Origin of the sequence: Streptoverticillium olivoreticuli subsp. olivoreticuli (assembly GCF_003391135.1) — a bacterium.
In the GTDB taxonomy this organism is placed as follows: Bacteria; Actinomycetota; Actinomycetes; order Streptomycetales; family Streptomycetaceae; genus Streptomyces; species Streptomyces blastmyceticus.
This window is the reverse complement of sequence record NZ_CP031455.1, coordinates 1,484,602-1,542,272: the sequence shown is the minus strand read 5'-3', so window position 1 is coordinate 1,542,272 and position 57,671 is coordinate 1,484,602. Positions and strand designations below refer to the sequence as shown.

47 protein-coding genes (2 of these 47 only partly in view) are annotated in these 57,671 nt (G+C 71.5%); 20 read left to right on the top strand and 27 right to left on the bottom strand.

The features are described 5' to 3' along the window. From DXZ73_RS06705 to DXZ73_RS06675, 7 genes are all read right to left on the bottom strand, one after another. Positions 1–711, bottom strand: partial view of a P22 phage major capsid protein family protein gene (locus DXZ73_RS06705; protein WP_162890082.1) — the 5' portion only. 246 nt of this gene lie to the left of the window's left edge; 711 of the gene's 957 nt are visible here — the first part of the coding sequence; it begins with the start codon at positions 709–711; its stop codon lies beyond the left edge, outside the window. Between the two features lie 73 nt (positions 712–784). Next, positions 785–1,276: a hypothetical protein gene (locus DXZ73_RS06700; protein ID WP_116210092.1), complete on the bottom strand. Its 492-nt coding sequence runs from the start codon at positions 1,274–1,276 to the stop codon at positions 785–787. Next, entirely contained in the window at positions 1,273–2,181 is a 909-nt protein-coding gene (locus tag DXZ73_RS37955) for a hypothetical protein (RefSeq protein ID WP_162890081.1), read from the bottom strand. The genes DXZ73_RS06700 and DXZ73_RS37955 overlap by 4 nt, the downstream gene beginning before the upstream one ends. After that, the gene (locus DXZ73_RS06690; RefSeq protein WP_162890080.1) at positions 2,111–3,580 is read right to left on the bottom strand and encodes a phage portal protein; all 1,470 of its coding nucleotides are present in this window, start codon (positions 3,578–3,580) and stop codon (positions 2,111–2,113) included. The genes DXZ73_RS37955 and DXZ73_RS06690 overlap by 71 nt, the downstream gene beginning before the upstream one ends. 4 nt (positions 3,581–3,584) lie before the next feature. Beyond that, entirely contained in the window at positions 3,585–5,186 is a 1,602-nt protein-coding gene (locus tag DXZ73_RS06685) for a terminase (protein ID WP_116210089.1), read from the bottom strand. Between the two features lie 26 nt (positions 5,187–5,212). Continuing rightward, positions 5,213–5,449: a hypothetical protein gene (locus DXZ73_RS06680; RefSeq protein WP_162890079.1), complete on the bottom strand. Its 237-nt coding sequence runs from the start codon at positions 5,447–5,449 to the stop codon at positions 5,213–5,215. Beyond that, the gene (locus DXZ73_RS06675; protein WP_116210087.1) at positions 5,449–5,799 is read right to left on the bottom strand and encodes a hypothetical protein; all 351 of its coding nucleotides are present in this window, start codon (positions 5,797–5,799) and stop codon (positions 5,449–5,451) included. The genes DXZ73_RS06680 and DXZ73_RS06675 overlap by 1 nt, the downstream gene beginning before the upstream one ends. Before the next feature lie 980 nt (positions 5,800–6,779). Here DXZ73_RS06675 and DXZ73_RS37950 point away from each other — a divergent pair. Continuing rightward, positions 6,780–7,043: a hypothetical protein gene (locus DXZ73_RS37950; RefSeq protein WP_162890078.1), complete on the top strand. Its 264-nt coding sequence runs from the start codon at positions 6,780–6,782 to the stop codon at positions 7,041–7,043. A gap of 215 nt (positions 7,044–7,258) precedes the next feature. Further along, complete coding sequence (locus DXZ73_RS06660; RefSeq protein ID WP_116210084.1) at positions 7,259–7,441, top strand: DUF6381 family protein; 183 nt, start codon at positions 7,259–7,261, stop codon at positions 7,439–7,441. A gap of 414 nt (positions 7,442–7,855) precedes the next feature. On the opposite strand, the gene DXZ73_RS06655 is transcribed toward DXZ73_RS06660, so the two are convergent. Further along, the gene (locus DXZ73_RS06655; protein WP_162890077.1) at positions 7,856–9,628 is read right to left on the bottom strand and encodes a recombinase family protein; all 1,773 of its coding nucleotides are present in this window, start codon (positions 9,626–9,628) and stop codon (positions 7,856–7,858) included. 60 nt (positions 9,629–9,688) lie between these two features. On the opposite strand from DXZ73_RS06655, the gene DXZ73_RS06650 reads away from it, so the two are divergent. Next, positions 9,689–10,558, top strand: a complete 870-nt coding sequence (locus DXZ73_RS06650) for a helix-turn-helix transcriptional regulator (protein ID WP_116210082.1) — start codon at positions 9,689–9,691, stop codon at positions 10,556–10,558. Positions 10,559–10,575: 17 nt separating this feature from the next. Here the strand turns inward: DXZ73_RS06650 and DXZ73_RS06645 are convergent, their stop codons facing one another. From DXZ73_RS06645 to DXZ73_RS06635, 3 genes are all read right to left on the bottom strand, one after another. Continuing rightward, positions 10,576–11,436, bottom strand: a complete 861-nt coding sequence (locus tag DXZ73_RS06645; RefSeq protein ID WP_116210081.1) for an SCO6745 family protein — start codon at positions 11,434–11,436, stop codon at positions 10,576–10,578. Between the two features lie 173 nt (positions 11,437–11,609). Continuing rightward, the gene (locus DXZ73_RS06640) at positions 11,610–13,376 is read right to left on the bottom strand and encodes a M4 family metallopeptidase (RefSeq protein ID WP_116215457.1); all 1,767 of its coding nucleotides are present in this window, start codon (positions 13,374–13,376) and stop codon (positions 11,610–11,612) included. Between the two features lie 411 nt (positions 13,377–13,787). After that, complete coding sequence (locus tag DXZ73_RS06635; RefSeq protein WP_116210080.1) at positions 13,788–14,204, bottom strand: gamma-glutamylcyclotransferase family protein; 417 nt, start codon at positions 14,202–14,204, stop codon at positions 13,788–13,790. 68 nt (positions 14,205–14,272) lie between these two features. Here DXZ73_RS06635 and DXZ73_RS06630 point away from each other — a divergent pair, with 68 nt between their 5' ends. The 3 genes from DXZ73_RS06630 to DXZ73_RS06620 are packed head-to-tail and all read left to right on the top strand — an operon-like array spanning position 14,273 to position 18,199. Continuing rightward, on the top strand, positions 14,273–16,597 hold the full coding sequence (locus DXZ73_RS06630; protein ID WP_116210079.1) for an FHA domain-containing protein: 2,325 nt from the start codon (positions 14,273–14,275) through the stop codon (positions 16,595–16,597). Between the two features lie 16 nt (positions 16,598–16,613). Then, positions 16,614–17,189, top strand: coding sequence for a hypothetical protein (locus tag DXZ73_RS06625; protein WP_116210078.1), 576 nt, complete (start codon positions 16,614–16,616; stop codon positions 17,187–17,189). Then, complete coding sequence (locus DXZ73_RS06620) at positions 17,186–18,199, top strand: serine/threonine-protein kinase (protein ID WP_116210077.1); 1,014 nt, start codon at positions 17,186–17,188, stop codon at positions 18,197–18,199. The genes DXZ73_RS06625 and DXZ73_RS06620 overlap by 4 nt, the downstream gene beginning before the upstream one ends. Before the next feature lie 16 nt (positions 18,200–18,215). Here the strand turns inward: DXZ73_RS06620 and DXZ73_RS06615 are convergent, their stop codons facing one another. Next, complete coding sequence (locus DXZ73_RS06615; RefSeq protein WP_425315820.1) at positions 18,216–19,490, bottom strand: streptophobe family protein; 1,275 nt, start codon at positions 19,488–19,490, stop codon at positions 18,216–18,218. Between the two features lie 245 nt (positions 19,491–19,735). On the opposite strand from DXZ73_RS06615, the gene DXZ73_RS06610 reads away from it, so the two are divergent. The 5 genes from DXZ73_RS06610 (at position 19,736) to DXZ73_RS06590 (ending at position 26,091) form a co-directional block, all read left to right on the top strand. Further along, positions 19,736–20,917, top strand: coding sequence for a DUF6777 domain-containing protein (locus DXZ73_RS06610; RefSeq protein WP_162890076.1), 1,182 nt, complete (start codon positions 19,736–19,738; stop codon positions 20,915–20,917). A gap of 85 nt (positions 20,918–21,002) precedes the next feature. Next, positions 21,003–21,725 carry a DUF998 domain-containing protein gene (locus DXZ73_RS06605; RefSeq protein WP_116210075.1) on the top strand — a complete coding sequence of 241 codons (723 nt, stop codon included), beginning with the start codon at positions 21,003–21,005 and terminating at the stop codon, positions 21,723–21,725. A 318-nt stretch (positions 21,726–22,043) separates the two neighbouring features. Next, positions 22,044–23,426, top strand: a complete 1,383-nt coding sequence (locus tag DXZ73_RS06600; RefSeq protein WP_116215455.1) for a family 2B encapsulin nanocompartment shell protein — start codon at positions 22,044–22,046, stop codon at positions 23,424–23,426. Next, positions 23,413–24,795 carry a cysteine desulfurase gene (locus tag DXZ73_RS06595; protein WP_116210074.1) on the top strand — a complete coding sequence of 461 codons (1,383 nt, stop codon included), beginning with the start codon at positions 23,413–23,415 and terminating at the stop codon, positions 24,793–24,795. Before DXZ73_RS06600 ends, DXZ73_RS06595 begins: the two co-directional genes overlap by 14 nt. A 276-nt stretch (positions 24,796–25,071) precedes the next feature. Further along, positions 25,072–26,091, top strand: a complete 1,020-nt coding sequence (locus DXZ73_RS06590; protein WP_240351242.1) for a hypothetical protein — start codon at positions 25,072–25,074, stop codon at positions 26,089–26,091. A gap of 51 nt (positions 26,092–26,142) precedes the next feature. Here the strand turns inward: DXZ73_RS06590 and DXZ73_RS06585 are convergent, their stop codons facing one another. The 4 genes from DXZ73_RS06585 to DXZ73_RS06570 all read right to left on the bottom strand — a co-directional run bounded on the left by DXZ73_RS06585 (position 26,143) and on the right by DXZ73_RS06570 (position 29,917). Then, positions 26,143–27,078 (bottom strand): MBL fold metallo-hydrolase, encoded by a 936-nt coding sequence (locus DXZ73_RS06585; protein WP_116210072.1) that lies wholly within the window; start codon positions 27,076–27,078, stop codon positions 26,143–26,145. A 94-nt stretch (positions 27,079–27,172) separates the two neighbouring features. After that, the gene (aroQ, locus tag DXZ73_RS06580) at positions 27,173–27,823 is read right to left on the bottom strand and encodes a gamma subclass chorismate mutase AroQ (RefSeq protein WP_162890075.1); all 651 of its coding nucleotides are present in this window, start codon (positions 27,821–27,823) and stop codon (positions 27,173–27,175) included. Positions 27,824–27,828: 5 nt separating this feature from the next. Further along, positions 27,829–28,920, bottom strand: coding sequence for a PP2C family protein-serine/threonine phosphatase (locus DXZ73_RS06575; protein ID WP_116210070.1), 1,092 nt, complete (start codon positions 28,918–28,920; stop codon positions 27,829–27,831). 37 nt (positions 28,921–28,957) lie between these two features. After that, complete coding sequence (locus tag DXZ73_RS06570) at positions 28,958–29,917, bottom strand: 2OG-Fe(II) oxygenase (protein ID WP_162890074.1); 960 nt, start codon at positions 29,915–29,917, stop codon at positions 28,958–28,960. A 294-nt stretch (positions 29,918–30,211) separates the two neighbouring features. Here DXZ73_RS06570 and DXZ73_RS06565 point away from each other — a divergent pair, with 294 nt between their 5' ends. The 4 genes from DXZ73_RS06565 to DXZ73_RS06550 all read left to right on the top strand — a co-directional run bounded on the left by DXZ73_RS06565 (position 30,212) and on the right by DXZ73_RS06550 (position 36,390). After that, entirely contained in the window at positions 30,212–31,528 is a 1,317-nt protein-coding gene (locus tag DXZ73_RS06565) for an alpha/beta hydrolase (RefSeq protein ID WP_162890073.1), read from the top strand. After that, complete coding sequence (locus DXZ73_RS06560; RefSeq protein WP_116210067.1) at positions 31,525–34,050, top strand: bifunctional lysylphosphatidylglycerol flippase/synthetase MprF; 2,526 nt, start codon at positions 31,525–31,527, stop codon at positions 34,048–34,050. The genes DXZ73_RS06565 and DXZ73_RS06560 overlap by 4 nt, the downstream gene beginning before the upstream one ends. Before the next feature lie 292 nt (positions 34,051–34,342). Next, the gene (locus DXZ73_RS06555; RefSeq protein WP_116210066.1) at positions 34,343–35,026 is read left to right on the top strand and encodes a response regulator transcription factor; all 684 of its coding nucleotides are present in this window, start codon (positions 34,343–34,345) and stop codon (positions 35,024–35,026) included. Positions 35,027–35,061: 35 nt separating this feature from the next. Beyond that, on the top strand, positions 35,062–36,390 hold the full coding sequence (locus tag DXZ73_RS06550) for a sensor histidine kinase (protein ID WP_240351241.1): 1,329 nt from the start codon (positions 35,062–35,064) through the stop codon (positions 36,388–36,390). Between the two features lie 10 nt (positions 36,391–36,400). Here the strand turns inward: DXZ73_RS06550 and DXZ73_RS06545 are convergent, their stop codons facing one another. Continuing rightward, complete coding sequence (locus DXZ73_RS06545) at positions 36,401–37,567, bottom strand: PP2C family protein-serine/threonine phosphatase (RefSeq protein ID WP_240351240.1); 1,167 nt, start codon at positions 37,565–37,567, stop codon at positions 36,401–36,403. 237 nt (positions 37,568–37,804) lie between these two features. Between DXZ73_RS06545 and DXZ73_RS06540 the strand changes: the two genes are divergently transcribed. Further along, positions 37,805–38,542 (top strand): SAM-dependent methyltransferase, encoded by a 738-nt coding sequence (locus tag DXZ73_RS06540; protein WP_116210065.1) that lies wholly within the window; start codon positions 37,805–37,807, stop codon positions 38,540–38,542. A gap of 12 nt (positions 38,543–38,554) precedes the next feature. On the opposite strand, the gene bla is transcribed toward DXZ73_RS06540, so the two are convergent. Beyond that, entirely contained in the window at positions 38,555–39,472 is a 918-nt protein-coding gene (bla, locus tag DXZ73_RS06535) for a class A beta-lactamase (RefSeq protein ID WP_240351696.1), read from the bottom strand. 260 nt (positions 39,473–39,732) lie between these two features. Here bla and DXZ73_RS06530 point away from each other — a divergent pair, with 260 nt between their 5' ends. Next, entirely contained in the window at positions 39,733–40,953 is a 1,221-nt protein-coding gene (locus DXZ73_RS06530) for an FAD-dependent oxidoreductase (protein ID WP_116210063.1), read from the top strand. A 35-nt stretch (positions 40,954–40,988) separates the two neighbouring features. On the opposite strand, the gene DXZ73_RS06525 is transcribed toward DXZ73_RS06530, so the two are convergent. After that, the gene (locus DXZ73_RS06525; protein ID WP_116210062.1) at positions 40,989–41,606 is read right to left on the bottom strand and encodes a TetR/AcrR family transcriptional regulator; all 618 of its coding nucleotides are present in this window, start codon (positions 41,604–41,606) and stop codon (positions 40,989–40,991) included. An 84-nt stretch (positions 41,607–41,690) separates the two neighbouring features. Beyond that, positions 41,691–42,212: a hypothetical protein gene (locus tag DXZ73_RS06520; RefSeq protein WP_162890072.1), complete on the bottom strand. Its 522-nt coding sequence runs from the start codon at positions 42,210–42,212 to the stop codon at positions 41,691–41,693. A 228-nt stretch (positions 42,213–42,440) separates the two neighbouring features. Between DXZ73_RS06520 and DXZ73_RS06515 the strand changes: the two genes are divergently transcribed. Continuing rightward, positions 42,441–44,333, top strand: a complete 1,893-nt coding sequence (locus DXZ73_RS06515; protein WP_116210060.1) for a helix-turn-helix domain-containing protein — start codon at positions 42,441–42,443, stop codon at positions 44,331–44,333. Between the two features lie 415 nt (positions 44,334–44,748). Beyond that, positions 44,749–45,606: a class I SAM-dependent methyltransferase gene (locus tag DXZ73_RS06510; protein WP_116210059.1), complete on the top strand. Its 858-nt coding sequence runs from the start codon at positions 44,749–44,751 to the stop codon at positions 45,604–45,606. An 83-nt stretch (positions 45,607–45,689) separates the two neighbouring features. Here the strand turns inward: DXZ73_RS06510 and DXZ73_RS06505 are convergent, their stop codons facing one another. The 4 genes from DXZ73_RS06505 to DXZ73_RS06490 all read right to left on the bottom strand — a co-directional run bounded on the left by DXZ73_RS06505 (position 45,690) and on the right by DXZ73_RS06490 (position 51,081). Further along, a complete protein-coding gene (locus DXZ73_RS06505) occupies positions 45,690–47,171 on the bottom strand; it encodes a hypothetical protein (protein WP_116210058.1) in 1,482 nt (493 codons plus the stop codon). Between the two features lie 364 nt (positions 47,172–47,535). Further along, positions 47,536–48,198, bottom strand: coding sequence for a hypothetical protein (locus tag DXZ73_RS06500; protein ID WP_116210057.1), 663 nt, complete (start codon positions 48,196–48,198; stop codon positions 47,536–47,538). Positions 48,199–48,369: 171 nt separating this feature from the next. Then, a complete protein-coding gene (locus tag DXZ73_RS06495; RefSeq protein WP_116210056.1) occupies positions 48,370–49,527 on the bottom strand; it encodes a methyltransferase in 1,158 nt (385 codons plus the stop codon). Positions 49,528–49,539: 12 nt separating this feature from the next. Continuing rightward, positions 49,540–51,081 carry an AMP-binding protein gene (locus DXZ73_RS06490; protein WP_116210055.1) on the bottom strand — a complete coding sequence of 514 codons (1,542 nt, stop codon included), beginning with the start codon at positions 51,079–51,081 and terminating at the stop codon, positions 49,540–49,542. A 603-nt stretch (positions 51,082–51,684) separates the two neighbouring features. Here DXZ73_RS06490 and DXZ73_RS06485 point away from each other — a divergent pair. After that, entirely contained in the window at positions 51,685–53,196 is a 1,512-nt protein-coding gene (locus DXZ73_RS06485; RefSeq protein WP_240351239.1) for a glycosyltransferase family 2 protein, read from the top strand. 241 nt (positions 53,197–53,437) lie between these two features. Here the strand turns inward: DXZ73_RS06485 and DXZ73_RS06480 are convergent, their stop codons facing one another. The 3 genes from DXZ73_RS06480 to DXZ73_RS06470 all read right to left on the bottom strand — a co-directional run. After that, positions 53,438–54,781, bottom strand: coding sequence for a glycoside hydrolase family 6 protein (locus DXZ73_RS06480; RefSeq protein WP_162890071.1), 1,344 nt, complete (start codon positions 54,779–54,781; stop codon positions 53,438–53,440). 122 nt (positions 54,782–54,903) lie between these two features. Beyond that, positions 54,904–56,802 (bottom strand): ABC transporter ATP-binding protein, encoded by a 1,899-nt coding sequence (locus tag DXZ73_RS06475; protein ID WP_116210053.1) that lies wholly within the window; start codon positions 56,800–56,802, stop codon positions 54,904–54,906. Between the two features lie 105 nt (positions 56,803–56,907). Then, a protein-coding gene (locus DXZ73_RS06470) for a G1 family glutamic endopeptidase (protein ID WP_116210052.1) crosses the window boundary here: on the bottom strand, positions 56,908–57,671 show its 3' portion. The gene runs 64 nt beyond the window's last position; only the last 764 of its 828 coding nucleotides appear in the window; its start codon lies beyond the right edge, outside the window — the gene reads right to left on this strand; its stop codon occupies positions 56,908–56,910.

The following is a 57,671-nucleotide window of genomic DNA, read 5'->3' as shown; positions in this document are numbered from 1 at the left end:
CGCCTCGCGGGTCATGGCCAGCGCGCCGCCCTTGAGGTAATTCGACTTGAAGACCTCGAAGTTGAGGATGTTGCCGACGCGCGCGTTGCGGATCGCCTCGGTGCTGCCGCTCTCGTTGACCTTGACGAAGATGTCGTCCTTGAGCAGCTCGCCGTAGAAGGCCGGGGAGACGACCAAGACGCGCCCGGTGTCCGGGACGTTGGCCTCGTCCATGGTGACGCCGGCCGCGATGATGGCCTCGCGCAGCGCCTTGGCCTTGGCCGGGTCCACGGTGCCGGCCTCGGGCACGGCCTTGATCGCAGCGTTCATCGGGGCCGCAATGGCCGCCTCGACACGCTCACCGATCTTGCGGACCTGCGGGGCCAGGACCTGAGCGGCGAAGCTCTCCAGGTCCAGCGACAGCTCCCGGGAGGTCACCTTGACCGGGTGAATGAAGTGGTGGTCCAGCCGGATCTGTACCGAGGACTCGCGGATATCGAGGTAGCCCTGGGTGCCGGTGCCCACCGTCGGGGTGGCGGTGCCGGCGTCGTGCGCATCCTGCGTCTGACCGGGCTTCTTGACGTTGACGACGTTGCCGACGCCGCCGGCGAACTCGGACTCGGCGCTGCGGTGGACCAGACGGCCAAGAACCAGCTCGGCGGCAAGGAGGGACAGAGCCTGCCGGGCGACCTTGCCGCCCGCGTTCTCCGTAGTGATGAAGCTATGAGCCAAGGGGTGGTGCAACTACTTTCGGGTGTGCAAAAGCCCCTGCCAACGGCAGGGGCCGGGAAAGGAGTTCGCGCGGTCAGAAGCTGACGGCGCGAATGCGGCGAGTGATCGCCTCGGGGTCGTGCTCGGCCGGGGCATCGGGGTCCAGCCCGCCCTTGCCGGTGACCGGCTTGGGGGCGACGAGCGCGGCGAGCGTGCGCGCATCGGCCGCGATCTCCTCGGGCGTCTCGCCCTGAAGGCGTGCCGCGAGGTCGGCGGGAAGGTTGACCCGCGCCGCTTCCTGCTGCCGGATCACCGACACTTCGAGGTGTGCCAGCCGGTCCTTGAGCCCTGCGGCTTCGGCGTCCGCCGTCTTGACCGCGTCCGCGAGCGTCCGCGCCTCGGCCTGAGCCTTCTCGTACAGCGCGCGGTAGTCCACCGCGGGCTCGGCCGGCTCCCCCGTCGGGGCGGGCTCAGGAGTCGGAGGGTCGGCGGGGGCGGGCTCCTTGCCGCCGAATGCTTCGGCTGGCGTCGGGGCCTGGGTCGCCTGCGGCTGCTCGGGGGCCTCCACCGGGGTCTGCTCGCTCACGTGGTGCTGCTCTCTTTCTCAAGTTCTCGACGCCATTCGGCCAGCGTCAGGCCGTCCTTGGACTTCTCGCGCCACAGCCGCATGTAGCGCTGGTTCGCTTCGGGGAGCGTGTGGCTGCGAGAGAAGATCGGGCGCGGCTGGCAGTGGCAATCGGGGTGGTACCGCTGCCCGTCCGACATGCTGGCCGTCGCAGCCGACTTGTAGACCGCGCCCCGGCTGGCCAGCATCGCGCACCAGGCGCACGGGTCGGCGTCGGTCTCGCGGTAGTAGCCCAGCGCCTTCGGGTCTCCGCGCACGGCTTCGGCCAGGGCCTCGCGCCCGCCGTCCTCGGCGATCTGTGATCCGGTACGCGCGGCTTCCTGCCGGGCCGTGTTCATGGCCTCGGCCAGTTCCTTCTCGAACTCCGGGTCATCGAGCCGGCCCCGCCGCTCGGCCGCCCCACTCTCCTTGTCCAGGCGGGCGGTCACCTCGCGGTGGAACGCACCCTCGGCGCGCCGCTGTTCGGTGCGCTCGTCGTAGCCGGCCCACGGGGAGTCATCGACCAGCAGGTGGCCACCGCGGCTCGCGCTGCCGGCCTGCTGTCCGGTCGCGCGGTTGAACTCGCGCCACAGCCCTTCGAGGGTCGGGCCCTCGGCCGTGGCCGCGCCGGGCAGGTTGACGACCGTGCCGGTCTCCAGCGCGCGCAGCAGCCGGTAGAAGGCAACGGCCAGGCCGTAGGACTTCCGTCGGCCCCGGGCGACGCGGGCCCGGTACTCGCGGCCCAGCGGCCCCGCACCGGCTCGTACGGCCTGCCCGGAGACGCCGGCCAGCCACGCGGAGAGGTCGGTGGCGACCTCAGCGGCTATGCGCTCCTGCGCCCGCCGGTACGCGGCCGTTGCCCGTCGCGCTTGCTCGCTCGTCGCCATCGCTCACCCCCTCGCCGGGGGCCTTGGCCTGCTGGCTCGCGGCGATCTCGCGCAGCTGCGCTTCCTGCGCACGCTTCCATTCCTTGACCGACTCGTCGATGTCGGCCTGAGTGAAGCCCGGTACCTTCCGCAGGACGATGCCCAGCGGGACACCCATCTGCGACAGCTTCAAACCGGCGTCGGCGGCCTGAGCGAAGGACCGGTTGCCCCGGTCCGCCCACACGACCTCGGACTCCTCGTCCTCGAAGCCGGCCCGGTCGCCGGCCACCAGGGCGCACAGCCTCATGACCGATTCCCAGCTCTCGCCGAGGGCGGCCTGTACTTCGGCCACCTTGCGCATGAACGCGGACTCGGCCGCGGCGAGTGCATCGGCGGCCATGTTGACCATGTCCGACATCACGTAGTGCGGGGGTGTCTCCGTGACCATGCAGGCGTGCTTGACCGTCATGGCTATGGAGTCCTGAAGATCCTTCGTGGACTGCGCGGGCAGCTGCCCGAACTCCGTCTCGGCGTTCGGGGAGACCAGCAGCGTGGAGGGGTCCAGGACCGGCGGGAGGAACTTCGGCTGCCCGTCCTCGTCCCGGACCGGATCGCCGTACTCGTCCAGCACCTCCACCGGCGCAAGGCCGGTGGCGAACCGGATCGCGAACGCCCCGTAGTGCTGGGCGATGAGCATGTTCAAGGTCATCTGATTGATGCGGTCCTGCGTGGTCATGACCCGCTCGACCAGCCCCTGAGTGCGGCCCTGCAAATCGACCGCCGGCGCGAACCGCACCACCGGGCAGACGCCCAGGCCGTGCGGCTCGACCTTGACCACCTTCGGGTCGCCTGCCTCGAAATCCAGGTGATACACGGCCTGGTCGTCGACGAGTCGGCCCGTGTGCGGCTCCTGCCCGCCGTCGCCGGGGACCGCGTCCAGGTGGAGGGCGTAGAGGGGGAACTGGTCGAAGGTGGGGTCCTCGTAGACCGCCACCATCTTCACCGCGTCATACGCGCGCACCTGCGGCCGGTCCCGCTTCTCCCCTGGCCGCATGCCGGGCAGGACGGTCACGTACGAGTGGCCGACCGCGAGTGCGCCCCGGTGGACCTGGTGCTGCCGCTGGTCCAGCCGGTTGGCCTGCCACCACTTCCACTCGGGCGCGTTGGTGTCGCTGCCCGAGCGGCGGTAGCCGTCCACGCCCATGGCGTTGGTCGGCGCGTCCACGATCAGCGGGACGATGTTGTCGAAGGACCGCTTCACCAGGGCCCGGAACTCCGGGTTGGCCTTCTTCGGGATGAACGGTGCGCGGTGGTAGCCCCGGAGATACCGGTCGGCCAGGTTCAGCCGCTCGTAATCCCGCTGGATCAGGCCACGAGCATGGCGTGCGCGCTGCGTGAGCACGCTCGCGACCTCGGTCAAGCTGTCAATACCCTTCGTACGCGGTCATCTGTGCCACCGCGCGCTGTGGCTTGAGCTTGCCGGACTCGATCAGTCGCCGGCGAGCGATCCAGCACAGCAGCAGCGCTGCGTACGCATCGACCTTGTGTCGGCTCTCGCGCGACTCCTTGCGGAAGCTGATGCCGTACTGATTCGGCCGCTTCCGGGCGCTCTCCACGTGCCTGCGCAGCGTGAAGTGGCCCTGATGCAGGAGCTGGTGGGCTTCGATGGCCCCCACCATGGCCATGTTCTCCGTGGTGATCTCGCGCTGATTGGCGCGCATGTCGTACCCCACCGCGGACCGCACGTTCGAGCGGATCAGCAGCTTCGGCCCGTACTTCTCGGACCACTGGGCGGTGTAGGTCTCCCAGAACGCGACGTCCGACAGGAACGCGGTCACGTTGTAGGTGGCGAACGCGTTCGCCACGGCGTCGCTGACGACTTCCTTGTCCACCTGCCAGCCCTTGCCGGCGGGACCGTCCGGCTTCTCCCACACACCCAGCGGAACGCACATCGCATCCCGCACGCGCATGACCACCAAGGCTGTACTGTCGTCGGATTCGCCGCCATCGAGACCCATCACGATGCGGTCACCCGGCCGCAGGTCCCGGCCCTCGACCTCGCACCGGCCCCAATCCTCGGGATCGACCAGCGCGTCCTCGGCCACCGTCGTCTGATTCAGGTACTTGCGGCGGGACTCGTCCTCGGTGGTGGAGGCGGACCAGATCTCCGGCATGACGCGGTCGGGGTTGACCCAGACCGCGTCACCGCGAGCGCACAGCAGGGCGGCGTGCAACTGCTTCTCGTCGCCCAGGTCCACGCCCGAGGGCGCTTCCACGCTGTCGTAGTACAGGCCCGTGGACCGGTTCTTGCCGTCGCGCTGCTTCTGGTAGTCGTACAGCGTGTTCTCAGCAACGCTGTCCTCGCCGATGACCGGGGCGTTGGTGATCTCCATGTACCGGCCGGAGACCTTGGCGCAGTTGGCGCGGATCGTCGCTGCCAGCTTCGGCCCGTGGTTGCCGGTGACCCAGTGCCACGTCTCGTTCATCAGGGCGAAGCTCGGGCGCCCGCCTTCGGCGGCCCGGTAGCTCGAGGCCTTCGCTTCCAGCCGACACCGCCGGCCGTCCGGCAGTGTCGCGTAGCACTTCTCCTGGCCGAGATCGACCGCGTACTTGGCGATCGTCTCGTCCGTCAGCAACCCCAGCAGGGCCGACATGGTGTTGGTGTTCTGCGTTGCCGACGTGGCGAAGATCTGAACCCACGGCTCCTTCGCCGGCACACCCCGGGGCGAGCCGTCGGCACGCCAGCCGCCGAAGCGGCACGGGCCCATCAGCTCCGCCCAACAGACCGAGGCCATCTTGGGGTCCTTGCCCCACCCCTTCAGACGCCGCAGCGTCCCCGAGGTGTAGACGAACTCCCCCTCGGCGTCGATGGCGTACCACCGGGCGAGGATGCGCACCTGCTCCGGGGTGTACCGCCAGTCGGCCCGGAAATGCCGGGCCGTCCACCGCAGGATGTCCCGGGCCAGAGTCAGCTCGGGGACGGTGTCTTCGACGGTCCGCACGGGGGCGAAAACCGGCGCGGGCAAGCGCCACCCCCGTTCGGTTCAGTCGGTCATGTGCTGGTCCCCGCGTCGCGTTGGGCCTCGGCTTCCAGCCGGGCCAGGAGTGCCAGCGGCATGTCTCCCGAGCAGACGGTGAACGGCCGCGTCATGTCGTGCGCCCACAGGGCCCGCGCCTGCTCGTGCGTCACGCCGCGATCGAGGCAGGCCCCGTAATAGGCGATCGTCCGCGCGATGCGCAGCGCCTCGTTCGACGGGCCACCCGAGGCTCGCGTCTTGCGGCGGGCCATCAGCGGCGACCCGCCCACCGGGCACCCGCAGCGGAACGGGAGTTGTGCCCGCGCTCCGCCCCGTCACCTTCACCGCGGACCTTCGCCAGCAGCGCGCCGGCGGCCTGCCGGAGCTGCCGGGCCTCCGTGATGCCGGGGTGCAAGACGAACATGCCGGCGCGGTTGCCGCCGGGCACCATCTGGCCCTCGCGGCGAACGAGGTCATCCAGCGACGCGGCGCGCGCCAGCATGGACGCGGCGATGTCGATCGCCGCCAGATCCGCCGGCTCCAGCTCCAGCTCGACCTCGAAGCCGGCCACGAGGGCGGCGCGGATCTTGTCCGCATCCTTCAGCTTGGGATCGATGCGCATGGGTCACCTCGGATCTCAGTACGTGGAGAAAGCGCCTCTTGACCAAGCGGCACAAGGGCTCAAGGGGCGAAAAAGGAAGGCTCCGCGATCGCACAGAAACCGAGCTGCTGTCACGCCCCGGTCAGGAAGAATCAAGATCAGGGAGCCACCCCCCTGGGCCAGCCACGTTCGCGATCACTCAACAACATCTCGTCACACGTCGCGCGCGACAAACGATCAATCATGTTGAAGCGACAGCGAGCGAGCGTGTCGCGCCACCAGGAGCGGCAGCACCTCAGCCCCGCCCACCAAGGGCACGCCTCGCCGGGCACCACACCCAGGCACCGCCCCAGCAGGGCGACGTGGACCGCGCGGTCCAACAGCGTGTTGGCGACACAGTGAGCGTTACCCAGCCGCCCCTCCACACCCACCGCCACGCGCTCCGCGCGGGCCACCTGCCCCACCACACCCAGGGGTACGCACGGGGGCCTGATCGGGAACCACCCCACGGACGTTCCCGCAGACCACGGGGGCTACAACGCCCCAGGGTGGGCCCTTCGACTGCGGGGCACTTCTCGGGCCTCACGCACCCGCCTTCGGCCGGCCGCTGCTTCCTGCGCCGTCTTACGGGCGTGGTGCCAGCGACACAGCGACCACAGCGCCTCGGGCCGGTGGTCGTGCGGGTCGAAGCGGTGATCCACCTCGGACGCCTCCTCGAAGCACGGGAGACCTGTGTCGTACCGGACCCATTGACACAGGTGAGCGTCCCGCAGCAGGACGCCGGCACGGATGCGCGGCCAGTTGCGCGGGAGTTGGGTGCGGCGGGTGCTGGTGGACCAGCTACCGCTCAGGAGCGTCCCCCAACGGTCAGCTCAGGGCACCCGAGGACAGAACAAGGGGGGCGGGGCCTACTGGGCATGGGGGATCACCTCCTGACAGAGGGGGCATGAGGCAGAAGCCGAGGGACACTGCGGCGAGCACTCCAGTACGGAGCAGCAGGCATGGCAGGGAAGGATGCCCGGATGGATGACTGCTTGAGTTATGCCAGTTACGCCCGTCGGCAGCGCATGAAGAACAGCCCCACGCTCGGCCTGCAAGTCCCCCTGGCCGACGCATCCCGTCCCTATACAGAAACGGATTGGGAGGTGCCGGACGAAGTGACGGAAGTTATCCGCAAAGTTGAAGGTGAAGGTTGGAAGCTGGTCGAGATAGGCGACTTCTCCCCATTCGGAGTATTTGTGGGCTTCCGCCCAGCCAAACGCTAGCCAACCGTGCCCGTGCGTTCTGGTCGCCGCTGCCCAGTCACCCACGGCGCGACGGACGGATTCGGACCGCCACCACCGCCGTGTTGAGTGCCGACGACCAGCCGGGCCTAAGGCCGTCCGTGGATGAGGATAGCCGTGGGTGACTGTCCAGTGGACACGGGAATAAGGCGGTGTTTGGCTGGTGGCATCCGCTCTCACCAGATCTAGGAGTGATCATGAGCGTTGCAGACGAGTTCGGCGCGCGCGCCCAGCAGATGCGCCAGAAGGCGGAGCAACTGGAGCAGGCCGCGGAGCGTGCCTCGGACCCGGCGGAGCGTGAGCGTCTGAAAGAGAAGGCCCGCCGACTCCAGGAACAGAGCAAGCAGGCGAACGACAGCAGCGGCATCGACCCCATGTGACGGGCCTGCGCGCGTACCGGCCGGTGACTGACCACCCCGCGGAGCAAATGGGACGAGAGCGATGCCGCAGCGGGCCAAGTCCAGTCCCCCGCCCGGGGCCGAACCGTGGGAGGAGAGTCACCACGGGACCGCACCAGGCGGGGCGGAATGCTAGACCGGACTACGGGGCGTCGCTCCGTCTCACGCGCACGCGCGCGCGTAGCCCTCTCGGCCTGCACCCTGATTAAGTTCGGGTTGGGTACAGCGGCTGTACGGCGGGGCGCCCGCGCGATCACCGGCCCATCCGGGCACCTCGCAGCAAGAAAGCTGCTGCCCGAACCTTCTTCTCCTATCGTGCATATAGGAAAGGAACTACGGGCAGCAGCTTTTTGCTTCACTTGCGTGTCGACCAGGGCTCCGCGCTGGGTGAGAGCGTCACGCGGCCATCTCCTCATCCTCTTCCTCGGCCTGCGGCTGCACCCACGTGATCGCTGCCCGATCCTCTACCCAAGTGGACGCTGTGGTCCCCGGTCGGGTGCGTTCGTCCTCACGAGCCTTCCGGACCACGATCCGAGCGACGAACAGCGACACCAGTTCCCTCCGCTGCGTGAGCGTCGCGCGGCCCCACCAGGTGCCGGGTCCGATCGGGTCGCCCTCGAAGCCGTCGTCTCGATCCAGCCACGCCAAGATGGGAAGCTCTGGCGACTCGGCGGCCGACAGCTCTTCCATGCGCTCCTCGGCCTGCTTCTGTCGCTGCTGCTGAGTCTCGACGTCCTTCCGCCAGCGCTTACGCCCGACGGCGTCTCCCCGGTACAGCTCCGCGTCGTCGTAGAGCTGTTCCAGTGCCCGGGTAGCGTCGGCCAGTTCCCCGCGTAGGGCGGCGCGCTCCTGGGCTGTCTCCGGGGCTTCCACGGCTTCCCCGAAGCGCTGTTGTACGCCTCGCAGGATTAGGGCGGCCTGTTCGTCGTACTCGGCGGCCGTGATGAACGCGAAGATGCGGCGGGCCACGAGGTCATTTAGCGAACCCTGCGAGATGGACACCCCGCCCTCATGCATGCCTGGCCTCCGCACACCCGCAGGCCGACCGCACATGTACGAAGCGACGGTCCGTCTCGCCGGGGCGGACTTCATCGGGGCGTCACACTCGCAGTACAAGATCTGTTGCCCGGTGAGGACGCTCTGAGCGACGTTGGACCACTTTTTCTGTTGCCTGGAGTCATCGAGCCACGCCTGAAGCTCCCACCAGTCAGCGGGATCGAGGATCGGTTCCCACGGCTGTAGGGGGTTGCCGTTCTCGTCCCGAACGATGCGGTAGTGATCAACGCTGCTGGTCTTGGTGCCGTCCTCACGGACCTTGTAGACCGGCTCACTGGCGTACCCGGCTATCTGCGGGTCCCGCAGAATCCGCTTGACCGTGATCAGATGCCATTGGCTGTTCTTGCAGAGCTTTCCTGTGTTGGCTCCGCGCGTGGGCACTCGGTTCTCGTTGGACTTGCGAACGACCCACCCGAGCGACCCCGGGACCTCTAGGCCCTTCCTCTCGGCGCGGCAAATGGTGGGGTCATCCTTGTACCGCTTGATGTCGATCCACCATGCCTGGATGACTTCGGCTTCCTTCACCAGCGTGGAGAGGAGCTGCACAACGATGGGCTTGCCTTCGCTGTCGTACCGGGTCTCGGGTACGCACTCGCGGCCGTAGGGGGGGCGGCCACCGACGTAGCCGCCGAGCTCCCGGGCCTTCTTCTTGGCTCCGGTGACAGCGACGCTCTTGTTCTTGCTCTCGCCGTGGGCAGCGTCAAGGCGCATGATCAGGTGGATCAGGTCCATGATGTTGCCTTGGCGGAACTCGCCCTCGGTGACGCTGACGATCGTCACGCCCCGGTTCAGGAGGTCGGTAACGATCGGGATTGCGTCCAGCGGTTCCATGCGAGAGAACCGCGATATGTAGTAGACGATGATCATGTTCACGCGACCGGCGCGGCAGTCGGCGAGAAGGCGATCAAACTCGGGCCGCTCTTTCCCGGTGAACGCAGAGATACCGATGTCTTCGTAATGGCGGGTCCATGCAAGATCCACGCCGGGGAGGGCAGCGCGCCGGTCGGCCTCAGCCTTGTTGGCGCTGCGCTGAGTGGCGGGGCTGGCTTCGCTGGCGTTGGCTCGCTTCTGGGACTGTCGGCCGTAGCCTGCGGCATAGATGGTGCTGGTCACACTGATACTCCGGGTAAGACACTGGCTCTAACTAGAGTAGAGGAGGTGAAGACAGCCAAAATGACAGAACTCAGCGAGTTCCTCCGTTCCCGTCGAGCCCGGCTGAGCCCCGAGGACGTGGGCCTGACGCCGCACGGCGGCCGGCGGCGCGTGCCCGGGCTGCGCCGCGAGGAGCTCGCCCAGCTCGCCGGTGTCAGCGTCGCCTACTACACACGCCTCGAACAGGGCCGCGGGCAGAACGTGTCCAGCTCCGTGCTCGACGCCATAGCCGACGCGCTGGGCCTGAGCCGGGCCGAGCGGGACCACCTCAACCACCTGGTCCGGCCGTCCCGGGCCCGCAAGACCGGGGCGCGCCCGCAGCGCGTCCGCCCGGCGGTGCAGCAGCTGATCGACAGCATGGACAACGTCCCCGCCTACGTCGTCGGCCGGCGGCTGGACGTCATCGCCTGGAACCGGATGGCCTGCGCCCTCCTCGGCGACTACGCCGTCGCCCCCGCCCACCAGCGCAACATGGCCTGGCAGATCTTCCTCGACCCGGCCTCCCGCGAGCTCTACGTGCAGTGGGAGCGCAAGGCGGCCGACATCGTCGCCTTCCTCCGGCTCGACGCCGGCCGCTACCCCGACGATCCGCAGCTGGCCGCGCTGGTCGGCGAACTCTCGGTCAAGAGCCAGGAGTTCAGGGAGCTGTGGGCCACGCACGACGTGCAGGACAAGGGGTTCGGCGTGAAGCAGTTCCATCATCCCGTCGTGGGCCCGCTGACGCTCGCGTGCGAGACGCTGGTGCTGCCGTCGGACGCGGGTCAGCAGCTGATCACCTACCACGCGGAGCCGGGTTCGGCATCCGCGGAGTCGCTGCGCCTGCTGGCGAGTTGGACGCTTGGCGCGACCGATTCCCGGACGGATGCCGAGCGTCCCACCACGCAGGCTTGATGGCGCGTGCGGCCCGGTCAGGGGCGCGGCACGCCGATCGGATTGGGCACCGGCAGCACTCCCGTGTCGACGAGATGCCGGCTCAACGGCACGGCCAAGCCGATCGCCTCCTCGACCCCGGACTCGCCCAGGGCCGCGACCGGGTCCGCCGCGAGCCGGTCGGTGTCCTCCTCCAGCTGCCGCCGCAGCGCCTCGCCCGCGCGGGTCGGCCGCGTCGTACGGTCCAGCAGTCCGCGCGCCACCAGCCTGCGGCGGCCGTCCTCCCATTCGGCTTCCGTCCAGCCCCGGTTGGCCTGGAAGGTCTCCTGGGGGACCCCTCCGTCCGCCACCAGCGTGAGGGTGGCGTCGAGGCCCCGGAGCCCCGCGCCGACGGCGGCGAGGACGTGGCCGTCGCCGCGGTGCTCGCGCAGCACCGTCGCCGCCAGCCAGACGCGCCCGGCGGCCGACGCCGGCCTGCGCACCCCGGACCAGCCCGCCGCCAGCGGCCTGCCGTCGTAGCGGCAGCCCGCCACGGCTTGTTCGAGCAGTTCCGCGAGGCGTTCGAGACGGTCCTCCGAGCCGGGCGGCAGCGCGCGCTCCAGCGTCGCCCGCACCGCGTCGAGCCGGGCGGCCAGCACCGCTTCGGGCGACGCGTAGGCCCAGGCGTCGGGCAGTGACCGGGCCACCATGGAGGGGGCGAAGCCGAACAGCATCGCGGTCACGGGCGGGGCGTCCAGCGGCCCGAGCGGTGCGACCCGCCCGGTGAAGTAGCCCATCCACCAGCTCGGCAGGCCGAGCGCCTTGGCCGCCGCGGCGGGCTCCGGCGCGAAATACACCACGGCGTGCAGTGGCTCGACGGCCTCCCAGAGGCGTCTGGCCGGTGTCCGTTGCGGATCCATCGTGTCCTTCCGGTAGCGGGCTCCCCTTCGTGCGGGCAGCTTGCGGGCAGCGCCAGGATCGCAGCGCCCGTGGCCCCGTCGCCACTGTGCGGAGCGCCCCGGCCCGGACGCGCCTGTGCCTCCGGGGCGCCGCCGATGAGGCGTCCCGGAGGCACGGCGACCTGCCGGTGGCGTCAGCGCTTGGCGGCCGGCTTCTCCTTCGGCGTGTTGGCCTCGGTGACGTTCACCGCGGACCACGCCTTGTCGACCGTCTTGTACTCGGTGCTGTCGGCGCCGTAGATGTCCGCGGCGGCCTGGAGCGTGGCCGTACGGGCCTCGTGGAAGTCGGTGGTCGAGACCATGTACCGGGTCAGCGCCCGGTAGAAGATCTGCTCCGCCTTGTCCCGGCCGATGCCGGAGACGGTCGAGCCGTCGTGCGTCGGGGAGTTGTACTCCACGCCGTTGACGGTCTTCTTGCCGCTGCCCTCGGCCAGCAGGTAGAAGGCGTGCGAGGAGACGCCCGAGCCCGCGTGGACCTCACGGTCGTAGGAGCCGGAGTCCCAGTAGTCGACCGTGCCCTCGAGCTTGTCCTGCGACGGCTCGTCCAGGCGGCGCAGGAACTTCTGGTCCAGGCCGAGCTTCTCGCCGATCAGGTAGTTCGGGGGGTTGGCCGGGTTGTTGGTCTTGAACTCGACGGCCGTGCCGAAGATGTCGGCGAACGACTCGTTGAGCGAGCCCGCCTCGCCGAACTGGTTCTGCCGCGCGTCCACCCGCGTCGGCTGGAAGTCGGCGGTCGCCTCGACCACACCGTGGGTGAGCTCGTGACCGGTGACGTCCAGGGCGACCAGCGCCTGCTTGAACGTTTCTCCATCACCGTCGCCGTAGAGCATGCACGAGCAGTCGGGGGACCAGAAGGCGTTGCCCACCTTGTCGCCGAAGTGCACGACCGCGTTCGGGCCGGCGCCGTCGTCCTTGATGCCGTTCCGGCCGAAGGTGCTCTTGTAGAAGTCGAGCGTGCTGGTGATGCCGTACTGCGCGTCCACCGCGGCGGTGGTGGGGTCCGAGGACGTGCCGTTGCCCCAGCTGTTACCGGCGTGGACGAAGGGCTTGCCGTCCTTGAAGGACTCGATCTCCTTGCCGCCGGCGTCCCGGGTCTCGGCGCCACCGCGGCTGGGGTCCTTGAGCGTGAAGGAGTTCTCGGCGGTCTGCGTGGTCGTCAGCGGCACCTTGCCGACGAACAGGGAGGAACCGGAACCGGTCGCCGGCGCCGGGAAGCTGCCCCGGGCCTTGCCGCCCTTCGCGGGCACGGTGGCCTTCGACCCCGTCTGCGGGGTGGCCTTCTGGCCCGTGCTGCGCAGCTTGGACTTCAGCTGCGGGGATATGAAGCCGTCGGTGAGCGGGGTGCTGCTGAGCACCTTGCCCGAGGCGGCGTCGACGACGACCGAGTGGATGCCGCCGGTCTCGGTGGAGCGGCTGTCGGTGACGGTGACCCGGTAGGCCAGGACCGGCGTCCCGGCCGTCGCGTCGACGACCAGCTCGGTCCTGCCGGCCTTGCCGTCGGCCGAGGACGCGGCCTTGGCGGCCGCCTGCGGCGCGGACAGCTTGGGGGTGACGGTGGGCAGGGATATCTGGTGGTGTATCGCCCGGGTCACGCCCAGGTAGTTGTGCTTGGCGTCGAGGTGGACGACGAGGTCGCCGCCGACCACGGGCACGCCGCGGTAGACCCGGGCGAACCGGACGTGCCGCTTGCCCTCGGGGTCGATCAGGGTGTCCTTGACCGTCAGGGTCTCCGTCTTGCCGACGCCGGTCGCGGAGGCGTGGGCGGCGGCCGCGCTGCGTGCGGCCTTGACGACCTCCGCCTTGGCGGCGGCCGTGGCCGCCGTGGTGGCGGAGGCGCGGGCGGACTCACGGGCCCGGTCGGTGACGCCCGAGGACGGGGTGGCGGTGGCGGTGCCCGCCATGGTGGCCGCGGCCACCACCGCGACGGCGGTGGCGGTGAGCACTCGTCTGTGGGATGTGGGGGATGTACGCACTGTTCAGCGCCCTTTGCGGTGAGGGCGGTTCGGGACGTGCCCGGCCGCCTGCATACACGCGGTGCTGTCACTGGCGCACCGCGGGAACCTGTGGTCCCGCGGAGGACTCTGCCTGCATTGGCATGCCCACGAAAAGAGGAAAAGTCGTGATGTCCGGTGAGTTGATCAAGTCTTAACAAAGCGTCAACGCAAGGTGAGCGGACGGCGACTTGGTGTCTACCCGGAGGTGAAGACGGCATTGTGGAAGCGGGGGTTGTCGCGCGAGGGCAAGTGCTCACTATGTGAGACAGTGGGGTGCGCGGCGCGCGGTCCGGAGGATCCCGCCCGGGAAAAGCCGCGTCATCCCGGCCAGTTGCCACCCTCCACGCGTCGGCCCCGCAGGCGCAGCCGGGCCGCCAGCCGCTCCTCCGCCAGATACACCCAGGCCCGCACCGTATCGCCATCAGGCAGACGAACCGGGCGGATCACTCGGACATAATGGTTCGCCGAGCCACCCGGTTCGTAGCCCTCCAGTACGTCGAGCGACGCCAGTACCGCGTCGTAGCGGTCGGCCGGCAGCCACAGTGCCTCGCCGAGGATCTCGCCCTCCGGGTCCGCCACCGCGTACGGATAGCCCGGTCCCTCGTAGAGGGCCGCCCCGCGCATCCGTGCCGGTTTCTCCGCCACCGTGCGGCCGCGGAGGAGCCGCGCGTGGTTGCCCCGGCCGGGGCGCAGCGTTCCGTATACAAAGACGGGCAGCAGCTCACGGTCCACCACTGGGGCTCCCTTACGTCCGCGGCCGCCGCCGGAAGGCGGTGGCACCGGGCCCGCCGTAAAATACCCCTATGGGAGAGCGGCCGGTCGCGCCCTCCGCCCCCGAACTCGTCATCGAGTCCGACGGCGGCTCGCAGACGATGAGTCCGAGCCGGACCTACCACGTGGGGCGCGATCCCTCGAGCGACATCGTGCTCGACGACGCGCGGGTCTCATGGCACCACGCGGTGCTCCGGCCCGTCGAGGACCACTGGACGGTCGAGGACACCGGCAGCACCAACGGCACCTACACCGAAGGCCACCGCATCCAGGCCCTGGAGGTGGACGCGGGCACCGTCATCCGCTTCGGCAACCCCGCCGACGGCCCGGCCGCCGTGCTCAGACGGGCCGGGGCGCCGGTGTCCGTGCCCGGTGCCACCGGGACGTTCCGCAGGCCCACGTCCGTACGCCCCCTGCCGTCCCGCACCATCCGCATCGGCCGGGCCGCCGACAACGACCTGACCGTCGACGACCTGGTGGTCTCCAGGCGCCACGCCGAGCTCCGCGCCGGTGCGGACGGCACCTACGAGATCGTGGACCTCGGCAGCCACAACGGCACCTACCTCAACGGCCGCCTCGTGCGCAGCGCCCCCGTGCACCCGGGCGACATCGTCGGCATCGGCCACTCCGCGTTCTGCCTCGTCGGCGACGAACTGCAGGAGTACGTCGACACCGGCGAGGTCTCGCTCGACGTCCAGGACCTGTCCGTCCATGTGGACAAGGGCCGCAGGACGCTGCTGGACGACGTCTCGTTCCCGGTGAGCGCCAAGTGCCTGCTCGCCGTCGTCGGGCCGAGCGGCGCCGGCAAGTCGACCCTCCTCAACGCCCTCACCGGGCTGCGCCCGGCCGACCGCGGCACCGTGCTCTACGACGGCCGCGACCTCTACCACGACTACCCCGAGCTCCGGGCGCGCATCGGGCTCGTACCGCAGGAGGACATCCTGCACGCCCAGCTGAGCGTGCGCCGCGCCCTCGGCTACGCCGCGGAGCTGCGCTTCCCCGGCGACACCGCGAAGGCCGAACGGCGGGCGCGCGTCGACGAGGTGATCGGCGAACTCGGCCTCCGGCAGCGCGCGGGCCAGGCCATCCACAGCCTCTCCGGCGGCCAGCGCAAGCGCGTCAGCGTCGCCCTGGAACTCCTCACCAAGCCCTCCCTGCTCTTCCTGGACGAACCCACCTCCGGGCTCGACCCCGGCATGGACCGCTCGGTGATGACCATGCTGCGCGGCCTGGCCGACGACGGCCGCACCGTCATCGTCGTCACCCACAGCGTGCTCAGCCTCGACCTGTGCGACCGGCTGCTGGTCCTCGCGCCCGGCGGACGGACCGCGTTCTACGGGCCGCCGGGCGAGACCCTGCCCTTCTTCGGCTTCTCCCAATGGCCGGAGGCCTTCGAGGCGTTCGAGAACGACACGGGCCGCGACTGGGCGGGGGAGTACCGCGCCTCCCCGCAGTACCGCCAGTACGTCGGCGCCGCCACCGAACAGCCCCACGTACCGGGCGTCCCGGTCCGTGACCCCACCCCCGCACCGCTCAAGGCGCAGAGCTGGGGATCCCAGCTCCGTACGCTGGTCCGCCGGTACACCGCGGCGCTGACCGCCGACCGCACCTTCCTGGTCATCATGATCGCGCTGCCGTTCATCATGGGGGCGATGGCCCGGGCCCTGGCCGGCAGCAGACTCACCGCCGAGACGGCGATGAACGCCCTGCTGATCCTGTGCATCGGAGGAGTCCTGGCGGGTGCGGCCAACGCGGTCCGTGAACTGGTCAAGGAACGGGCCATCTACCAGCGGGAGCGGGCGGTCGGCCTCTCCAGATCCGCGTATCTGATGTCGAAGGTCGTGGTCCTGGGGCTGATCACCGTCTGCCAGGCAGTGGTCCTGACCCTGGTCGGCCTGCTCGGGGTCGATCTCGGCGCCCCGCACGGCAAGGGCGTGCTCCTGCAGCCGCTCGTCGAGATCACCGTGGCCGTGGCACTGCTGTCGTTCACCGCCATGATGCTCGGCCTGTTCATCTCGGCCCTGGTGCGCAAGGAGGAGGTCACCATGCCGCTGCTGGTCCTCCTCACGATCGTCCAGGTCGTCTTCTGCGGGGCGCTGGTCAAACTCCACGGAATGCCGGGTCTGGAACAGCTGGCATGGCTGGTGCCCTCGCGCTGGGCGTTCGCCGCGATGGGCGGGACGATCGACCTGCGGCGCATCGCGGTCGGGAGCAAGGTGACCGCCGACCCGCTCCTCCAGCACTCCGTCGGCACCTGGCTGCTCAACATGGGCATGATGGTCGTGCTGTCGGTCGTCCTGGGCCTCGTCGTCGTCCGGCTGCTGCGCCGCAACGAGCCCGCCGTCATGCGGAAATAGCAGGTGGAGCCGCTCCATGAACCCAGCCACCGCACCGGACGCCGCCGCGGACTTCCGGCCCACCCACGTCGTGCCCCCGGACGGCCTGCCCACCTGGACGGCCCCGGACGCGGCGGTGCCCACGGAGCCGCTGGACCCGCTGCTGCCCGTACGGCTCCTGGACCGCCGTGGCGACTGGGGGCAGGTGCTCTGCTCCAACGGCTGGACCGCCTGGACCGACTCCCGCCCGCTCGTCCCGCTGCCCCAGGGTCCGCCCGCCGCCGGCGGGCCGCTCACCCGTACGGCCGACGCCCGCCGGCTGCTCGCCAGGGCCGAGGAGACCCTGGGCGCCTACCACCGGGCGGTGGCCGACCTGGCCGCCGGGCGCACCGACGGGGAGAGCTTCCGGCGGAGCACCGAGGGGCTGCGGATCGGGGTGGTCGTCGACGGCGACGCCGTCTGGCTCTACGACCCGGACGAGGATCACTGGTGCTACTGCGACGGCACGGCCATGGCGGTCCTCGCCCCGGGCGGCCCCGCGGCCCCGCGACCCGCCTCCGGGAGCGACCCGGGCGAGGCCACCCGGATCGTCGGGCCGGGTGACGGCCGGTGACCCCCGACCGGGCCCGCCCGGACGACCCCGTGGAGCGGCCCTCCGAACTGATCGGGCGCCGCATCGCGACGTACCAGGTGGAGAGCGAGATCGGACGCGGCGGCATGGCGGTCGTCTACCGCGCCCGCGACCTGCGCCTCGGCCGCACCGTCGCCCTCAAGCTGCTCGCCCCCGAACTCGTCCGCAACGACACCTTCCGGCAGCGCTTCGGCCATGAGTCGCGGGTGGCCGCCGCCATCGACCACCCGCACATCGTGCCGGTGTTCGAGGCCGGGGAGGCCGACGGGCTGCTCTACATCGCCATGCGGTACGTGGCCGGGCAGGACCTCCGCGCGCTCCTCGACCGCGACGGACCGCTGCCCCTCGCCACCGCCTGCCGGATCGCCACCCAGGTCGCCTCCGCCCTCGACGCCGCCCACGCGCACGACCTGGTGCACCGGGACGTCAAGCCCGGCAACATCCTGGTGGCGGAGGGGACCGACAGCGACCACCCCGAGCACGTCTACCTCACCGACTTCGGGCTGACGAAGAAGTCGCTGTCGCTGACCGGTTACACCCGGGTGGGCCAGTTCGTCGGCACCTTGGACTACGTCGCTCCCGAGCAGATCTCCGGGAAACCGGTGGACGGGCGCTGCGATGTCTACAGCCTGGGCTGCGTGGTGTTCGAGATGCTGTCGGGCGCTCCGCCGTTCCGGCGCGACGACGACATCGCGCTGCTGTGGGCGCACCAGTACGATCCGCCGCCCCGGCTCTCCGACCGTCTTCCGGACCTGCCGCCCGGGGTGGACGAGGTGCTGGCCAGGGCGCTGGCCAAGTCCCCTGACGACCGGTTCGGCAGTTGCCTGCGGTTCGTGACCGAACTGCGGACGGCGGGGGCGGCTGCTCCCGCCCCGACGCACGCCCCCACCCGCGTGGACCCGGGCCTCCGCCCCGACCTCCCGCCGGCTCCACCGCGCTGGGCGGCGCCGGTCTTCCCGGAAGAGCCGCCCCTGCCCCGCCGCCTCCCGTAATCGGACCCCCGCCCGGTCACGGCAACTCGCCCCGCCGGCGCACCCGCCACGCGCAGACACCGCCCAGCGTGCCCGCGATCAGGCCCCACAGCAGTCCGAGCCCCAGCAGTGTCCACAGCCGTGGCCGCAGTGTGACCTCGCCGCCGAAGCCTCCCAGGTCGCCGACGCCGAGCAGCGACAGCCCGAACCGCGCCGAGATCCGGGTGAGCGCTCCCACGACGAGCAGCGTGACGGCCAGTGCCACCGCCAGCCGGACGCCGTGCCGCCAGGGCGCGGTGCGGGCCGGGGACCGTACGGCCGTCACGAACCCCGCGGCGAGCAGCGCGACCGCGGCCAGGGCCACCAGCAGCCAGGCGCGCCCGTCCTGCTCGGCGAGCGAGGAGACGTTCACGGCGGCGGTGCCGTGCTTCACCCGCAGCACCGCGGCCAGGGCCTTGGGCACGGGCAGTCCGATGGCGTCGGGTACCCGGCCGTCCCAGGTGCCGCCGAGGCCCGTGCCGAAGGCGAGCCAGGCGAGGTTGGGCAGCCCCAGCAGCAGTACGGCGGCGGTCTGCGCGGTGTGGCCACGCGTGCACAGGACGACCACGCCGACGACCAGCCCCAGCACCACGTACGCCAGCAGTACCACCAGCATCGCGAACGCGGCGGGCCGCACCGCGTCCTGGAAGCGCAGCAACCGTGACGGCAGCGGGGTCTTGCGGGACACCGCGACGGCCAGGGCGAGCAGCACCAGCAGCCACAGCAGTCCCAGGCCGAGCGTGGGCGCCATCGCCGCGCGGAAGCCGACGACCGGCGTCGCCCCGAGGGCCGCGCCGATGTCACCGATCAGCGAATCGCCCAGGTCGATGCGGAACGTGTGCCGGGCGGCGAGCGTGATCAGTACCAGGGCGAGCAGCCACAGTAGGGCCGTACGGGCGACCCTGCCCAGCAGTTCGCCGCCGCTCGCCACCGCCCGGTGACGCAGCGGCAGCAGGAAGACGACGGCGATCGCCACGGCACCGGCCAGGGTCACCGAGAGCGGGACGACGTCCAGGCTCGCGCCCGTACGGCCGAAGAAGCCGGCGCCGCCCGACAGCTCCACCGTGCCCCCGACGGCGGTGACCACGGTGGCCGCGACGACGGACGGGAAGGCGCCGCCGGGCAGCCCGGTCGCCCCGGCGGCCCACAGGCCGAGCGCGGCGACGACGGCCATGGCCGCCACCCCGGCGGCCACGGCCGCGAACGCGTCCCACCAGGTGCGCAGGGAACGGTGCGCGGCAGCCGGGGCGGCGGCCCTCGGTGGCTGGGTCACGCTGCCTCCGGAAACGTCGTCGGCGGTGGTCGGTGTGCGGCCCGGCCCGGTGTGCGCCGGGTGGCGCCCGGAAGTTCAACGTAAGCCCGGAGGCGCCGTGCCACCTGTCGGGCGCGCATCCGCCGGAGCCCGGCTTCCGTTTGCGGGGCGCGCCGGTTTGCGTCACACAATGAACAGCGGCGAAAGCGTGCAGAACAGGGCAGAGAAGAACAACCGGATCGCCTCCACCGTAGGAGAAGGGCCCCGTGTCGTCCGAACCACCGTCAGAGAACCGCCCCACCGGTCCACCGTCCGGCCCCCTCGCCGGGCAGGGATCCGGGTCCGGGCCGTCCAGACCTCCGGAACCGACCCGGGCCGACCTGCCGTCGGGCACCCCGGCCGCGCCCGAGGGGCCGTCAGGACCGCGGCGGCCGCCCGTGCCGCCCGCCCCGCCGACGGGCGGCACGGGCGGCCACGGCATGCCGGGTGAAGAGCCGGGCGGGGGAGGGACCCCCTGGTGGCGGTCCCTCCCCAAGGTCGCGCTCCTCGCGGGTGCGCTCGTCGCGGCCGCCGCGCTCGCCGTCTTCTTCCTCCGTTCGGACAACAGCGGCTCCGGCGAGGTCTACCTCCAGTCCGCCTCCGCCGAGGGCACCGACCCCTTCACCGCGTCGACGGCGAAGGACACCGGCGGCCGGGCGACCGCCTCGCCCACCGCCCCCGCCGCCACGGGCGGCTCCGGCTCCCGCACCGTCCAGGGCTCGACGCCCGGCCTCTACGGCGGTACCCAGAACGTGGCCAGCTGCGATGTCGAGCGGCAGATCGGCTATCTGACCGAGGACCAGACGAAGGCCCGCGCCTTCGCGACCGCGGCCGGGATCGAGCCGGGCTACGTCCCCGAATACCTGCGCGGCCTGACCCCCTTGCAGCTGCGCACCGACACCCGGGTCACCAACCACGGCTACCGCAGCGGCTCCGCCACGGCCTACCAGGCCGTCCTCCAGGCGGGCACGGCCGTGCTCGTCGACGACCGGGGTATGCCCCGCGTGCGCTGCGCCTGCGGCAACCCGCTCGGCCCGCCCGTCGCCACGAAGGGCACCCCCCAGGCCAAGGGCAAGGCGTGGCGCGCCTACCGCTCCGGCGAGGCGGTCGCCGTCGTGCCGGCCGGCGCGGCCATGAGCGTCATGGTCGTCTACGACCCGCAGAGCGGCCGGTGGTTCGAGCGCCCGGTGGGCACCCAGGGCGACAGCGACAGCTCCACCTCGCGCCCCAGCACCACGTCGCCCAGCCCCGCGCAGCCGAGCGTGCCACCGAGCGGCCCCTCGTCGCCGAAGTCGTCCCCGTCCCCCTCGCCCTCGGTGCCGACGCCCCACAGCTCACCGCCCCCGCCGTCCCCGCAGGCGCCCGGTCCGGCGTACGGGCCCGCCGCACGCACCGGGGCGCGACCGTGAGCGGCTCGGAGGCCGCGCGACGGGTGCGGCGTACGGACCCGTCCGGCCCGTACGCCCGCGAGCGCGCGAACTGAGACCCGGACCGATGCGCCGACCGCCCGCCGCGCGCGGGCCCGCCACCGCCGCCCCCACATGTGCGGGGGCGCTGCCGGGGCGGCGGGCGGTGTCCCCGCGCTCGGGGCGGTCCACCTGGCTGCTGCTCGCGGCGGCGGTCCTCTACAACGCCTGGATCCTGGAGTTCCTCCTGCCCACCGGGCTGGACGCCCGGCACTCCTATGTGAGCGAGCTCTTCGCCGCCGACCAGCGGTTGCACGTGCTCTTCGGCGGGATCGAGATCGTCACGGCGCTGCTGGTCGCGGCGGGGGCGATCCCGCGCGTGCCGCCGGGCGGCGGACGGGTCCCGGCGGACCGCTGGGCGACCGGCGGCCGCTGGGCGCTCGTCGCCTTCGCCGCGTCGTCCGTGGGCGACGTGCTGCTGCCGATGCGCTGCGCGCCGTCCGTCAACCGCGCCTGCGAGGCGGTGAATCCGTGGCACACGGGCACCAGCGCCCTCGCCCACGCCGCGCTGTTCGCCTCCATGGCGCTGCTCATCGTCGCGTCCCGGGCGCAAGGGGGGCGATGGCCACTGATCCGCCGCTGGGGGCCGTGGGTGCTCGGCGCCGCGCTGGTGACGGCGCTGGCGACGGTGGGCCCGCTGTTCGGGAGACCCGGCTGGCACGGAGTGCCGCAGCGGGCGCACTTGGTGCTGGTCGGGGTGTGGCTGGCGCTGCTCGCCGCGGCGCTGCGCGGGCGCCCGCACCACCGGTGACCCAGGACTCCCCCGTACCCGTGGTCACTCGCCGTCTTGGGAGGAATTCGGCCGAATGTGCGTGATGGTCGCGACGGTCGGGCGGGTGTGCGGAAGGCGGCCGGGGGAGGGGCTTCCGGCCCCTCGTGCCTGGTCAGACATCCGGCTGGGAGGAATGGTTCACTCCGGCGCGAATGCGGATGACCAACGAGGCAGTTAATTCAGGCCTGTTGCAAAAATATGGCCCCTTGTGAACGGAAGATGTCCAACAACATGATCGCCCTCGTTTGCGCGTGGACCGGATCGAACCGGATCACGCCCGTCTTCGAGGAGGCCTCCATGAACGACCGGCTCAGCCTGAGTACCGATGCGGCACGGCAGTTGGCGACGACCACCAAGACCACCCCGCAGATGCGCGGCATCACCCCGCGCTACCTGCTGCGCGCCCTGCCCTGGGTCGACGTCGAATCCGGCGTCTACCGCGTCAACCGCCGCCGGACGTTCATCCTGGGCGACGACCGGATCAGCAGCTACACCGACAACGGCACCCACCACGTCGTCCCCGAGGACCTGCGGGAGGTGCCGTACCTGCGGGAGGCCGACGAGGGGCTCCTGCGCGAACTCGCCGCCGCCTTCACCGAGGTCATCTTCGAGGCCGGCCAGTTACTCGCCCAGGAGGGCGAGTCCGCCGACAGGCTGTGGGTCCTCGTGCGGGGCCGCGCCGAGAAGCGGGCCACCGGCCGCTACGGCGAGGACGCCCTCGTCGAGGTCGTCGGCGACGGCCAGTTCTTCGACCTCGACTCCTGGTCCCGCAGCGGGCAGCTGCCCCACCGGGTCGTGGCCCTCACCCCCGGCACCGCGCTCTGCCTCGACCGCTCCGCGCTGGCCGCGGCCGCCGGACGCGACGAGGCGCTCCGGGCGGCGCTGGAGGCGTACACCACCGGGGACCGCATGGCACCCGGTGCCGAGGTGCCCGTCGACCTGACCGCCGGTCACATCGGCGAACCGGAGCTCCCCGGGACCTACGTCGACTACGAGGACGCCCCCCGCGAGTACCACATGAGCCTCGCCCAGACCGTGCTGCGCGTCCACTCCCGCGTCGCGGACCTCTACAACGAGCCCATGGACCAGACCCGCGCCCAGGCCAACCTCACCATCCAGGCGCTGCGCGAGCGCCAGGAGCGGGTGATGCTCAACGACCCGGACTTCGGGCTCTTCAGCAATGTCGCCGCCGGCCAGCGGGTCCAGGCGCGCACCGGATCGCCGACCCCGGACGACCTGGACGAGCTGCTCGCCAAGGTCTGGAAGCAGCCCGGCTTCTTCCTCGCCCACCCCAGGGCCATCGCCGCGTTCGGCCGGGAATGTACGCGCCGGGGTGTGCCCCCGGTGATGGACACCCGGTTCGGCAGCCCGCTGCTGAGCTGGCGCGGCGTCCCGCTGCTGCCGTCCGACAAGGTGCGGATGACCGGCCCCAACGGCGCGGAGACCACGGAGATCCTGCTGATGCGGGTCGGCGAGGCCGAGCAGGGCGTGGTGGGCCTGCGCCCGTCCAAGGTGCCGGACGAGGCCGAGCCCGGCCTGTCCATGCGCAACATGGGCGTGGACCAGAAGGGCATCACCTCGTACCTGATGACGGCCTACTTCAGCGCCGCCGTGCTGGTCGAGGACGCCGTCGCCGTGCTCCAGAACGTCGAGGTGTCCAAGTACCATGACTACTCCTGACATGACGTGGGGCGGGCCCGCCCCCGCCATGCCCCCGCTCACCGCCGCGCTGCCCGGCACGGGCGCGGCATCGCGGCTCCCGGGCACGTTCACCGGGGCACAGCCCTCCGGTGCGCGGCTTCCGACGGGCGGCGCGGCCACCCGCAGCGGGCGGTTCACGCCCGAGGCGGCCCGCCAGGACATGCCCATCCTCCAACGGCCCGTCAACGGCCGCCCCCTGATCTGGCTGGACAACGGCGCCACCACCCAGAAGCCCCGCCAGGTCATCGAGACCCTGGCCTCCTTCTACGCCACCGCCAACTCCAACATCCACCGCGGCGCCCACACCCTCGCGCGCGAGGCCACCGACCTCTACGAAGGAGGCCGCGCGGCCGTCGCGGAGTTCCTCGGCGCGCCGTCCCCGGACACCGTCGTCATCACCCGCGGCACCACCGAGGCCGTCAACCTCGTCGCCCAGAGCTGGGGGCGTGCCGACCTCGGCCCCGGCGACGAGATCCTCGTCTCCACGCTGGAGCACCACTCGAACATCGTCCCCTGGCAGATGATCGCCAAGGAACGGCGCGCCCGCGTGGTGCCGATCCCCCTGCTGCCGGACGGCAGCATCGATCAGAACGCCTACGCCGACCTGCTCTCCTGCCGCACCCGGCTCGTCGCGATCAGCCATGCGTCGAACGTGCTGGGAACCGTCCCGCCGGTGCGCGAGATGACCGCCCTCGCCCACCGCTACGGCGCCAAGGTGCTCGTGGACGGCGCCCAGGCGGTCGCCCACTTCCCGGTGGACGTCCAGGAGCTGGACGCCGACTTCTACGCCTTCTCCGGCCACAAGCTGTACGGGCCCACCGGCATCGGCGCCCTCTACGCCAAACCGGAGATCCTGGCGGCCATGCCCCCGTGGCAGGGCGGCGGCAACATGATCGACTCGGTCGACTTCGACCGCGTCACCTACGCACCCGTACCGCACTGCTTCGAAGCGGGCACCGGGCACATCTCCGGCGTCGTCGGCCTCAAGTCCGCCATCGACTGGCTGACCTCGTTCGACCGCGGCGCGGTCGCCGCGTACGAGACCGCGCTGCTCGGCTACGCCCAGCAGGCCCTCGCCACGGTCCCGGGGCTGGAGATCCTGGGCTCCGCGCCGGAGAAGATCGCCGTACTCACCTTCACCCTCGCGGGCCACGACCCGATGGACGTCGCCCGCTGGCTCGACCAGGCCGGCATCGCCGTCCGCGCGGGCCACCACTGCGCCCAGCCCTCGCTGCGCCACTACGGCCTGGAGGCCGCGGCACGCGCCTCCCTCGCCCTGTACAACACCACCGAGGAGGTGGACGAACTGGTCGCCTCCCTGCACCAGTTGCAGGCACAGAGCGGCTGAACCCGGCCCCTGCGGCCGACGCCCGCCCCGACGCGCCCGACAGTGCGCCGGGGCGGGCGCCCCGTCCCTGGCGACCGCCCTCCGACCGCCCCTGGGCAACACGCCGCGCATCCGCAGGAATTCGCGGTATTTCCCGCGACAAAGGGAACCATCAGCTACAGAACACAATCTCTGAAGCCAGAGACGTACGAGTGTGCGTACAAACCCGGACGCAGGGGGCGGTACATGACACAGAGAGTCGCACGGCGGCGGTGGCGGGGCGCGAGGAGCGCCGCCGTGGGATCCGCGGTGGCGCTGACGGCGGGACTGGCCCTCGTCACCGGGACGGCGGGGCAGGCCGCGGCCATACCGGCCGCCGGCACGAAGGCCACGGAGGGCTGCGGTGACGCCCAGGTGTCCGCCGCCCAGGCCGCCAGGGCCGCCGCGGACGCCACCCCTCCCGAGCGGCGCGCGGTCGGCTCCACCGCGGAGAAGATCTCCTACAGCCTCCCGGGTCAGGCGCCCATCGGACTGTGGACCCGCTCCGGCGTCACCCTGCGCACGCCGGTCACCAAGGGCACCGTGCGCCTCGACGTCGACAGCCGCGGCTTCGGCACCGACTCCTTGTCAGTCCAGCGCTATGTGCCGGAGACGCACCGCTGGGTCGACCTCGACACCCGCCCGAGCGGCTCCGACACCCCGCAGCACGGCGTCTTCACCTTCCCCGTCACCGCGGCGGCGAGCGCCGACCGCCCCCACACCGTGGCCCTGCGCCTCCAGGACCTCGACAAGCCGGGCACCTTCACCGTCACCGCCTCCGTCCAGGACGGCAAGGGCCACACCTACAAGAGCCCCGCCCGTACCGCCGCGGCCACCCGCCCCGCCGTCTCGGTCAGTGGCTGGCAGCAGCACACCACCCTGACCCGCGGCGGCCCCGCGAGTGACGTCACCCTCACCGTCAAGAACACCACCGACCGGGACTACCCCGCGCTGGGCGCCTCCTACTTCGCCTACGGCGCGGGCACCGGCCACGCCCTCACCCCGAAGGACCTTGTCCTCCAGCAGTACCGGTCCGGGCACTGGGAGCGCGTCGACCTCGTCGCCGGCGGCTGCGACCCGGGCATGAGCGCCGCGCTGCGCTCCACCTCGAAGAAGCCGCTCGCCCCCGGCGAGAGCGCCGTCTACCGCCTGCGGGTGGCCGTCGCCTCCTCCGCACCCCGCGATGTGACCAGCGCGGACGCGGGGGTCTCGGTGGGCAACGGCGACCTGTCGTTCTTCTCGCGGCAACTGCCCTTCGCGATCAAGGGCAAGAAGTAGCGGTACGGACAGCCGGCCGGCGGACGAACGGTCCGCCGGCCGACTGCCGCCTCAGCCGGACTCCGGGCCCGAAGGACCGAAGGCCGCCCACCGCTCGATCGCGAACTTTCCCCCCTCTCTGCGGACTTCCGCCGCACCGTGACCCGGCAGATGCCCCGGGAACACCAGCGCCCGCGTGTCCGCCGCCTCCTCCAGGATCCGGCGCCGCGACCGCGTGGCCTCCCGCTGATCCTCGCTCAGGCACGTGTCGCAGTCGGGTTCCGCGATTTGCAGGGGACTGTGCACCAGGTCACCGATGAACAGCGCCCGGTCCGTACCCGACGCGAGGCGCAGCACGGCCGAGCCCGGGGTGTGCCCGGGAGCGGGCTCCAGGCTCAGCGCGGCGTCGATCCGGTAACCGTCCTCCCAGAGCACCGCCCGACCCGCCCGGTGCACCGGCGCGACGCTGTCCTCGAACATGTCCCCGCCCGCCGCGGCGACACTGAGGTCACCGAGCATCCCGCGCCGGGGATGGTCATTGGCCGGATCGCAGAAGTCGAAGTCGGCCTTCGCGATCAAATAGGTGGCACGGGGGAAGGTGGGCACCCACTCGCCGTCCACCAGCCGGGTGTTCCAGCCGACGTGATCGGAGTGCAGGTGGGTGTTGACGACGACGTCCACGTCCTCCGGGCGGACGCCGACGGCGGCGAGCCGGTCGAGGTAGTCGGTCCGCAGCCGGGACCAGCCCGTCATGTGCGGCCGGTCCTTGTCGTTGCCGAGCCCGGTGTCGACGAGGACGGTCCGGCCCTCGCTTCGCAGCACCCACGTCTGCACGTTGACGAACATCTCGTCGTGCTCCGGCTGCCAGAAGTCCGGCGCCAGCCAGGACTCGTTCTCCTTCCACATCCGCGGGGTGGTGGAGGGGAAGACGGCGGTGGTGGGGGAGATCGGCCCGTGCCATTCCACGACGCGGGAGATCTCCACTCCGCCCAAGGTGATCGTCTGCATGGCATCGACGCTAGACAACGACGGGGTCCCGGCCAAGGGGCGGGAACGCACGGGCTGTTGGGCGATCACGGTGCCCGTGGCGCGCGGGCCCGGCTCACGGGGCGTCGCAGGTGTGGGCCAGGGCCCGGTCGAGCCCGTCGCCGTGCACCGCGTCCAGGCCCGCCGAACGGGCCGTCAGCGCCTTGTCCCGGTCCAGCACCGTCGCACACCGCGGACCCGACAGCACCGGCCCGGCCCCCCGGATCGCCTCCAGCAACTTCCCGCCCAGCCGGTCCAGGACGGGGTCGACCTGCTTGACGAGGTCGGGGCGGAGCGCGGGCAGCAGCTCGGAGTCCTCCTCCCACCGTTCGTGCAACGCCCGTTGCACCGCCTTGTTCGCCTCGATCTGGTCCTCGAACACCCGGCGTACGACCTCCCGGTCCACGCCCAGCCGCGCGGCCCGGATGTCCATGGCGTCCAGGACCGCCTTCTCCGCGACCGGGTCGTCGACCGGCTGTCCGGTGCCCCACTTCGCCGCCGCCACCGAGTCCGCCGTCGCGATCCGCTCGGCGGCGAGCCGCACCAGGGCGCGTACGGCCTGCTCCGCCGCCGGCGAGGCGCCCGCGGCGGTGCTCGGCCGCGCGGAGCCGGTGTCCTCGCGCTGGCCGGAGACACAGGCCACCACGCAGTACAGGAGGGCCAGGGCCGCGGCGGAGCGCCGCAGCGCGGCCCTGCTCCGGCCTCGTCCGTCGGAGGGATCCGGCACGCCGCTCACCCCTCCCGGCGCACGGCCAGCAGCGCGGCGTCGTCGGACAGCCCGCCGCCCGCGTACGCCAGCAGATCGGCCACCACGCGGTCCAGCAGGACATCCGGCGCCGCCCCCGGCATGAGGGCCAGCCGCTCGGCGAGCGGATAGAAGCGGCCGGACGCGTCCCGCGCCTCCGTCACCCCGTCGGTGTACAGCAGCAGCACGTCGCCCGGCTCGAAGGCGAAGCCGCGGCAGTGGTACGCGCCCCCGACCAGCCCCAGCAGCGCCAGCGGCGGCTCCGGCACCGGTGACTCGATCTCCGTCACCCGCCCCTCGCGCCACAGCAGCGGCGGCAGATGGCCGCAGTTGACCATCCGGGCCGGACCGCCGGACTCCGCCACCTCCACCAGCACGGCCGTCACGAACTCCTCACCGGCCCGCCGCCGCGTCATCGCGGCGTCCAGCCGCCCCGCCACGGCGGCCAGGTCCGCCTCGACCTGCGCGGCCTCCCGGAACGTCCCCAGCACATCGGAGGCCGTCTCGATCGCGGCCAGCCCCTTGCCCCGCACGTCCCCCAGCAGGAACCGGGTCCCGAACGGCGTCACCAGCGCCTCGTACAGATCGCCGCCGACCCGGGCCTCCGCCGCCGCGGCCAGATACCGCACCGCCGTCCGCATCCCCCCGATCCGCTCCGGCGGCGGGCGCAGCAGGGCGCGCTGCGCCGCCTCGGCGACCGAACGCGACTGCCCCAGCTCGCGCTCCCGCGTCGCCACCAGGACCACGTTCGCCGTGCTGATGGACGTGATGGCCAGGACCGTGAAGCCCGAGGTCAGATGGGCGGACAGCGGCACGTCGCGGTCGGCCAGCGCCAGCAGGGGCACGAGCACCAGCGCGGACATCCCCACCGTCAGGGGCACGCGGGCGCGCCGGGTGCCGATGCTGGCCAGCACGGGCGCGGTGGCCAGCACCGGGGACAGCGTCCACTGCGGATCGGTCGTCACGTCCAGCGTGACGGCGCTGGCGAGCAGCACATATGCGGCCACGACGAGCGTGCGAGCGCTGTGGGGGAGACGTGACATCTGGAGCGATACGTCCCGGCCTGGGTGGTGCGTCATGATTGCTGCCCACCATAGGCACGACCGGCGGCGCCTGCTACCGGATGTCGTCCCAGGTGATGACCGGACACCCGGCCCGCAGACTGAAATCGACCGCCGGATTGCGCACCGGCCACTTGAGCCGCAGCCAGCTCGGCACCGTCGCGGGAATTCCGTCGTCCCCCGCCAGATGCCAGAACGTATTGGAGTCCTGCCGGGCGAAATAGGGGCAGAACAGGGAGATCACCAAGGTGGCCCGCCGGCCGTCGGTCACCGGGGTGACCGCGTGGAAGATCCGGCTGCCGTGGAGGAACAGCGTCGCCCCGCGGTCCCCGCACGGCGCCTCGCGGATCCGGGGGTCCCCGGGCACCGCGCCCGCGAATTCATCCGTACGCCCCCGGAAATAGGTGAACCGGCCGCCCTCGTAGTCGTCGTAGCCGCTGAGCTGAATGGTGAACACATAGTCCATGCCGTCGCGGTGCCACCGTACGATCTCCGGCCGCCCCTGCCCGTTGCTGTAATTGATCTGCGCCGTGGGAATCCGCAGCGGATGCGGGATCAGAGGCACGCCCACCAGCCGGGAGCAGGCGAGCAGGAACGTCCGGTCGCGGATCATGTTGTTGAGGAAGGGGGAGAGGAGATCCGCGCCGCGCAGCCGTCGCGTCGCGATGAACCTGCTGTTCCGCGCGGCCTTTTCGAGGTTCTCGCACACCTCGGTGAGATTCTCCAGGCCCTCCTTCGTGAGGATCTGCCACGGACCGACGAGAGCGGTGTCGTCGGTCCGCCCCCGCCAGTGGCCGAGCTCGTCCGGGGCATAGCCGAATTCGCCGAGGGAAAGCCGTGGCGCGCTCGCCTCCCGGGCGACGAATTCGCTGCGCCAGGGCGGCTCCTCGGGCAGCCCCGTGCCGCGCCGTGGAGTACGGGCCCGCAAGGCGTGGAGCACCTGCGTCACCCCGGTCGGTGTTCTCGGCAGGTCGAGCGCGCTCGCTCTGCCGCTCCTCGTCGGTGCCATGGGCATGAGGGCAGCTCCTTCGACGGAGAACTCTTCGGCTGAAGCGAAGGCCGCGACCCCGAGTATCCAACGCGGGAACCCCGCCTTCACAAGAGCCGCGATCCCGCCACCCGGCGGCCGCGCTCCGCGTCGGCCCCGGACGCACGAGTTGCCGGAGAAAATGCGATATGTAGCATTCTGGATGAACGGGTGGACGGTGCGTTCACGTCCGTCCGGCCCCACACCGGGGGCCGTGGCCGCCGTGGCTCGAGGCAGCGCGACCCGTTCACCCACACTCCCCACACGGACGTGGTGCGACGCATGCGGATCGCGGCAGGCCCGCTGGACTGGTCCCTGGTGAACGGATGGATCCCGCTCACCCTGCTGGCCGTGGGGCTGTGCGCGCTGGCGGTCCTGCTCCTCTCCCGCCGGCGCACCTGGTGGACCCGCCTGCTCCCGGCCGCCGTCCTGCTGGCCGCGCTGCTGACCTGGCTGCTGCGCACGGCCGTCGACGACTGGCTGCAACCCTTCCCCGACCCCCTGCCCACCGATGTCGTGATCTGGACCGGCATAGCCGTCCTCGGGGTGTGCCTCGCGGTCTTCCGCATGCCGACGCTCCGCTGGAAGGGCCGCCTCGGCGCCGTACTGGCCGGCGTGTTCGTCGTGCTCCTCGGCGCCTCGGAGGTCAACAAACACTTCGACCAGTACCCCACCGCGCGTACCGCCCTCAACTCCTGGCTGACGAAGACCACTCGCCTCACCGACGCCACCGGACCCACGGAACCCGCCCTCAAGGTCCCCGCGGGCAAGACGGTCTCCGACGTCTGGAAGCCCCCACCGGACCTCCCCGAGGACGGCACCCTCTCCCGTATCGCCATCCCCGGCACGACCTCCCACTTCGACGCCCGCAGCGGATACGTCTACCTGCCGCCCGCCTACCGCGCCACTCCTCGGCCCCTGCTCCCCGTCATCGTCCTCATGGCCGGACAGCCCGGCTCGCCCGACGACTGGATCAACTCCGGGCGGCTCTTCGACATGATGAACGCCTTCGCCGCCGGCCACCGCGGCCTCGCCCCCGTGGTCGTCGTCGTGGACCCGCTCGGCTCGCAGTTCGCCAACACCCTCTGCGTCGACTCCAAGCTCGGCAACGTCCAGACCTACCTCGCCACGGACGTCCCCGACTGGATCCGCGGCCACCTCCAGGTCGCCGCCGCCCGCACCTCCTGGATCATCTCCGGCATCTCCTTCGGCGGCACCTGCTCCATCCAGCTCGGCGTCAACGCCCCCCAGGTCTACGGCGTCGTCAACGACATCTCCGGCCAGGAGGCCCCCACCCTCGGCAGCCTCCGCAAGACCATCGACAAGGCATTCGGCGGGGACGCCGCCGCCTTCGCCAAGGTCAACCCCCTCGATGTGCTCGCCCGGGAGAGATTCCCCGACACCAAGGCCGCGTTCGTCGCCGGGAGCAGCGACAACACCTACCGGCCCCAGCAGCGGAAGATGTACGAAGCCGCCGTCAAGGCCGGGATGCGCGCCGAATGGGTCCTGCTCCCCGGAGGCCACAGCTGGCAGGTCTGGCGCCCCGGCCTGGAGCGCCAACTGCCCTGGCTGGCCCGCGAGACGGGGCTGATCCCATGACGGACACCACCGCGCCGCCCCCCGACGCACCCGTCACCGGCGACGCCCGGCACCCCTGGCGCATCACCCTCGACAGGCTCCTCGCCCCCGTCCGCCACGCCCCCTTCACCCTCGCCTTCCTCGCCGTCCTGTGGATCGTCGGAGCCGTCACCCACAGCCTCGGCTCAGGACCCGGCAGGCACCGGACGGAGAGCGTCGCCGTCGGCGTCCCCGCCCTCGCCGAAGGCCGTTGGTGGACCCCGGCCAGCTCCCTGCTGTGGTGCCCCGGCCTCGGCGGCTACATCGGCTCCACCCTGATCGTCCTGCTGCTGGTGACCCCTTCCGAACGCCGCCTCGGCGTCGCCCGCACCGCCGCGGCCCTGCTCGGCGGCCAGATCCTCGGCACCCTCCTCGGCGTCGGCATCGTCAAGGCCGGCGCCCTCGCGGGGGAGTGGTGGCTGGAGGAGCTCGCCGACGACCTCGCCGTGTCCCCCAGCGTCGGCGCGCTCGCCGTCGGCGGCGTCCTCAGCTACCGCCTCACCGCCCTCTGGCGCCGCCGCACCCGCCTCGCCATCGTCGCCTTCGCCCTGGTGATGGCCCTCTACATCGGACACCTCCAGGGCGTGCTGCGGCTCGGCGGCGCGGTCGTCGGCCTCGTCGCCGGCGCCGTGCTCCACCACCACAAGGGCCCCTGGCGGCTGCGCCACTCCTCCCACACCGAGGCCCGCGTCCTGGTCGCGCTCGTCGTGGCAGCCGCCGCCATCGGACCGATGGCCGCCATCCTCTACCGCGACGCGTACGGACCCTTCAACTCCTTCCAGCTCTACGTCGCCGTCCAGCCCACCGACCAGGAGGTCACCGACGCCTGCGCCGCCTCCGCGGCGGACTGCCACTACGTGCACGCGCTGCGGGGCTTCTACGACTCGCCCGCCGCCTTCATGGCCGTGCTCGTCCCCGCCATGATGCTCGTCCTCGCCGAGGGCCTGCGCCGGGGCCTGCGGCTCGCCTGGTGGCTCGCCGTGCTCGTCCACCTCGCCTGGATGGCCCTCTTCTCCTACTGGCTGCACGACTTCCTCAGCCACCCCGCGGGCTGGGCCGCGCCCGCCGAACGGTCCACCTACGCCCAGGCGTTCGCGGAACAGATGCTGCTGCCCGTGCTCGTCCTGCTGCTGCTCGTCGTCACCCGCGCCCGCTTCGACCTGCGCCTGCCCCGCTCGGCGACGCACCGGCTCACGGCCGTCGTGGGCGGTGCGCTCCTGCTGGCCTGCGCCGCGTACATCGGCATCGGCTACACCGTGCGCGACCAGTACGACCCCGAGGCCACCCCCGTACGGCTCCTCCAGGGGCTCGCCTCGGAGTTCCTGCCGCCCACCCTCATCGACGTCTTCACCGACTGGCCCGTCCCGGTCGGCGGCACCGCCCAGGCCCTCTTCCACTACTGCGGCCTCTTCTTCTGGCTCATCACCCTGGTCGCGCTGCTCGTCACCTTCCGGCGACCCCGCCTGCACACCGACGCCGACGCCGCCGTGCGCGCCCGGGAGATCCTCGTCGCCCACGGCGGCTCCACGCTCTCCTACATCACCACGTGGGACGGGAACTTCTACTGGTTCGACGACAGCGGCCGGGCCGCCGTCGCCTACCGGGTGATCGCCACGGTCGCCCTCACCACGGGCGAGCCCTTCGGCGCGCCCGACGCACGGGCGGCCGCCGTCGCCGGCTTCGCCCGCCACTGCGACGAACGCGGCTGGACGCCCTGCTTCTACAGCGTCGGCGCCGGGACCCGCGAGGCCGCCGAACGGCTGGGCTGGCGATCGGTGCAGGTCGCCGAGGACACCGTCGTACCCCTGCCCGGCCTCGCCTTCACCGGCAAGAAGTGGCAGGACGTCCGCACCGCCCTCAACAAGGCGAAGAAGGAGGGCATCACCGCCGAGTGGTGGTCCTACCCCGACGCGCCCATCGCCCTCACCGACCAGGTCACATCGATCTCCGAGGAATGGGTCGCCGACAAGGGCCTCCCCGAAATGGGCTTCACCCTCGGCGGCCTGGACGAACTCGACGACCCTCATGTGCGCTGCCTCCTCGCCGTCGACGCCGACCGCACGGTCCACGGCATCACCAGCTGGATGCCGGTTCACGAGAACGGCCGCCCCGTCGGCTGGACCCTGGATTTCATGCGGCGCCGGTCCGGCGGATTCCGCGGCTCGATGGAATTCCTCATCGCCTCCGCCGCCCTGGGCTTCCAGGAAGAAGGCGCCCGCTTCCTCAGCCTCTCCGGCGCCCCCCTCGCCCGCAAGGCCACCGCGGAACCGCCCGCGGCCCTCCAGCGCATGCTGGACTACGCGGGAAAGGTCCTCGAACCCGTCTACGGATTCCGCTCCCTCCTCAACTTCAAGTCCAAATTCCAGCCCGAATACCACCCGCTGTACATGTCCTACCCGGACCCGGCGGCCCTCCCCGCCATCACCCGCGCCATCGGCAAGGCGTACCTGCCGCATATGACACCGACGCAAGGGGTGCGCCTGATGCGGCAGTTCTCGACGTGACGCGGGCGCAATGCCTCGCCGACCACATGCCACGGGCCCCGGGCGGGCCGCCCCCGGCGGCCGGGTGCCCGGGGCCCGTGTGGATGCGCCGCGCCGGTGAAACGGGCCCGGACCGTCGGTACGGGCCCCACCCCCGAGCATTCCCGGCGTGCGCCGTGGCCGGTGCGGCTGCCGCGCTGATGGTTCGTCACCAGCCGACAACCGAAGCCTGACAGCACGGTGCTGAAGGGAAGCTGAGGATCCCTGAAGGCACCTTCAGCCACGGCCGTCGCCGCTCCGCCATGCTGAACGCATGCGAATACTGGTGGTGGAGGACGACCGGCGGCTCGCCGAGCTGCTGCGCCGGGGGCTGGGCGCCGAAGGTTTCGTGGTCGAGCTCGCGCACGACGGGTGGCGCGGGCTGCACCTCGCGGCCGAAGGCGCGTACGACGTGATCGTGCTTGACGTCATGCTGCCGGGCCTCAACGGCTACCACGTCTGCGCCCGGCTGCGGGAGGCCGGGGTCTGGACTCCCGTGCTGATGCTCACCGCGAAGGACGGCGAGTACGACGAGGCGGAGGGCCTGGACACCGGCGCGGACGACTACGTCACCAAGCCGTTCTCGTACGTCGCCCTCGTCGCCCGGCTGCGGGCCCTCGTCCGCCGCGGCGGCCCCGAGCGCCCCTCGACGCTCCGGGTCGGCGACCTGCGGGTCGACCCGGCCACCCGCACCTGCCGCCGCGGCACCACCGAACTGTCCCTGACCGCACGGGAATTCGCGGTCCTGGAGTACCTCGCCCGGCGCGGTGGCGAAGTGGTCACCAAGCACGAGGTGCTGGCGAACGTCTGGGACGAGGCGTTCGAGGGCGACGTGAACATCGTGGAGGTGTACGTGAGCGCCCTGCGCCGCAAGATAGACGCGCCGTTCGGGCGGCACAGCATCCACACGGTGCGCGGGGCCGGCTACCGGCTGGCGGCCGAGGACACCAGGCCGTGAGGCGGCGACGGCCGCGGGGCTCGATACGCGGGCGCGTGACCCTGCTCGCCGTCATCTGCGCCTTGATCCCCCTCACGGTCGGCGCGGCGCTGGTGGCCCTGGCCACGCGTGACGAACTGGTGCGCTCGGGGCGCCAGTACCTGGACCAGGCCGTGCGCGACGCGTCCTCCCGCACCTTCGACGCCTCGTCGGACTACCGCACCGACATCCCCGAGCTGGCGAAGGTGCTCGGTCACCGCCTGGAGGTGTCCGACCAGGTCTATCCGGGGCGAGCCGCCCTGGACCCGATGACGCAGCCCCAGGCGACGGGCTCCATGCTGTCGCTGCTGCCGTGGACGGATCCCGCGAGCCGGCACCCGCTGTACGCGATGGTGAAGGGGACGAACGAGTCGTACACCAACCCGCTCATGGTCGCCTCCAACCCCCTCCGGTTCGAACAGAACCGGCTGAACATCACCATCCTGTCCCTCGTCGGCGGCGTGCTCGCGGCGACCGGGGCCGTGGCCGGCATCACCTGGTTCACGGCCGGGCGGGTGCTGCGCCCGGTGGAGGCCATCCGCACCCGGTTCGCCGAGCTCAGCGCGCAGCACCTGGACCAGCGGGTGCCCGTGCCTCCCACACGCGACGAGGTCTCCCGCCTCGCCGAGACGATGAACAGCACCCTGGAGCGGCTGCGGGCATCGGTCGACCGGCAGCGCGCGTTCGTCAGCGACGCCTCGCACGAACTCCGCAGTCCCCTGGCCGCGTTGCGCGCGGAGCTGGAGATCGCCCTCGCACACCCCGACCGGGCGGACTGGGTCGCGGTGGTACGGGCGGCGCTGGGCGACACACAGCGGCTGCAGCGGCTCACCACGGACCTGCTGCTGCTCGCGCGCCTCGACGCGCACGCCGGTACCGGCCTGGCGGGCGGCGGGCCGGTCGACGTCGTCGCCCTGGTGCGGGAGGAGACGGAGCGGCGCCGCCCGCCCGGCAGGCTGGTCCTGCGGGTGGATTCGGCGCCCGGACCACTCGTCGTGCACGGGCAGCAGACGCTGCTCGCCAGGCTGCTCGGCAACCTCCTCGACAACGCCGAGCGCCACGCGCTCCGCTCCGTCGTCGTCCACGTCGTACGGGACGACGCCCTCGGTCGGGTCGTCGTCCATGTCCAGGACGACGGCCCGGGCATCCCGCCCGCCGACCGCTGCCGGGTCTTCGAGCGCTTCACCCGGCTCGACGACGCCCGCACGCGCGCCACGGGCGGTACGGGGCTGGGGCTCGCCATCGCCCACCACATCGCGACCGCCCACGGCGGCACACTGGAGATCACGGGGGCGGAGCGGGGGGCACGATTCACCATCACGCTGCCCGTCGCGGCACAGCCGTAGACGGTACTTCCTACGAGTCCCCGCGCGGGGCGAGGACGAGGATCGCGACGTCGTCGTGCAGTGAACGGGTGTGACGGGGCAGGTCGGTGTCGAGGAAGTCGATGACGTCGACGGGTTCCGGGGCCGTCCGGCCGGCGAAACGGTGGCGGAGCCGGTCGAGGAGCGGGTAGAAGGCCCCGGCCGGGTCGCGGGCCTCGATCAGCCCGTCGGTGCACAGCAGGAGGACGTCGCCGCGCGTGAAGGGGTGGGTGTAGGCCACGGGGCGCTCCGCGTGCAGGGCACCCAGGCCGAGCGGGAGGGCGGGCGGTCCGGTGAGGGCGTGGACTTCTCCGCGGGAGATCACGACGGGCTCGATATGGCCGTGGTTGATGATCGTCACCTGCTGGGCCGAAGGGTCGTACTCGATCAGGGCGGCGGTGACGAACAGCTCGTCGTCGAGGATCGATTCGGCCTCGTGCGCCATGCGGCGCTCCATGCTCGCGGCGACCTGCTGCAGGCTGCCGGGGTCGTAGACGGCCTGACGGAAGCTGCCGAGTACGTCGACGACGGTGCGTACGGCCTGGAGGCCCTTCCCGCGGACGTCGCCGATGATGGCGCGCTCGCCCGTCCCGGTGGCGCGGATGTCGAAGAGGTCGCCGCCGACCAGGGTGCGGACCTCGGCGGGGCGGTAGAGGCTGGCCGCCAGCACATGGCCCACCTTGTGCGGGACCGGCGGCAGCAGTGTGTGCATCAGCGCCTCGGCGACCGAGTTGGCGCGGACCAGGTGGGCCTCCTGGCGCTGTCTGTGCGCGGCCAGGGCCGTGCCGAGGACGCCGACCAGGGCGGTGGAGATGTAGGCGCCCACGTAGTGGCGTTCCCACAGGTCGTTCGTGACGCGCCCGGCACAGCACGGGGTGCCGGCCAGGACGGCTTCGAAGGCGACGGCGAAGACCGTGATGCCGACGACGCTGATGGGGCTCAGAGTGTAGGCGGCGACCACGGGCAGGGCGATGAGCAGGAAGCTCACGGGCCATTGCACGGGCGTCACCGGTTCGAGCAACAGGACGGCCGCGACGTAGGCGGCCGGCATCCAGCGCATCCAGGCGGGCGGAGCAGGCACCTCCAGACCGACATTGCTCAGCCTCGCCGCGCGGCGGCCCGAGGCGCTGCCGACGTCGCCGCGGTGTTGCTGGTCCACCTGTCACTCCCAGCGGGTTGCAGCGGGCTCCTGAGACCATGGCCAAGGCTCGCAGCGTGACCCGCTCGAACAGCCCCACGTCGCCATTACGCCATCGGCGGCATGTCACACGTGGCGCTGCCACGGCCCTCTCGGACGGTGCCCTGGTCGCCGTCCCGCACCGGCCGCCCCGACCACCGCGTGCGCACCCGACAAAAAGCGTGTGCGCCGGATCTTCCGCAGTGGCACGCTGCGCCGGTGAACCGTGAACAGATTTCCGCGATCGCTCATGCCGGCCATCCCATCAAGGCACCGCTCGACGACGAATCGGTGCGTCTGCTGCTCGAGCGGGGGATCCCTCGCGACGACGCGCGCGTGCTCGACCTCGGCTGCGGTGGAGGGGAGTGGCTCCTCCGGGCCCTGGCCGCCTACCCCGAGCTGCGTGCCGAGGGCGTCGACGTCTCCGAACCCGCGCTGGAAGAGGCCCGCGAGGCCGCGGGCGGGCGTGGCGTCCGGGAGCGCCTGACACTCCATCACCAGGAGGCCGCCGGGTTCGTCTCCCCGCACGCCTTCGACCTGGTGCTCAGCGTCGGGGCCGCCCATGCCTTCGGCGGCCTGCTCCCCACCCTCGCGGCGGCGCGCGAGCACCTGGCCCCCGGCGGGCGCGTCCTGATCGGCGACGGCTTCTGGGAGAGCGAACCGACCCCGGAGGCGGTCGAGATGCTCGGCGACTTCGCCGACCTGGCGACCACCGTGGACCGCGTCACCGCCGACGGCTGGACCCCCGTCCACGGGCACGTCAGCACGCGCCGGGAGCTCGACGACTACGAATGGGCCTGCTGGGGTTCGCTCGCCTCCTGGGCCCTGGACCACCCCACCGACCCCGACAGCGCGGAGGCACTGGCAACGGCCGCGACCCGCCGCGCCGAATGGCTGCACAGCTACCGGTCGAGCTGGGGCTTCGTCTCCCTGGTCCTGCGCCGCACGTCCGACTGACCTCCGGGCCGGTCAGCCGAGGGCGTTCGCCACGAGTGCGGCGGTCCTTGCGATGAGTGGATTGTCCGCCGCCGCCTCGCGGTCGTGCTTGGTCGTCAGGACCGACAGCACGATCGGCGGCCGGTGCGGGGGCCAGGTGATGCCGACGTCGTTGTTGGTCCCGTACTTCCCGGCGCCGGTCTTGTCGGCCAGGGTCCAGTCCGCGGGGAGGCCGGCGCGGAAGCGTTCGGCGCTGGTCGTGTTGGCCAGCAGCCAACCGGTCAGCCGCTTGCGGTCCTTGGGGTCGAGCGCGTCCCCGAGGGTGAGGCGCGCGTAGGTCTGCCCGATGGCGCGCGGGGTGGTGGTGTCGGTCCGGCGTTCCGGTTCCGCCGAGTTCAGGTCGGGCTCCCAGCGGTCGAGCCGGGTCGTGCCGTCGCCGGTCGAGCGGCAGAAGCGGGTGATGGCGTTCGGGCCTCCCAGCTCGTGGAGCAGGAGGTTGGCGGCGGCGTTGTCGCTGTAACTGACGGTGGCGGAGCACAGCTGCGAGACGGTCATGCCGTGGCGAAGGTTCTCGGCCTTGCCCGTGACGGGGGCGTAGCCCGAGGCGTCGGTGTCCTTCTTGGTGTAGCGGATGCGCTTGGCGAGGAACTCGCCGTGGTGGTCGAGGTCCCGCAGGACGGCCGCGGCGAGCAGCGTCTTGAAGGTCGAACACATCGGGAAGCGCTCGTCCGCGCGGTAGAGCACCGTCCTGCCCGTGGCCGTGTCCCGGGCGTACACCCCCAGGCGGGCGGAATGCTCCCGCTCCAGCTCCTTGAGCCGCTCGGTCAGCGCGTCCTCGCCGGGCGTCGAGGCGTATGCCGTCCCGCCTGTGGACACGGCGGCGGCCAGCGCCGTTCCGGCGCCGAGGGTCAGTATCGCGCGGCGGGTCGGGCGTGCTCCTGCGGTCTCCACGTTCGCTTCCTCCTGCTCTCCTGCGGCCAGTACGTCATCCATGACGCCCCTGACGGCTCGAATGGTTTCACTTCATCATCACTCGCCTCATTTGCCGCTACCAGTCGCATAGTTCCCAGGTGCCACAAGAGCCGGAAGGTGTCACCTGGTTCCCCGAAACCCCCTTGAACACCACCCTGACCGATCGGTTAGATTACTGACCGATCGGTCAGAGATCGGTCAGGGCCGGTCGGACGGCAACGCTGAGGAGAGGCGGAAGCATGGAGCGCACGACGTGCTGCATCGTGGGGGGCGGACCGGCGGGCATGATGCTCGGCCTGCTGCTGGCCAGGGCCGGCATCGAGGTGACCGTGCTGGAGAAGCACGGGGACTTCCTGCGGGACTTCCGGGGGGACACCGTCCACCCGTCGACGCTGCACTTGCTCGACGAGCTCGGCCTCGGCGAGAAGTTCGCGGAACTGCCGTTCCCCAAGATGGAGGAGATGCGGATGCAGTTCGGCACCGCCTCCGTCGTCGCGGCGGACCTCCGCCGCATCCCCGGCAGGCACAAGTACATAGCGATGGTCCCGCAGTGGGACTTCCTCGACCTCCTCGCGGGCGCCGCCGCGGCCGAGCCGTCGTTCACCCTGCGGATGCGCACCACGGTCACGGGCCTGCGCAGGGAAGGCGGGCGGGTCACCGGCGTCCACTACACCGACGAGAACGGCGCCCCCGGAGAGCTCGCCGCCGATCTCACGGTCGCCTGCGACGGCCGCCACTCCCTCGTCCGCCGAGAGGCCGGACTCCACCCCGAGGAGTTCGAAGTGCCCATGGACGTATGGCAGGTGAGGGTCGACGGCCCGCGCGGCGGCCTCAAGGACGGCAGGGTCCTCGCCCGCTTCGGCCACGGCCAGGCAGCCGTCACCATGGACCGCGGCGACTACTACCAGACCTCCTACCTGATCAGGAAGGGCAGTGACAAGGAACTGCGGGCCAACGACATCCAGTGGTTCCGCGACCGCCTCGGCGCCCTGTGCGGCTGGGACGGCTCGGTGACGGACGGCATCCGGTCCTGGGACGACGTCAAACTGCTGGAGGTCTCCATGGGCCGCCTGCGCCGGTGGTACCGAGGCGGCCTGCTGTGCATCGGCGACGCGGCCCACACCATGTCACCGGTCGGCGGCGTCGGCGTCAACCTCGCGGTCCAGGACGCGGTCGCGGCCGCGCGCATCCTCGCCGGGCCCCTGCGCGACGGCACCGTCTGCGTCCACGACCTGGCCCGGGTGCAGAAGCGCCGCTGGCTGCCGATGGCCATGGTGCAGAAGTCCCAGACGGGCGAGCACGCGGTGCTCCGCGCCGTCCTGGAGGGCACCCTTCCGCCGGACACCGTGCCCCCGGCCCTCCGGCTGCTCCAGAAGGTGCCGCCGCTGCGCGGCGTGACCGCGTACCTCGGCGGCATCGGCATCCGCCCGGAGCACGCGCCCGACTTCGCGCGGGCATGACGGACGCGGCGGCGGCGCCGGTGTGAGCGCCCGGCTCAGCCGAGGCGGCGGATCGCGGCCAGCGTGAACGTCTCCAGTTCGTCCGCCGCCGCGTCCAGGTCGAACTCCGGGTGGGCGAGCCAGTGCGAGATCACGCCGTCGATCGCGCCGCCGATCGCCAGGGCCACGGCGTCCGGGTCGAACCGGCGCAACTGGCCGGCCTCCTGCCCCGCGGCGAGGAGGCCGGCCAGCGCCTGAAGGCGGCCGTGGGTGTCGTGGGACCCCGGGGCCTTCAGCCGGGTGCCGCTCTCGTCGTCGAGCAGCATCTCGGTGATCACCCGCACATGACGGCGGTTGGCCTGCTGGTACGACACCATCGCGCGCACGTACGCGACGACCGCGGCCAGCGGGTCCGGCTCACCCTCCACCCGCTCGGCGACGTACGCGGTGAACTGCTCCAGCACCTGGGTCAGCGCCGTACGCGTGAGGTTGTCCTTCGACGAGAAGTGGTAGAGGACGGCGGCCTTGGAGATCCCTGCCTCCTCGGCGATCGCCGACAGCGACGTCGCCGGGAAGCCCCGGGTGGAGATCAGGTCGATGGTGCACTCGACGATCTGCTGCCGGCGGGCGCGCTCCCGGAAGGTCTCTGGAGCGGGGCTCCGGGGCGGGGTCATCGGCAGGCCCTTACCTTTCTCGCACGGCGGTCGACCCCGACCGTACACCGTGCCACGTACCGCCCCTTCCGAGGGCCAGGGCCCTCAGAAGGCGATGCGCAACTGGCCCTGGCCGGTCGCGGCCGGCACACCCACCGTCGCGCAATCGGTGGGCAGCGAGGCGGGAAGCAGACTCACGTCCCGCGTCACCTCCGCCCCTTCCGCGAACCCCTCGACGACGTGCCCCGTGAGATGGACCTCGTGCGCGCCGCCGGCCCGCAGGGCCGACCCCTCGTACGAGATCACCGACTCCCGGCCGTCGGCGAAGCGCACCCGCTCCCGCGCCCGGGGCGAGTCCACCGCGAGACAGGACGCCTCCGGCGAGACCCCTTCGGTGCGCCCGGCGGCCGCCACCGACTCGCCCGGCCGCCCCGAGCAGGTGTACGCGCTCGTCGCGTGAAGAACCGTCGGCCGCGGCACGAGGGTCAGCCCCGGGTCGTACGTCGTGCTCTCCCGCCCCGCGCAGACGATCAGCCCCGCCGCCCGCGTCGCCGGAGCACCGGCGAAAGACGAAGCGGCCAACGCCGCGGAACACACCGCGACCACCACACCGCGACCACCGAACATGGACATCCTTCCGACCGGCCCCTTGCGCGCCGTGCGTGACGCGCGGACCGTCCCTACCCGCCGGACGCCGACGATCCGCGCCGCTCTTCCCCCCACCCGCAGCACGCCCGTACCGGCACGCCACCGCGCCCGCACCCCCGCGTGCGGCTGAAATCATGCCCCCTCGTCGCGCAACCGGCGCCGTCGTGCTCAAGTAGCCTTGCGGGGGCTGGTCGAGGGGAGAAACCGGTGGTCACGGTGGGTTTGCTCGCGGGGATTCCGGAGCTGACGCTGCGGTTCGGACCGGGATCGAGGGAGCGCGGGGCACAGCGCCCGGTCACCGGCGCCGTGACGGTGCCGTCAGGTACCACGGCGCCGTACGGCCCCATGGACGGCACCGGCCGCCGGGGCGGCCTCGCCGGACTGCTCGTACGGATCCCCGCCGACGGCGACTGGGCCCGCGACCGGCACCGGGCGGAGATCCACCTCGCCCACCTGGCCGCCGACGGCCCCGCGGCCCTGGTCGTACCGGCCTCGTCCGGACCGCCCGAGGCCCTGGTCGAGGCCACGGCCCGACTGGGGATACCGCTCCTGACGATGTCCGAGGACGTCCCCTGGAGCCGCGTCCAACGCGCCATCGACGACGAGCAATTGCGCCAGGCGAGAGGCCGCTCGGCACGGCTGACGGAACTGCTGGAGCTCGCCCGGACGGGGACGCACGACACCGATGCCGCCGTACGCCGCCTGACCGCCTGGCTCGGTGCCGCCGTCGACGGCACCGCGACACTGACCGGCCGGTACGGCACCCAGCCGCCGGCGGCCGACCCGCAGCTGATCGCCGAGCTCACCGAAGGGCGGCTGCACGCGGCGGCCGTCCAGGAGGACCAACGACACCTGCGGCTGGTCACGGTGGGGCGACGGAGCCCGCACCCGGTCCTCGTCGCCGCCCGGAACCGCCCGTTCGACGAGCAGAGCACCGCACTGATCGGCCACGCCGCCGACGTGCTGGCCCTGCTGATCCGGGCACGCGACGCCGAGGAACACCACCGCCGGTCGGAGGAGGCCGTGTCCGCCCTGCGGCTCGCGGTGCTCCAACTGCTCATGGGCGGCGACGTGGTCCTCGCCCAGCGCACCGCCGCCGGGCTGCACCCCGGGCTGCTCGACGCGGAGTCCGCCGACGTCTACATCCTGGAGGCCCCGGAGGGCCGGCGGGCCGCGCTGGCGCGCGAGTGCGACGCGGCCGTCGACGGCCGCGCCCTGCTCGTCCGCTGCCCGGCCTACGAGCAGCACCTGATCGCCGTCGTGCCACTGCCGGGACACGCGGCGGCACGGGACGAGCGCGCGGACGGCGTCGGACCCGCGCTGCGCCGGATCGTGGCCGCCCGCGAGGCCGTGTTCCTCGGCGGCAGCGGCCGCCACCCGCTGGCCCGGACCGCCGAGGCGTACAAAGAGGCCTCCCGTGCGCTCGCGGTGGCCCGGTTCCGGCCGGACCGGATGGCCGCGCACGCGTCACAGACCCGCCTGACCGAGATCCTCGACCTCGCCGAGGCCGGACGCTGGGCGGACGAGGCGCTGCGACCGCTGGACTCGCTGCCCTACCCCAGCAGGGGCCCGCTGCTCGCGACCGTCGGGCTGGGCCTGGAGTTCACGGCCGTCAACGCCGCCAGGATCCTGGGCGTGAGCCGCAACACCGTACGCGCGCGCATGGACCGTATGGCCGGGCTGCTGAGCCTCGATCTCACCGACGTACGGGCGCGGGCCGTGCTGCACCTCGCGCTCCACGCACACGGCCACGGCCCCGCCGAACAGGGCGGTGCCATGCCCTTGGACCGGCTCCTGGACACCGAGGGCGTGCGCGGCTGGGCGACGGAGTTCCTGGGCAGGCTGGCCGCCGACGACCGGGACCTGCACCGCACCCTGCGGGCCTGGATCGCGGAGAACACCGGGGTCGAACGGGCGGCCCACCGGCTGGGCCTGCACCCCCAGACCGTGCGCGAGCACGTCCGCAGCGCCGAACCGCTGCTGAGACGCCAGCTGTTCACCGGAGGCGGCGACCTCTACGAGGTCGTCCTCGCGCTCGCCGCCGTGGACGGGATGGAACTCCCGGCCCTGACCGGCTGTTCCACCGGCATGTCCCCGTGACGAATTCTCCCGGCCCGGGGGACGGAATTCCCACAGGTCACCCGGCCGGACCGTGCACCGGTGACAGTGCCCGGCCCGCGAGTGTGCACTCGTGAGGTATTCCCGCCCCGGCGTGCGGGCATAACGTTTTCCCACCGCCGCCGATGAGGCGGCGGTGAACGGGGGAACAACGGGGGACCGGCACCGAGGGTCCGGAAAACCGGTGCACGACTCCGGCGCCGCGTACGCGCGGCGCCGGAGTCACCGGGGAAGAACCGGCCCGGTGCGAGCACTTGGGGGTGCCCACGCACCCGGGACGGCGGAGGTCCGTACGGCGTGGGTCACGGCGAATGACACCACGCCGTGCGGCCTTTCACGGCCACGCGCCCGGGAATTCATTGGCGCGGTCACCGGCCCCCTGAGTAGCGTCGCAACGGTGACGAACGACGACGCCCGGAGCGAGACCGCCGACCACTGGCGCCAGGCCAACCACGCCCTGTGGGAGGAGCGGGTGCCCATCCACACGGGCAGCGACTTCTACGACCTGGCGGGATTCCGGGAGGGGCGGGACGACCTGCGGGGCTTCGAGCTCGACGAGGTCGGGGACGTCACCGGCAAACGCCTGCTGCACCTGCAGTGCCATATCGGCACCGACACCCTCTCCTGGGCCCGGCGGGGCGCCGTGGTGACGGGACTGGACTTCTCGGCGGCGGCGATCGCCGCGGCACGCGAACTCGCGGTGGATGTGGGCCGGGCCGACGCCCGATTCGTGGAAGCGGATGTGTACGACGCGCCGTCGGTACTGGGCGGCGAGACCTTCGACATCGTCTACACCGGATTCGGCGCCCTGTGCTGGCTGCCCGACCTCGTCGGCTGGGCCCGCGCGGTGGCCGGACTGGTGGCACCGGGCGGCTTCCTCTACCTCGCCGAATTCCACCCCGTCGGAATGTGCCTGAACGACGACGGCACCGCCTGGGCCGAGGACTATTTCGCCCGGGGGCCACTGACCTACGACGAACCGGGAACGTACGCGGACCCCGGCGCGCCGACGCGCCACAACCGCTCGGTGGAATGGCAGCACACCCTCGGGGACGTCGTCAGCGCGGTGACCGCCGCCGGGCTGCGGCCGGAATTCCTGCGGGAATACGATTTCTCGCTGTTCGAGCAGGTCAAGGGAATGGTCAGGGCACGCGACACCAGCGGCACCCGGCCCGGGTCGGCCACCGTCTACCGGATGCCCGAGGGCCGCCCCGCTCTCCCGCTGATCTATTCGCTGCGCGCGTCCAGAGCCTGAACCCGCCCCGGGCAACGCGACGGGGTGGCCGGTGGAGCGAAATTCCGCCCCACCGGCCACCCCGGCCCGATCCGCCTCGGGCGTCAGCCGCGCCGCTTGCCCGGCGTGGAGACGGCACCCGAGCCCTCGGCGAGCTTCCACTCCCGGTGCAGGGAGCCCAGCGGAATGGGCTTCTGGAAGATCGGCGTGTCGAAGATCTTCAGCTGGACCTGGAGGGCCCCCGTCAGATCCAGCCCGCCGTACGCCTTCCACTGTCCCGCCGCGGAGGCGCTGCCGTCGGTGGCCGCACTGGCCGTGCCCTCGGCCTCCGCCCGCAGATAGGGAGCGAGGTCCGCGGTGACGCCGACGGCGCCGTACAGACCCACGCTGGCCTCCGCGCCGAGCGCGGCCTTCACCTTGCCCGCGGCCGAGACCGTGGCGCGCGGTGAAGTGGCCTTCATCTCGGACGAGTTGACCGGGGTCCAGCCCTTGCCGTGGCTGTAGCTGCCGCCGACGCGGAAGTCGCCCTTGAGGTCCTGCTTGACGTCGACGTTGATCTTGCCGTCGGCGTCGACCTGGAGGTAGCAGGTCAGACCGAGGTTGACGACGACCGGCACCGGCCCGACCTGGATGACGGGCGCGGCGTGCAGCTTGGCGAAGGGCAACCGCAGCGGCTTGCCGCCCGGAGTGGTGCCCGCCGCCTGGCCCTTGAGCTCCCACTGGGACGACCAGTCGCCCGACAGTGCCAGCGAGGCGCCGCCCGGCGCACCGGCGGTGCCGGTGCCCCGGCCGTCGTACGAGAAGTCGACCTCCGGGGCCAGCTGGACGAAGCCCGCGGCCGAGGCGGCGGCGGACGCCGGGGCGTCCTTGGCCGTCGCGATCGACGTGCCGACGTCGATCCGCAGACTGCCCAGCGGCAACTGGGCGCCCTTCGGGCCGAAGTGGGCGTCCCCCGTCTTCGCCCAGGAGACCTTGGTGCCCTGGACAAGCGGTTCCACCGTCATGGTGGAGGGGTCGACCGGCACCTTGCCGTCGGCCTTGGAGTCGCCGAGCAGCGCGCCGAGAGTGGCCGGGGCCGTATTGACCTCGGTGCCTTTCTCGGTCTTGCCCAGCACCTGCGTGACCTTGGCCAGCACCCCGTCGGGGGCACCGGGCGCGGGCGCGCTGGCGATGATGTCGCCGACCGCCACCTGCGCCTTCTGCCCCGTATCGGCGGAGCCGGAAGGTGCGGGGGACGTGGGACGGGCGGCGGCCGGCGGCTTCTTCGCCGGTGTCCTGGACGCCTCGGACAGGACGGCGCGTCCGCTCTCGCGGTCGAACGAGGCGACCTTGAGGGAGGACTTCTCCGCCTGGCGTCCGCCACCGGTCGGATGGGCCACGGCACTGGGCGCGGCCGCACCGTCGGGAGCGGCCTTGACCGCGAGCTGCCGGTCCCCGGCCGACGCCGCGTCAGCAGCGGCGGCCGCGGGCTCGGCATCGGCGCGGGCCGAGGCGGGCGACGGCCCGGAGGCCGAACACCCGGCGACGAGCAGGGACGCGGCGGTCAGTGCCGGTAAAGCGATGGCCTTGGCAGTGGTTCTGCGCACGTAGGATCCTCAAAAACGTGAGGTGGGGGCGGCCCGAGGGAATCGACACCTTCGGACCGCATCACACGGCACCCTGCGAGCGGTGATTACTCGCAGGTAATGATCTGCATGATCATGCCATGCGGCCGACCGGCGCCGGAACGCTTCGCCGATGCCGAAACCATGATCTCGATCACAGCCGGGACCGCTCGACGGATCCACTCGGCACGGCCACTTGCCGCACTCACGGCACGGCGGCGCCGCCAGTGCGCGACGCCCCCGGAAAACGCCTGACCGCCCACGGTGCAGCCCGGACAGGACGGGCCGCACGGTGGGCGGTAGCCAGGGGGCGTGTGCTTCCGGCGCCGCCGGAAGCACACGTGGTTCAGGACACCGGGGCGTCCGTGAGGTCGGTGATGAACTTCCGCAGCCGGCCGCGCACCACCGGCGTCACGCCGTGGATGAGCTGCGCGCCGTACGCGACGGCGACGCCGCGGCCCGCGCGGGCGGTCCAGCGGGTCCTGGCCGCGGCCGCGAGCCACTCGGCCTCGGCGGCGTGCGGATCCGCCGCGACCTCGTGCGGCAGGCTGCGGGCCAGGGGTGTGCCGGAGACATAGCCGTCCGCCACACCCAGCAGCGTGGTGGTCCAGGGCGCGGGGTCGGCCGTGGTCTCGGTGTAGAACTGCCCGCCCTCCTCCGCCTCGGCGATCACCACACCGATCCGGCCGATCCGGCGCGGAGCCGTGCGCGGGCTGATGATGCCGTCGATGTGCGAGGGCACGCACTGACCAGCCGTCAGCTCGGTGTACCCCCATGGAGTGGCGGCCGCGATCGAGGGCATGCTGCGGCGGATCGCGGGCAGGGAGCGGACGGTCGCCAGGGCGAGGATCTCCTGCGCGAGCGCGGGCGCGGTCAGCACCTCGGCCTGGGTGCGAGGGCGCCACCCGGCGGTCTCGCTGTCCATGATCTTGATCAGCCGGGCCGTCTCCTCCGCGCTGAGGAAGTCCTCGACCGTCTGGATGGCCAGGGTTTCACTGATGTGAATCATGTTGCCCCCTTGCGCTCACTGGTCCGGTGCGCGGCGCTGACCCTTACCACCATCCCGGCCCACGCCACCCATGACCCCGGCGCACGCGGGGGCGCGCGGGTGCGCATCGACAGCGCACGCGCCCCCTTCCAGCGCCACCGCCGGGGTCGTACGGACGCAGGTCGCGGACCGTCAGCGCTTGACGGCCCGCAGGATGACGAACTTCGGGTCGCTCGCCACGACCTCGCAGTTGCCGAAGAGCCGCCGCAGCCGTACGTGATAGCCGAGGTGCCGATTGCCCACGACCCACAGCTCCCCGCCGGTGCGCAGCGCGTCGCGCGCCCCGGAGAACATGCGCCAGGCCGTGACATCGGTCGTCGCCTGGTGGGTGTGGAACGGCGGGTTGTTCAGCACCAGGTCCACCGACCCGGCCGGCACCCCCGACAGACCGTCACCCACCCGGAACGACGCGGCGGCTCCCGGCCCGGCGTTCGCCCGGAACGTGGCCTCCGCCGACGCCACCGCCTGGAAGGACTCGTCGACGAACGTCACCTCGGCCGCGGGGTTGGCCAGCGCCGCGGCCGTGCCCACCACGCCGTTGCCACAGCCGAGGTCCACGACGTGCTCGGAACCCCGGCGCCGCGGCAGGTGCCCCAGGAAGAACCGGGTGCCGATGTCCAGGCGCTCGGCGCAGAAGATCCCGGCGTGGTTGACGACGGTCCGCCCGGACATCGCCCCGACATCCTCCGGCAGCGCATAGCTGTGCGGCCAGGGGCTGGTGCCCCGCTCCAGGGCCGGATCCGGCGAGCAGAAGATGAGCCGGGACTTCTTCACCGCCAGCGACGTCCGCGTCGGACCGAGGATCTGCTCGAACAGTCTGAGCGTCGAGGTGTGGATCTCCGTGACCCGTCCCGTGCCGACGACGACGGTGCCCGCGTGCACATGCGGCGCGAGGCGGTGCAGCTGGTCCTCCAGCAGCGCCAGGCTCTTGGGCACCCGGATCAGCAACACGTCGATCCGCTCCGGCGGAGTGTCCCGCGTCGACAGCAGCCGCACCGCGTCCGGAGCGATTCCGTTGCGCTCCAGATTGACCCGGGTCGCTTCCTGGGAGAGGAAGGAGTCGGTGATCTGCGCGGGACGGTGACCGGCCAGCGAGACGGCCAGCGCACCCCACCGGTCGCCCACGACGACCACGTTGCCCGACAGGTCGGCGGCAGGCTCGCCGTCCGTGCCCTTGAGATGGCTGAGCAGGTATTCGTCGGCGGCGTCCCAGGCGCGGAGCCTGTCGCGGGGGTCCTCGGGGAAACGGGTGAGTTCGTACTCGCCCCATGACGTCATCAAACGGTTCATTGTGGGCTCAGGCTAGCCGAGCGCCGCACTCACCGTACCCGCCTGGCTGCGCAGCAGCTTCTTGTCGGGCTTCCCGGCGTCGGTCAGCGGCAGGGCGTCGACGAAGACGATGCGCGCCGGCTCGTACATCGTGCCCCGCTCCTCGCGCACCAGGGCGCGCAGCTCCTGCTCGTCGATGTCGCTGCCGGGCTTGCGGACGACGGCCGCGTGCACCTGCTCCATGAGGTTGGCGTCCGGAACGCCGAAGACCGCGCTCTGCAGCACCTGCGGATGGGAGTTGAGCACGTCCTCCAGCTCGACCGTGTACACATGGCCGCCGACCACGACGATCATGTCCTTCAGCCGGTCGACGATCGTCAGATACCCCTCGTCGTCGAGGTGGCCGACGTCGCCGGTGTGCAGCCAGCCGTCCCGCAGCACCTCGGCGGTGAGCTCGGGCTGCTTCCAGTACCCCTGCATCACGTGCGAGGAGCGCACGCAGATCTCGCCGTGCTCGCCGTGGGGCAGGTCCCGGCCCTGCTCGTCGCGGATGGCGACCTCGACCTCCTTCATGATCTTCCCGGCGGACCGCAGCCGCTCCGGACGCGCCGGGTCGTGGTCCTCGGGGTCGAGCATGCTGATCCCGCCGGCCTCGTTCTGACCGTAGAACTGGTTCAGTACGGGGCCGAAGTACCGCACCGCCGAGGCGAGCCGGGCCGGGGACGACGCGCAGCCGCCGTAGGTGAGCCGGCGCAGGCTGGAGGTGTCGGCGCGGGTCGCGTCCGGGTGGTCCATCAGCTGGTAGAGGAGCGGCGGCAGCAGGAACAGGTGGGATATGCGCTCGCGCTCGATCGTGGTCAGCACGGCGCCCGCGTCGAAGTCGTCGTGCAGGACGACGGTCCCGGCGGAGCTCAGGGCGAGGTCGGCGATCAGGCCCGCGGCGTGCGCGAGCGTGGTGCACACCAGCGCGCGGATCCCCTCCTCGTCGGGCCAGTCCGCCTGGATCGCCCGCCCCTGGGCGAAGGAGGAGCAGATGGCCTTGGGGTGACCGGTGGTGCCACCGGTGTGGCGGATGGTGCAGGTGTCCTCCGGCCGCGCCAGCCCCGCGAAGGGCTCCGCGGACTCCTCGCCGGCGAGCGCCAGCAGGTCAGCCCCCACGGTCGACGGCCCGAGCACGAGCACGTGCGGCACCGGTGTCCGTGAGGTCAGCTCGGCGGCGCGGTCGGCGTGGGCGGGGTCGACGATCAGGGCCTGGGTCTCGACGTCCCGGACGATATTGGCCTGCACCTCGGCCGACAGCTTGTTGTAGAGGTGGTTGACGGGGCAGCCGAGGAGATTGGCCGCATAACGCGCGGCGATCGTCTCCGGAAGGTTCCCGCAGAGGAGGGTGACGGTCTGTCCGCGGCGCACACCCTGGGCCTGCAGGGCCCGCGCCATGCGGTGGACGAGGTCGCGCAGTTCGCCCGCGGTCACGCGTCGGTCGTGGTGCACCACGGCGTCCCGGTCCGGTTCCTGTCCCAGCGCGTCGAGGTTCTCCTCCACATAGCTGCGGAAGTGCTCGGTGGCGACGGTCATGGGTGTTTCCCCTCCTGGTGGCGGCCGATCCGCACATAGGTTGACTTAGGCAACCAGTTGGATGGTAGTCGCTGTTGATCAACAGCTCCAAGCCGGATGGTGATATCCGGCCAGAGAGGCCGGTGAGGGGCGGGTCGCCCGCGGGGGTTGAGCCCTCGTGACGCCATGTGGGTGATTTATATGGGTGTGTTGAGTGTGATGGTTCGATGAGTGCTGTGGTGCATTGTTAGGTTTTTCGGGTGGATTGAGGTGTTCGGCCGACGGTTGGTTCGGTGGGGGGAGTGGGTGGTGGTTGTGGTGGGTGGTGTGTGGGTGCCGGGGCCGGCGGGTGTGGTGTCGGGGGGTGTGGGTGGTGTTGGGGGTGATGGGGGTGGGGGTGGTTATGACTATGTGGGTTTTAGTGAGTTGGCGGGGGTGGTGGTGGATCCGCCGGTGGGGGTGTTCCGGGTGGGGTTTCGGAGGTTGCGGGAGGGGGGTGGGGTGGGGGGTTTGTTGTTTTTGGTGTGTGGGGCGCCGTTGGTGTCGTTGGTTTTGTTGGTGTGGTTGTTGTGGCCGGTGCATTGGGTGGTGCGGGGTGGGTGGTTGGGGTGGGTGGATGGGTTGATGTTGGTGTCGGTGGGGTTGGTTGAGGTTTTTCGTGTGGTGAATGTGGTGTCGGTGGCGCATGCGTCGTGGGTGGCGCGGGATCCGGTGCCGGTGCGGGTGCAGCCGGGGTGGCGGGTGGCTTTCTGTACGAGTTTTGTGCCGGGGAAGGAGCCGTTGTCGATGGTGGAGGCGACGTTGGAGGGGGCGGTGCGGGTGGGGTATGAGGGGGTGGTGGATGTGTGGTTGCTGGATGAGGGGGATGATCCGGGGGCGCGGGCGTTGTGTGCGCGGTTGGGGGTGCGGCATTTTTCGCGTAAGGGGGTGGCGCGGTGGAATCGTCCGTCGGGTCGTTTTCGGGCGCGGACGAAGCATGGTAATTACAATGCGTGGTTGGATGCGCATGGTGATGGTTATGATTTTTTGGCGTGTGTGGATACGGATCATGTGCCGTTGCCGAATTTTCTGGAGCGGATGCTCGGGTATTTCCGGGATCCGGATGTGGCGTTTGTGGTGGGGCCGCAGGTGTACGGGAATTATGTGTCGGGGGTGACGAAGGGGGCGGAGTCGCAGCAGTTTTTGTTTCATGCGTTGGTGCAGCGGGCGGGGAATCGTTATGGGTCGGCGATGTTCGTGGGGACTTCGAATTGTGTGCGGATTAGTGTGCTGCGGCAGATCGGGGGGTTGTTCGATTCGATTACGGAGGATATGGCGACGGGGTTGGAGATTCATCGGCGGCGGAATCCGGTGACGGGTGGTCGGTGGTGTTCTGTGTATACGCCGGATGTGTTGGCGGTGGGGGAGGGGCCGTCGTCGTGGACGGATTTTTTTTCGCAGCAGTTGCGGTGGTCGCGGGGGACTTTTGAGACGTTGTTGTGTCAGTTCGGTGGGGCGGTGTGGGGGTTGTCGTGGGGGCGGTTGTGGAATTATGGGTTGTTGGTTGCGTATTACCCGATGGCTGCGTTGACGTGGGTGTTGGGTGGGGTGTCGTGTGTGTTGTTTTTGGGGTTGGGGGCTGCGGGGTTGGGGGTGTCGTGGCCGGTGTGGTTGATGTTGTATGGGGATGCTTTGGTGTTGCAGGTGGTGTTGTATGTGGTGAATCGTCGTCATAATGTGTCGCCGCATGAGCCGGTGGGGTCGTCGGGTGTGGCGGGGATGGTGATGTCGGCGGTGTCGGCTCCGTTGTATGCGCGGGCGTTGGGGCAGGCGTTGTTGCGGCGGCGGTCGGGTTTTGTGGTGACGCCGAAGGGGGGTGCGGTGTCGGGGGATTGTGTGGGGACGTTTCGGACGCATGTGGGGTGGGCGTGTGTGTTTGGTCTGTGTCTGGTGGCGTCGGTGGTGTGGGGTCATGATTTTGTGGTGATGCGGGTGTGGGCGGGGTTGGCGTTGGTGACGGCGTTGGGTCCGTTGTGTTTTTGGTGGGTGGGCCGCCTGCGGGGTGGTGTGGGGGGTGGTGCGGTGCCGGTGGTGACGGAGGGTGGTGTGGAGTCGGCGGGGGTGGGTGGCCGGGTGGGTGAGCGCAGCCCGGCGTGAGTCTTCGTGGGGTTTCGCCCTTTGTTTTCGGGGGCGTTGGCGGGTGGCGGTGTTGTTCCGCTGTCCGTCGTTTCTGTTTCCCGGAGTTTCCGCACGTGATCGTCAACGTGCCGCGTCTTCAAGCCTGTCCGGCGTTCGAGGACGCTCGCCGCTGGGGCAACTCCCAGCGGTAGCCGGGGGAGCAACCGACCCGCACCGTCCCAGCCCGCCCGGAGCAGCGAGGCCCCCGATGGGTGAGCCTTCAGTGCCCCGTCGAAGTCGTCGGCGTCGCGCCCGCGAGCCGGAGCGCGTAATCCGCCCACCAATGCCCCGCCGGCGGAGCCCCCCTGCACGCGCCGTCCGACTCCCCGGGCCGTTTGATCCACAGGAAGGCGTCGATGAGGGGGCTGCCGGTCGCCGTCGTGGGAGGAGTGCCCAGCGCGCGACCGGGAGGGTTGCACCACGGCTCGTCCCCGGAGGCACCCACCGCGCGTCCGACGGCACTTCGGACCCAGCCGTCGGCCATGCCGTCCCCGTCGTCGTCCTCCGCCTCGGCACCGTTCCCGACCGCCCCGGCCGGAGCCGGGGGAGGCGTGCCGGGCGGGGGCACGGGCGCGGGCGCCGGCGGCATGGGGTCAGGGGCGTGCTCCTTGTCCGCGGGCAGGGGGCCGTTGCCGTTGCGGCTGGTGTCCACGACGTAGTGAGCGCCGTCGAGCAGCGCGGACAGCCGGTCGCCGTAGGCGCGAGTGACCGGTGTGGTGTGGAAGTTGGAGACGTTCAGCGCGAAGCCGTCGGCGCGGGCGACCCCGGCCTGCTTGAGCGCGTCGGCCAGGTGCTTCTCGTCCGCGATCCAGCCGGGGTTGCCGGCGTCGAGGTAGACGGAAGTGCCTGGCTGGGCCTTGAAGATCTGCACGGCCTCGGCCAGCAGCGTCAGCCGCTCGGCGGCGGCCGCCCCCGGTACACAGCCGGAGGCCCATTGGGCCAGGGCGTCGGGTTCGAGGACGACCCACGCCTGCCGGGTGCCGATCCCTGCCGCCGCCCTAGCCGCCCACGCCCGGTAGTGGGCCGCGTCGGCGGCGCCTCCGGAGGAGTACTGTCCGCAGTCCCGGTGCGGGATGTTGTACGCGACCAGCACCGGGATGCGGCCCGCGCGTTCCGCCTGCCGGGTGACCTGCTCGGCCTGGTCCTTGGGGTCCTGGTCGGTCAGCCACACGGCTGTCGGCCGTTCCGCGATGCGCTCCAGGAGCGCGGCGTCCTCGTCCCGGCCCCGCTCCCGCCACACCCGCACCTGCCGGGCGGCGGGCCCCGACGGCTCCACCCAGAACGGCGACGTGGCCTTGCCGCCTTCGTCGCCGACGTCGTCTGCGAGGGCCCACCCGCCCGTCGGGAACAGCCACACCATGCCCGTGCAGGCCAGCAGGACGGCCCCGCACCGCACCAGGCCCTGCGGGGTCCGGGTGGCCGGACGTCGCGGCCGGTCCACGCGCCGACGGGCGGCTCTGTTCCGGTGGGCGCCGTGGCCGGCGCCCACACGGTGCTGTGGACCGCTGCTCTGCCGCTGCCCGTCGAGGAAGCGGGCGGTGTGTCTCCCGGGTCGGTTACCCACGCGTCCCCCTGGCTGAGTTCCAGGCCGATCTGTCTCTTCTGTCCCGTCCAGGCTGACATGTGTCGCACCGTCAGACCTCGTCGGACTGAGCCGAACGGGACGCGTGGGTTCGCTCCGTACGGTCACCGCTCCGCGCGCACCACCTCCTCGGCGCTTTCGGCACCCCGGTCGTTCTGGAGCTCCCAGAGCTCGCGGAAGAGCCCGGGGCAGCGTGTGAGCTCGCCGAACGTGCCCTCCTGGATGATCCGTCCGTGGTCGAGGACGACGATACGGTCGGCGACGGCCACATTCGCCAGCCGGTGCGTGACCAGGACGACGGCCCGGTCCTCGGCGATCTTCCGCAGCCCGGTGAAGATGCGGTGCTCCGCCCGCGCGTCGAGGGCGCTGGTGGGCTCGTCCATGACGAGCAGTCCGGCCCGCCGGTAGAAGGCGCGGGCGATGGCGATGCGCTGCCACTGCCCGCCGGACAGGTCCACCCCGCCGTACCACTCCCGTGCCAGGAGGGTGTCGAGGCCACTGCGCAGCCCGTCGACGACCTCGTCCGCCCCCGCGTGTCCTGCGGCCCGGAGCACGGCCTCGTCGTCGCCGTACGGCTGACCGAGTGTGATGTTCTCCCGTGCGGACATGGGCCAGTGCGCGAAGTCCTGCGGGACGACGGCGGTCTGCCGCCACATCGCCTGCGGGTCGAGCTCGGAGGTCTCCCTGTCGTCCCACGTCACACTGCCGTCGGTGGGGAGGTAAAGCCCCGTCAGGAGCTTGCTGAGCGTGGTCTTCCCGGAGCCGTTCTCACCCACAAGGGCCAGGACCTCGCCGCGGCGCACCTCCAGGCAGACCTTCTCCAGCGCGGGCCGGTCCGAGCCCGGGTAGCGGTACGTGAGAGCCTCGGCCCTGACGCACAGCGGTGCCTCCGGGACCCGGGAGCCGCGCCGCATCCGGTGCCCGCCCGCCTCCTCGATGAACTCCGCCCAGTCGTCCAGATACAGCCCGGTCCGGAAGAGCCTGGTGCCGTAGCCGACCATGCCCCGCAGCGACGAGCCGACCGTACGCAGGGCGAAGACCGCAGTGCCCGCCGAGGCGACCGACATGTGCCCGGATCCCAGCAGCAGGGCCAGCGCGGCCCACACCATCCCGGAAGCGATCCCTCCGGCGATGGCGCCCATCAGGGCGTACCGCGCGCCCTGGTGCACGGCGTGGTCGGTCGCGCTGTCGATGCGGTTGCCGATGGCCCGGTAGCGGTCGAGGAGGAAGGGGGCCATGGTGCAGGAGCGGAGCTGGTCGGCGTGGTCCCGGTCGGTGACGTTCCAGCGCATCAGCCCCAGGACCCGGCGGTCGCCGCTCAGGGCGCGGGAGGTCAGATAGTGGACGCGCGCCCCCTTCACACTGGCGATCCCCTGCGGGAGCGTGGCCAGGACGAGCAGGGGCAGCAGCACCGGATGCAGCAGCGTCACCACACCGGCGGCGGCGACCAGCGACGCGACGCAGGCGATGAGGTCCTGCGACTCGGTGAGCAGGTCCTGCGCGACCTCCGCACCCCGGTCCGCCGCCTCGCGCCGGTCGTTGAACCCGGGGCTGTCGTACGCCACGAGCTCCGCGTTGATCGCCGCGTCGAGCATCTGCATCTCCGCCTCGCGGGCGATGCGCGGGGAGAGCCGGCTGGAGATGTTGCTGACGGCGATGCCGAGGAGCGCGCGCAGCCCCGCCGCGCTCGCGAGCGCTACGAGGGACGGCAGCGCGTCCATCAGCCGTCCGGAGATATGGCCCGAGGCGATGAGCGCGGTGATCGTCTTCGTGGTGGCCAGCAGCCCGAAGGCCTCCGACACCCCGGACAGGACCTGACAGGCCAGCAGTGCGATCACGGCACGCCGGTCCACCCGCCAGGCCAGGGACAGGGCCTTCCGCACCAGCTGGGGCAGCCGCCTGCGCATCGCCTGGGCGGTGAGGGGGCGCCTCTCCAGGACGGCCAGGGTGCGGGAGCGGAACCTTAATTGTTCGTTGGGTCTTTCAGTGGTCTCGGTGGTCATGGGTCTCCCAGAGCGTTCGAGTCGTGGCGGTGATCCACCGCACGATGTCGCACGCCCTGGGTTAATTACTGACAAATGGCTGAGAAACCACTCGAAGGTGGAGGGTCATTCCATGAGATACGCGACCGAGAAGCTGTCCAGCTCGGGCCCGGACAGCTCGCTCACCTCGTTCTGCTGCCGACCCATGCTGCTGGCCCACAAGTTGATCGCCCCGAACGCTCCGGGAGCCGATCCGTTGAGCCTGGCCTTGGTGAAGTCGATCCGGCTGAACCTCGGGAACGTCCGGTGGTTGGACTCCACGATCACCTCCGCGCTGCTGTTGGCCGCGCTCCAGCTGTCGAGCTTCTTCTCTCTCGTCCAGCCCTGGGTCTCGTCGGTCAGGGACAGCTGATAAGTGGTCCCGGAGACATGGCGCGCCACCGCGTGGATGATGTCACCCGGCCGCACCCGGTCGTGGAAATACACCGGGGGCTCGGGATAGAACTCGTACCAGTTGTCGAAGGTCGGGGCGCCGGTCTCGCAGGTCTCCTGGATGCCGATCTGCTCGACCGTGTCATTGCTCCAGCCGTCCAGGCCGACCCACTCCGCGACGGAGTCGCTCTCCGCCGAACAGGAGATGTTCGGCACGGTCCAGGTGGCCGAGGCCGTCGTGAACGCCTGCCCACCCGCGACATAACCGCTCCAGTTGTAGCCGTTCTGCGAGCGCCGCTTGCCCGCCCGCCCGTGGACGTGGCCGTGATACGGGTCGAACCGGGCGGACGTGCCGGGTGCGGGGGAGACCGCCGTGGCAACGTCCTCAGCGGCGGACAGTGATGGGGACGTCGGCGCGGTGACGGCGAGCCCGCAGGCCAGGGCGACCGCGACGAGCA

Excerpts from the sequence above, each read along its gene's own strand:
- DXZ73_RS06600 (WP_116215455.1), top strand. The coding sequence starts at position 22,044 with ATGAACGACCGGCTCAGCCTGAGTACCGATGCGGCACGGCAGTTGGCG.
- DXZ73_RS06575 (WP_116210070.1), bottom strand. The coding sequence starts at position 28,920 with ATGACGCACCACCCAGGCCGGGACGTATCGCTCCAGATGTCACGTCTC.
- DXZ73_RS06680 (WP_162890079.1), bottom strand. The coding sequence starts at position 5,449 with ATGGCCCGCCGCAAGACGCGAGCCTCGGGTGGCCCGTCGAACGAGGCG.
- DXZ73_RS06565 (WP_162890073.1), top strand. The coding sequence starts at position 30,212 with ATGCGGATCGCGGCAGGCCCGCTGGACTGGTCCCTGGTGAACGGATGG.
- DXZ73_RS06605 (WP_116210075.1), top strand. The coding sequence starts at position 21,003 with ATGCGCCGACCGCCCGCCGCGCGCGGGCCCGCCACCGCCGCCCCCACA.
- DXZ73_RS06560 (WP_116210067.1), top strand. The coding sequence starts at position 31,525 with ATGACGGACACCACCGCGCCGCCCCCCGACGCACCCGTCACCGGCGAC.
- DXZ73_RS06490 (WP_116210055.1), bottom strand. The coding sequence starts at position 51,081 with ATGACCGTCGCCACCGAGCACTTCCGCAGCTATGTGGAGGAGAACCTC.
- DXZ73_RS06660 (WP_116210084.1), top strand. The coding sequence starts at position 7,259 with ATGAGCGTTGCAGACGAGTTCGGCGCGCGCGCCCAGCAGATGCGCCAG.
- DXZ73_RS06530 (WP_116210063.1), top strand. The coding sequence starts at position 39,733 with ATGGAGCGCACGACGTGCTGCATCGTGGGGGGCGGACCGGCGGGCATG.
- DXZ73_RS06485 (WP_240351239.1), top strand. The coding sequence starts at position 51,685 with ATGTTGGTGTCGGTGGGGTTGGTTGAGGTTTTTCGTGTGGTGAATGTG.
- DXZ73_RS06570 (WP_162890074.1), bottom strand. The coding sequence starts at position 29,917 with ATGCCCATGGCACCGACGAGGAGCGGCAGAGCGAGCGCGCTCGACCTG.
- DXZ73_RS06585 (WP_116210072.1), bottom strand. The coding sequence starts at position 27,078 with ATGCAGACGATCACCTTGGGCGGAGTGGAGATCTCCCGCGTCGTGGAA.
- DXZ73_RS06645 (WP_116210081.1), bottom strand. The coding sequence starts at position 11,436 with ATGGATCCGCAACGGACACCGGCCAGACGCCTCTGGGAGGCCGTCGAG.
- DXZ73_RS37955 (WP_162890081.1), bottom strand. The coding sequence starts at position 2,181 with ATGGCGACGAGCGAGCAAGCGCGACGGGCAACGGCCGCGTACCGGCGG.
- DXZ73_RS06625 (WP_116210078.1), top strand. The coding sequence starts at position 16,614 with ATGAACCCAGCCACCGCACCGGACGCCGCCGCGGACTTCCGGCCCACC.
- DXZ73_RS06500 (WP_116210057.1), bottom strand. The coding sequence starts at position 48,198 with ATGATTCACATCAGTGAAACCCTGGCCATCCAGACGGTCGAGGACTTC.
- DXZ73_RS06555 (WP_116210066.1), top strand. The coding sequence starts at position 34,343 with ATGCGAATACTGGTGGTGGAGGACGACCGGCGGCTCGCCGAGCTGCTG.
- DXZ73_RS06595 (WP_116210074.1), top strand. The coding sequence starts at position 23,413 with ATGACTACTCCTGACATGACGTGGGGCGGGCCCGCCCCCGCCATGCCC.
- DXZ73_RS06640 (WP_116215457.1), bottom strand. The coding sequence starts at position 13,376 with ATGGCGGGCACCGCCACCGCCACCCCGTCCTCGGGCGTCACCGACCGG.
- DXZ73_RS06675 (WP_116210087.1), bottom strand. The coding sequence starts at position 5,799 with ATGCGCATCGATCCCAAGCTGAAGGATGCGGACAAGATCCGCGCCGCC.
- DXZ73_RS06475 (WP_116210053.1), bottom strand. The coding sequence starts at position 56,802 with ATGACCACCGAGACCACTGAAAGACCCAACGAACAATTAAGGTTCCGC.
- DXZ73_RS06650 (WP_116210082.1), top strand. The coding sequence starts at position 9,689 with ATGACAGAACTCAGCGAGTTCCTCCGTTCCCGTCGAGCCCGGCTGAGC.
- DXZ73_RS06495 (WP_116210056.1), bottom strand. The coding sequence starts at position 49,527 with ATGAACCGTTTGATGACGTCATGGGGCGAGTACGAACTCACCCGTTTC.
- DXZ73_RS06525 (WP_116210062.1), bottom strand. The coding sequence starts at position 41,606 with ATGACCCCGCCCCGGAGCCCCGCTCCAGAGACCTTCCGGGAGCGCGCC.
- DXZ73_RS06630 (WP_116210079.1), top strand. The coding sequence starts at position 14,273 with ATGGGAGAGCGGCCGGTCGCGCCCTCCGCCCCCGAACTCGTCATCGAG.
- DXZ73_RS06520 (WP_162890072.1), bottom strand. The coding sequence starts at position 42,212 with ATGTTCGGTGGTCGCGGTGTGGTGGTCGCGGTGTGTTCCGCGGCGTTG.
- DXZ73_RS37950 (WP_162890078.1), top strand. The coding sequence starts at position 6,780 with ATGGCAGGGAAGGATGCCCGGATGGATGACTGCTTGAGTTATGCCAGT.